This window comes from Pseudomonas ovata (assembly GCF_003131185.1).
Lineage (GTDB): Bacteria > Pseudomonadota > Gammaproteobacteria > Pseudomonadales > Pseudomonadaceae > Aquipseudomonas > Aquipseudomonas ovata.
Genome location: NZ_QFFU01000021.1, coordinates 55,371 through 112,492, shown reverse-complemented (window position 1 = coordinate 112,492; position 57,122 = coordinate 55,371). Strand labels below are relative to the sequence as shown.

Genomic DNA, 57,122 nt, shown 5'->3' with positions numbered 1-57,122 from the left:
GTAAACCTTTTCAACTTTACTGTCGGGTCGCATCATGGCGGGCGGGCTCCAAAGAAATCGGGAGCACAGCATCGGGCATCAACATTCGGTTTTGAATGTGGAGGTGGTGGAGCGCTTACTGAACAGTCCAATCCGTTCGGTTGTTGACCTGAAAGCCGTGGCCGATCTGGCCAAGGTCGATGGCGACCTCGGGCGCGTGGGTGGCCTGTTGAAACTTTGGCTCGCAGAGAAACGTGGCCAAGGAGCGAGCCCCGTTGAGGTTGAGGGTATGATGATTGAATTTCGCGAATTGCAGTCGTGTATTCGAGGAAAATGAGCGCTATTGTTTATGTAAAAAATGGAGACGGCACCATGCGCTGATTCTAGGCTGGCCAGTCTGAAACTAAGCTTTTAAAGTCTCGAAGGTGCTATCTGCGTTATTGTATTGAGCTATCCATGCCAAGGTGCTGGATGTCGAGCCAACGGAGGTTCGACATCCAGCACTAAATTGCTCACGTTGATAAGGCGTTTAATCTAGCCTGTCAAGAGGGAGTCAGTTGTTTTTTGCTGGGCTATATAAGAATTTATTACTTGGTATATATTCTTTCCTTTGCATTAAGTTTATGATTTTGACATTTTCCCCATGCTTTAAATACTTATAAATAAAATATCTGGCAACTTTTTCTTCGTGCGTGGAAAGGACAATTTGCTTCTCGCTGAAGTCATTGCGCAATAATTCGACCAGAGATGCCATATTTATGTCATCCATAGTCTGGACTGGGTCGTCAATTAATATGCTTGAGAATTTTGTGGAGTAGACTCTATGTAATGCGAGGGTTAGAGCGATGACGACGGCAGATATTTGGCCAGAGCTCATAGTGTTAAGAATGTCGTGATCGCTCTCCCAGTTTGAAACTAAGCGCACGTTCCTCAGTTCATCCTCGCCTGTAGGGTCTTTGATGAAAATACCATGTCCAAGCCCAGCTTGGTGCGTTTGAAGAATTTTACCGGAATAAATATAGAAAGGGATTTCGATGTCGGTGATGAGCTTTTTTCTATACTGTCGGATTTGAGTTCGAACTTTTGTGATGAGTTCGCCTAAGTCGTCAGTCGCACGCTCTAAGTTATTATATTGTTTTGTTAGTTTTTTGAGCTTTTCAGAGATGTCTTTTAGTGAGCTGAAATAGAGCGCTTTGATGTATTGTTCTTTCTTTTCTAACAGAGCAACGGTTACCAGGGAGATTTTTTCCTGTTCACTGTTGAAGTAGTCTCTGTAGATTCTTTCAAATATATTGCTACCATTCGCCTCGTAATAGCCTTCTGGTGCTACGCCGATTGCCGAGCGTATCCGCTCACATAGTTTGTCTGTTGCCTCTGTAATATAATTTTCTCTACCGGTTACTGGAAACGTTGTTGCAAGCAAATCGTTGTACTCAATCTTTTCAGATAGCAGCCATTTGCTGAGCTTGTCAAACCGCTCTTTTGCTGCCAGCGCCTTAGAAAGTGAGAGCAAGTCTTCTTGTGTAGGAGCAATAGTTTGTTCTAGGTAGGTGTTGCAAGCCTGACTCAAAGGAGACAAGAAATCTGTGTTGAATTTATCCCTGACTAATACTAAATGCCTGTCTTGCCCGGAAAGTTGTGACCGAATCAGGTGGCCATGCTGAGAAATTGCCTGAGTTAGTAAGTCATGAGTCTGGTAGTCATGGCCACAAAGCAAGCAGGCAGCTTCGTTCGGCACGCTTTGAAGCCCAGCAGACATGGCATCATGATGTTTGAGTAGTTCTGAGTAAATGGAGCTTAAACCACTCGCTTTTTCTTCTTCCTCAATGAGTGTTTGGACGGCAGATTTAAATGGTTCACTGCTATCATAGGCCAACGCTTGGAAGATCGAATCGAGATTGGTGGTGTTGCGGATTTGCTTGAGGTCACCACTTTTCAGTATTGAGTGGAATTGCTGTATTGACTGATACAAGCTATTTTTTGTGACATAAAGATCATGATGGTTGATTGAGTTGTAGTAGCCAACATAAAGCTTGAAGACTTCTCTTTGGAGCGCAGCATTCTCAAATCGACGGTTTCTGATAAAAAAGAGTTGATGTGTAAGAAGGTTTTTGATATTGTTAATTTCTTCCAGGGAGCTGTTGAGTTTTTCCTGATTCAACTCAGAAATCGTGATTGCATCCCAGAAGATTTCCTTGTTGTCCTCGGCTAACCACGGAAAGACATAGGCATGCGGCTCAGTGGTGCCAGTTGTGATGTTGGTGGTGTTATCGATTTTATACACTTGCTTAATGCTTTCGATCTGCGAAGTAACACTTCTTTTCGAGGTGGCTATCTTGCGAGAAATTTCCGTCAGCTTACTAAGCTTTTCATCGGCATCACGTGTATTACCGAAAAGCTGGGCAAGTTCTTCAGCTCGTTGTGTTTCGTTGTTCGTTTTAAGGAATCTAGAGGTTTCTTCCTGCTGTACATAATGAAATAGCAGAAAGTCTCGTGAAAAATCCTTGCTGCCAAAATATTGCTCTAGAGCATTTTTTTGCGCGGGGATAGCTTTTCCATCTATTATTTCATTTATTTCCCAAAGCTCTGCGAATCTAGATATTCTCTTCGATGTGTTAGGTATTCGGTCTTTTAGCTTTCGCTGGAATACTCTAATTTTAGAGTCTTTATCTTTGAACTCTAAGATGATCTCAACTGTTGATGCGCCTTTGTGAGCAACAACTATATCTGCAGGATTTTGGCGGTTCTCTAGAGAAATAAGTCGAGTAATATTTCCTGTAAGACCTAATTCGATTGCGTCGAAGACAGAGGTCTTTCCATATCCATTTGGTCCATCGAGCAGTACGAGATTATTATCTTCAAAGTTAATGGTGTATGGTTCATCGCCAAATACCTTGAAGTTCTTAAGGGTTATTTTGTTGAGGTTAATCATACCAATTTCTCCCACACTTCTTCGACTCGTTGATGAATATTTTCATCGGTCCAGTCCGAATCGTATGCCATCAACTGGCTGTAGATTGAGGATTGGTATAAGGATAGAGATTTGTCTATCTCGTCATTTAGATTAGTGAGTTGCTGTTCTTGAGGTGTGTAGGTAATGAATGGAAGCTTGAGTGCGATTTTTAATATAAGTGAGTAATGGTCTTTTTTGTTGGTGTGATCGTTTTTGAATGTTAGAAATTTCCTTCCGGAATTTGAGTTTATTATTTCACTTATGATGTTGTTGGTTTTTTTTTTCTATTCCATTTTCGATGATGTAGGATTCTAAGCTCTCTAGCTCGTTTGATGTGTAAGTGATGACGTTTTTCTTGAAATTGTAATGGTCTTCTTCAAGCGAAAGTATTGTTTGCCTGCTGATTTTTTCTTCTTCGTGGCAAATAAGTAAGGTGCAGTTTTTTTCGAAAGGGCGGTCTACTTTTCCAGAGTTGCTGATTTCTTCAAACAATATCTGCGCTTTTTCATGTAGTAACTCTTGCGCTGCGGTGTCAGATTGCTCCTGGAGTTGAATAGTTACGAAGTATTCTTCTCTCTTGTGTCCTTCGGGCAAACAGAAGGCATAAAAAATTCCATTAGAAGACGACGGTTCTATGTCTAGACGCTCGTAGCCATTGCTGAAAAGGATTTTGTTGATGAGTGTGATCATTGTTTTAGTGCATCCTTTGCATTAGCGATGGGGACAAGAGTTATAAGTTTTAATACTTCGTCTCTTTTGGAACGAGGATCTGAGTCCTCTGCTTTCGGAGCTTCTGTATGCACTGCCAATGTGGGGGAGAATGGGTAGGGTTCTAATCCATCGTAAATTAAGTTTTGAACTTCATAAAGTATCTCGCTCATACTTGGATTAGTTGTAATTTTTCTCTCAATCTGGGTCGGTCGTGCAATTCTTGTAATGGTTGTTGGCAGATAATGCTGATGCGGTAGCGTGGTTGTGCGATAGGTGAACTTATACTTTGGTGCGTTGTGAGTGGCGCGCTCAAAGTTGATTGTGTGTAAGATTTTTATTAGCACATGACGGATGCCCTCAGGGTTTGCGGAGAAAGCATTATCCGTATTGTTATCATGCTGGAGATAAATTTGAGGGGAGAAGCTACGGTAGTGTCTCCAGAGATCGGTCGCGCTCAGGCCTAGAAAAAGTTTTCTTGCTTCTTTTAGGTTGCAGTATTCATCTTGGTTTGAGTTATTGTAGTCCTCTGGGTCGCCCATGTACTCATCGATTAAATGGGCAAAGCCTTCTTTGAATTTACAGGCTAGATATTCTTCACCAACATCTTCATGGTCAATTTCAAGAGCTTGAACTATTTCTTCAAAGGTTATAGGGGTTTTTGTGTTTGATTGTTTGGTCTTGTGTCGATGAATGATATGTCGGTCTATCATTCCAAGAAAACAGTGAAAAGTTTTATCTTGATGCTCAGGTGTAATGACGCCATTTCTGCTGGCTAGTGAGTTAGATATCTCAGACTTTATTTTGGTGTTGATGTCATCTAGGCTGCAGAATTTATTGCCGTCATCATACTGGTAAGAGTCAAGTCTAGCGAGAGCATCATTTTGGCCGCTCAAGATAGATACTAGAATTTCATATAATTGATCTGCAGTATTTCCTTTGAAAGCGGCTCTCAGGATGGCTGCTTGCTTAGAAATCTTACTTTCATCAGAAGCGGCTTTTTCGAGTGTGGAGCTTCCGTCTTTGGGGTTTTTAGTTTGATATTGAGTTGTTATGATTCTTAGATCGTCCTGTATGGACGTTCTTAAGTCTTGGAAGGATGGCTTGGCATTTATCTGCTTCCAAGTGTGAATTTTTCCGGAGACGCCCGGTTGTTTATATAATTCTAAAGCTATTCCGAGTAGGGCGTCGGAATACTCACTGTAAGTACTAGAATTATATGCCTTTACTTGATGAAACGAGATTGGGTCTCCGACGTGCTTGATCTCGAAGTCTTCAGTAGACTCTAGTATCAAACTGTAACTCGACAGATCTGCACCCACGGGCTCTGCGTTTATCAGCTTTAGGGCGTAGTAGAGAGCGACTTTACCTTGGTAGTTGAAGCCACTCCAAGACGGCGACGCATCGAAAGCCATTAGAGAACTCCTGCACTGCATCCGTGAAAAATATGCGTACGGAAAGGACGACAGCGAGGTCATGGCGTTTCCTTACGCGCGTGCCATATTAGGCAAAAATCTCATGTCATAATGCCACTTTTCGGTTGGTTCAGTGGACATCTGTCGCTTCGCGAATCCAAATTTTCTGACGGGGGCATTGCGAGAGGCTGGACAATACGGATTTCGGTTGCATCGTGCTCACTGCTAAGCCGGTTGTTGAGGGGCTGTGGGCAATGTCAGCGCTTGGCTACAGCTCTTGTAGCTGGCTGGACGCAGCGGTATCCATGGGGATAGTCAAGGATAGGTAATCCTACGGGTCTGCGTTGAATGTCCTCAGCGAAGCATTAAACGCGCTGAAAATTGTCAGGAAATGTCCTGTAGGATCGTGAAGGTCACGCGGTTTGCTTACGCCCAAGCGCAGAGGTAGAGGATGAAAGATCGCAGTCACGATGAGGCAATGGCAGAGCTTTTCAAGGCTGATCCATTTTATGCCCTTGAATTGCTTGTCGAAATCTGCGCTGACGGTGCCGCTGATGAGCTTGCGGTACTGATGCGTCAGCTTTCTATCGGCGTTGCCTCGACGGTCATGCCTTCTGGCGGCACAAGCACGCCAGGAAAATTTTGAGGTCTCATGGTATTTTTCATGGATTTAAGTACATTTTTGTCTTTTGGCTCCTTATTTTTTTGGGGTGTAAGGGGTTATTGATAATAGAGTGGGAATGATCCCGCGTTCGGCACTGCCCGGCACGATCTAGCAAAAAACACCCTGGAGCCCGCGTAATTGCGGGCTTTTGGCTTTTTGGCTTTCGGTGCCGCTGAGGGCTGTATCCCGAAGCGTTGCGCGCAGGCATCAATCTGTGAACGTTCTCTCGCCCCGGCGTTATGGTTGCCTTGATTGTCACAGCCGCTGTAACTTCAAGCTTCCGTCAGCGAGGACATCTCATTGAGCGACTCTGAACATCTTGAACAACTGCGCACCCGTTTCAACGCTGGAGAATCTCTGAAATTCACGTTTTTCTGGGGGCACCGGCGCAGCAAGACTGTCGTCACGGCTTCGTGCTTCAGCCAATGGTTCGAGGCCGGATTCATTGTCGAGGAGCAACATTACCCGACCGCTGAGCACTTCATGATGGCCGAGAAAGCGGCCTTGTTCGATGATCATGACATTCGTGCCCAGGTGCTCCAGGCCCCGACGCCTGACGCCGCCAAAGCGCTTGGCCGCCACGTGCGCGGATTCAATGAGCAGGTCTGGCTGCACCATCGATACGACATCGTCGTTCGAGCGAACCAGGCCAAGTTCTCTCAGAATCCCCAATTGAACGAATACCTTCTTCAAACCGGATCAAACGTGATTGTCGAGGCCAGCCCGGTTGATAGCATCTGGGGCATAGGGCTCGCACAGGATAATGCCGATGTGCACAATCCGAATCTGTGGAAAGGCTTGAATCTGCTGGGGTTTGCGCTGATGCAGGTGCGCGACGAGACAGGTAGGCCAACCCCGGCGTAGTGGCCTGAGCAGGCTATTTCGAGGCTTTGGGGCCTCTATGAATCAGGAGTGATTGATGAAAGACCGTAGTCACGATGAGGCCATGGCAGCGCTGTTCCAGGCTGATCCGTCTTATGCGGCGCAGCTGCTGGCCGAGGTTGTACGTGAGGGTGATGCGGATGAAGTGGCCATCCTGGAACGGCAGCTATCAGTCGCCTTTGCCATGAAAGAAGCTGATCCGGCTGCTTGAGCGGGTCTTGACGCTACATGGCATGGCCGAACGCCCGGCACTGACCCGCGCGATCTGGCAATAACGATCCCGAAGCCCGCGTAATTGCGGGCTTTCAGGTTTCTGGATCAGCAGCAACAGCCTCTGCAATGGGTCGTCCGGAATTTCGAGGGCCAGTGCCGGTCCGATCAGCCAGAAGCAAACGATGCAAGTGGGGTCACTGGTGCGCCACAAGGTCCGGGCGCACAGCTGTTCTGCGACCACAGGATCAAGAGCAGGATTAGGCGGTCCTGTCGCTTTGCCATATTCTTTGCGCCTTCTTACAACGGACGTTCCCCAAGAGCTTGACCATGGACATGCACAGCGATTCTGCGACACACGATTACGCCCGGATCCATCGCGCCGGGGTGGACCTCAGCGGGTTGATGTCGGTGCTTGGCAAGCACCTGTATTCCACGCCCACCGTGGCCCTGCGCGAGCTGGTGCAGAACGCACATGACGCGATCCTGCGCCGGCGCCTGGAGCAGGCGGGCTGGGAAGGCGAGGGGCGTATCGAGGTGGTGGGCGACCCACAGTCGAACACCATCAGCATCACCGACACCGGCGCCGGCCTGACCGAACAGGAGATTCACGCTTACCTGGCGACCGTGGGCATTGGCTACACCCGCGGCCTGCGCGAGGCCGGTGTGGATGCCGGTGGCCTGATCGGCATGTTCGGGCTGGGCTTTCTGTCGGCTTTTGTACTGGCCAGGCGGGTCACCGTGCGCAGTACGTCCTGCCAGCAGCCGCACCTGGGGTTCTGTTATCAGTCCAGCAATGCCCAGCAGTACAGCGTGGTGGCCTGCGAGCCGCGCCCGGTGGGCACGCAAGTCATTCTGGAACTGCATGAACATCATCGCGCGCTGGCCGAGGCCGGCCGCCTGCGGGCGATCCTGGAGCGCTATTGCGCGCTGCTGGAGGTGCCTATCTATGTCGGTGCGGATACCGATCAGGCAATCAACCACGAGCCGCCGCCCTGGCGACGCGCGGCACAGGGCGATTTGCATCCATTGCAGCGGCACAAGCGGCAACTGGCGTTCGCCACCGGCTTCGAGCACACCTTCGAACCGATCTGCTGCATGCCGGTCACGTCGCGCCAGCAGCCCGACCTGCAAGGCTTGTTGTGGGTACAGGACGGCGCGACCTACGGCTCGAACGATAATCGCCACCTGAGTGTGTTCCTGCGCGGAATGCTGCTCGATGACAACGCCCGTGACTTGTTGCCGTCGTGGGCCGGTTTCATCGGTGGCGTGATCGAGTCCGGACACCTGACGCCGACGGCGAGCCGCGAAGCCTTGCAGCACGATGAGCACTACACGGCGACGCGTCACGCTGTCAGCGAAGCCTTGATCGACGGCCTGGTCGGGCTCGCCGGGCAACAGCCGCAGGCCTGGCGACGGGTGCTGTTGCGCCATAACGCCGCCCTGCTGGGGGCTACGCTGTGCGACCAGCGTCTGTTCGACCTGCTCAAGGACAGTTTGTGCATTCCGACCTCCCGGGGCGAGCTGCTGGCGCGCGACCTGGCCGTGGAGGGGGCCGTGCATGTGCTGCTAGACGGCCACAACGGCTTTGAAACAATGCTGTTCCAGGCCCTGGGTTTTCCGGTGGCGCACGGCAATCGTTATGCGGTGCTGCCGTTTCTGCGCCTGTGGTGCGAGGCGCACGGCATGCGTCTGGTCGAGTTGGGCAGCGAAAGCGGCGACCGGCAGTTGTTCACACCGGTCAGCCTGCCGCCTGCACAACGTGACTGGTTGAGCGCGCAGCTGGCCGTGGATGAAGAACTGGTGGTTGCACGGTTTGCGCCCCAGGCGTTGCCGCTGGTGATGGTCAGCAATCACGAGGCGCAGTTGAAGGCCCGGCTTGAAAGCGATGAAGCCGACCGGCGTATCGCCTCGGCCGCCTTGCACCTGGCCCGTCAGTTTACACGGCAGATAACGGCGCAAGCCGATCACCGGCTTTACCTGAATCTTGATAACCCGGCCATTGCCGCCCTGATCCGGGCCATCGACGACAACCCCTCGGGCGCCCTGGAGGCTGCGCGACTGCTCAAGGTGTTCAAGGTGATCATCGCCGGGCAGGCCGCCGTGCAGGCACCGGCCGCCCTGACCGGGGCGCTGGAAGGGCTGTCGTTGTCGATGCAGGTTTTGCTGGCCCGCTGATCAGTCATCTGAGCAATCGAATGGAGCGTGACGTACATGGATATCTGGAATTGGGTCTATACACTCAAGACCGAGTTGCGAGCGGCGGGCCACGGGCAGGCGGTCGATGTGCTGGATCGCATGCTTCGCCACACCTACAGCGTGGAGGTCACCCAGGCCCAGGCCTTGCTGCCAGAGCTCAAGGCGCACGCCAAGGCCATTGGCAATCCGTGGCTGGAGGTGTTCATCGGTCATTGGGAGATGCGCAATCGCATCGGCAGCCTGCTGGAAGGGGACGCGGCGCTGGCACAGGTGGTAGCGCTGTTCGAGCGGGCCAACCGCGAAGATGCCCAGCAATGCCCGCAATCGGTCTGCGTGACCCAGGACCTGGTGGGCTGTTATGCCAATGTCGACGGTGCCGGATGGGTCCAGGAGCGGATCGCCGTCTGTGACGAGGCCTTGCAGCGCGTTGAGCCGCAACGGGCCTGTTTTTCATGCATCAGTTATGAAAAGGCCGATGCCCTGCTCGACGACGGGCGTCCCGAGGAGGCCCTGGCGTTCCTGGAACAACAACAAGGCCGGATCCTGGCGGCCGGCAAATCGATCTACGGGGCCCTGCACGAGATCCACATGGCCGTCCTGCTGCGTTTGAACCGGCCCGAGCAGGCCTGGGCAGTGCTCCTGGAGTGGGAGGCTGGCCTTGAGGGGTACGAATGGCCGACCCAGCGCCAGTCGCGTCTGATGTTCAAGGCGCAGGTGCTGGCCCGGTTGCAGCGCGACGAGGAGGCCTGGGCCTTGCTGCTGGCCGAGGACGAGTTGATTCCGCGCTACCGTATGTTCTGGCTGCTTGCGTTCGCGGAGTTATTGCAGCGCGCCCCGCAGCGTAATAACCAGATGCTGGCCGACCGGCTTGAGCAGCTCATCGGGCAGCACCATCGCTATGGCGCGCACCGGCGGGTGATCCAGGTGGCCGCGATCAGCATTCCATTGGCCCTGCAGCGCCATGACCTGGTCCAGGCTCGGCAGCACCTGGCGCTGGCACACACGCATGTCGGCCAGTTGCGACGCGATTGTGGGGCACAGGCGCTGCTGGCGTCCCTGGCAAGTCAGATCGAGGCCGCCAGCCCGCCGCTCAAGGTCAATTGATCACGATCAGCCCGGCCGGTGGTACTGCATTCTCTTTCTTTGCGCAGTGATGTCTCAGTGACATCATTGTGTATCGAGCGTTCCAAAGCTGTACAAAAATAAAAATATGTACAACTTTTGCCGAAGTCTTCACTCTCACCTTTCACGCGCTGACTGAAACGTTTAATTACACAATCAAACGTGATGATCCCACTGAGCCAGACAGAGCCAGGCGCTACGAGAAAAGGACCGTTCTCCCCCAGCAATCCTTACCCATACCGTCCCGCTTCGGGCTGTGAGAACTCCATGAATATCCTTGCTCCTGCCGTCACCCTGGCTAATCGACTGCGCTTCTCGACCAAGTTCGGCGTGCTGGCGATCATTGTTTTGATCCCGCTGGTCATGCTCGGCACGCGTGTTGTCCAGCAGATCAATCACAGCCTGGAGGTGATTGCCTCGGAGCAACTCGGCCAGCGCTACCTGCAGGAAGTGACACCCGTACTGCGTTTTTCAATGCTGCAACGCGCGCTGACCAACCGTTTGCTCAGCGGTGATGCGACGGCGCAGGCTGATGTATCGGCCAATCAGGCGAAGCTGGAAGACGCGTTCTCCCGACTTGAAACCCTTGACCGGCAGTTCAATGCCCAACTGGAAACCAGTGACCGCGTGCAGCGTCTGCACGCCGGTGTGCAGGCGTTGATTGCGCAGGCAAAGACCGGTGTTGAGCCGGGCAAGATGTTCGACGACTGGAACGATCAGCTTATCGAGACCCTGAACTTCGTCTATTTCGTGTCGGCCACCTCGGGCATGGTGCTGGATGAAGATTTTGCCTCGCTGTTCATGATCGACCAGAGCACCTTGAGGCTGCCACGGCAGATCAATATCGTCGGGCAATTGCGCGGCCTGGCCAGTGGTCTGCGTGACGGGCAAACCTTGAGCCCGGCGACCCGCGGCGCGATCCGGTTGATGCTCAAGAACGAATTGCTGATCCGCAAGGAACTGCAGCAGAGCCTGGCACTGTTGCGCCGCAAGGAACCGGCCCTGGCCGACCGCATTCAGGCGCCGGTCAGCAGTGCCATCGTGGGCCTGGACAGTTTCCGTAACGACCTCGAAGCAGTGGTCAACTCGACCCGCGAGACCATCACAGGCGTGCAGAACCTGCCGGCCACGGGCAATGCGGTAGTGGCCGATCTGTACAAGGCGCAAGACACGCTGCAAGACGCACTGCTGGACCGGTTGAAGGACCGTGCCGAGGCGATGACCGCCGAGCGGCTGCTGATCCTGAGCATGATCGGGTTTCTCGGTCTGCTGCTGGTGTACGCCTTCAGCGGCATCTACAGTGCCATGCGCCGCACCATTAATGAGGTGCTGATGGCCACCCGACAGATCGCTCAGGGCGACCTGACGGCACGCATCGAGGTGCGCGGCAAGGATGAGATGGCCGATGTGGGCCAGGCCGTCAACCAGATGGCGCAGGCCTTCGGTGCCTCGCTGGTGCAGGTCGAGCGCAGTTCGCAGTCGGTGTCCGAGGCGGCCACGCGCATGGGGCTGTCGATCGAGCGTGCCAAGCACTCGATGAGCGCGCAGCAGAGTGAAACCGAGCAGGTCGCCACGGCCATCAACGAAATGACCGCCAGTGTGGCCGACGTCGCACAAAACACCGAAGGTGCTGCCCACGCGGCCGAGCACGCCGGCAAGTCCTCCAGTGCAGGCCTGGCGAAAATGCAGGAGACCCGTGCCACCGTCGAGGCCCTGGCCGAGGAAGTGGAACGCAGCGCACAAAAGGTCTCGGCGCTTGCCCAGCACAGCCAGCAGATCGGCGGGGTGGTTGAAGTCATCCGCAACATTGCCGATCAGACCAACCTGCTGGCCTTGAACGCTGCCATTGAAGCCGCCCGTGCAGGCGAGCAGGGCCGGGGGTTTGCGGTGGTGGCCGATGAAGTGCGCACGCTGGCTTCACGGACTCAGAATTCCACCGAGGAAATTCGCCGCATTATCCAGGAACTGCAACTGGCCACCACCGCCGCTGTCGAGCAGATGAAGACCGGCCAACAGCGCGCACAGGCCTGCATCATCTCCGCCGACGAGGCCTCGACCAGCCTGGATGCGATCAATGATGGCGTGGAGCAGATCGTGGGCATGAACACCCAGATCGCCAGTGCGGCGGTGCAGCAACATGCCGTCTCGGAAGACATCAACCGCAACGTGACCGGGATTCGCAACGGCAGCGTCGTGCTCATGGAAGGTATCGAAGACAACGCCGTGACGGCCGGGGAGCTGTCGCTGCTGGCGAGCGAACTGCGCACGGTGGTGGCGCGGTTCAGGTTGTAAGGATTCCGGGCGGATCCAGTGCTGGATGCCGCCGTTTCAATGACAAACATCCTGATGGATGACACATTTCCTCAAAAAGCCACGTTCACGTGGCTTTTTGCTTTCTACTACGCTGATTTCTTGATCTGGCGCGTTTGCTTGAGCCAGTGATGCCTGTCTTTTTGGTTGTCAATTGACAACCATTTTTTTGTCTGAATACTGAGGCTATTCATGAGGCGTCCTACGCATCCAGGGAAGGAAATCGAAGAAGCCTTGAAGTTTGCAGAGGCTCAGGGCTGACGTGTGATGACTGGCGGTCATCACGCGTGGGGACGGATTTATTGTCCCTATAACGATGCTGAATGTCGCTGCGGTGAATTCTGTATCACCAGCGTCTGGAGTACGCCCAAGAGCCCGGGCAACCATGCGCGTGCGCTTCGGCGGGTAGTCAGCAACTGCGCGCGGCAGCGTCAGCAAGACGATGAGGAATGAGCATGGAATATCTATTCACACTCAAATATCAATTGAGCGAAGGTCATGAAGATATGGCAGCGTTGGTCGAGCGCCTTGCAGAGGCGGGCTGCGACGATGCGCTGGTCGGTATCGGTCAGCCGGGACGGCTGGCGCTGGAGTTCAATCGGGACGCCAAAAGTGCAGATGCCGCTCTGTACAGCGCGCTGGCCGATGTCCAGGCAGCCGTGCCTAGCGCCAGATTGATCGAGGTTGCGCCGGATCTCGTGGGCTTGAGCGATGTAGCTGACATTGTGGGCATGTCGCGCCAGAACATGCGCAAGCTTATGCTGGGTCACCCCTCAAGCTTTCCGGTGCCAGTCCATGAGGGCAGTTCTTCACTATGGCATCTGGTCGATGTATTGACCTGGGTGAAGGGGCGTGGCGGGCAGACCGTGACAGCGAGCATGCTGGAAATCGCACAAGCGGCCATGCATGCCAATATCGTCAAGGAGCAAAAGCGGCTGTCTCAGTCGTAGAGCTTTGCCCAAGATTGGTGCGCACTGTACCTGCGTCGAAATGCCGATCTTACGCATTCGTATTCGGGAGTGTATCGTAATGCCCCCTCGCATCCGCCCGCGGATGCACTCGTCGTGCTCAAGGTGTTCGCGCTCATGTCCTTTACCCGTCGCCAGATTCTCACCGGCATCGCCGGCCTTGCCGTGGTCGGCCTGGGCGCGGGTGGCGCGGCGCGCTACTGGTTGGGCCAGCGCGGGCCGGGGGAGGGGCATGATTTCGAACTGATCGCCGCGCCACTGGATGTGGAGCTGGTGCCCGGCCACAAGACCCCGGCCTGGGCCTTTGGTGGCACTGCGCCGGGCACCGAGCTGCGGGTGCGCCAGGGCGAGTGGCTGCGCTTGCGTTTCATCAACCATCTGCCGGTCGAGACCACCATTCACTGGCATGGCATCCGGGTGCCGCTGGAGATGGACGGTGTGCCCTACGTTTCGCAGTTGCCGGTCAAGCCGGGCGAGTACTTCGACTACAAGTTCCGCGTGCTGGACGCTGGCAGTTTCTGGTACCACCCGCACGTCAGCAGCAGCGAAGAGCTGGGGCGCGGGCTGGTGGGGCCGTTGATCGTCGAGGAGCGTGAACCCACCGGCTTTGCCCATGAGCGTACGCTCAGCCTGAAGAACTGGCATGTCGATGAGGTCGGGGCCTTTACCGAGTTCAGCGTGATCCGCGAAGCGGCGCGCGAGGGCACGGCCGGGCGCTTGTCGACGATCAATGGCGAGCACCGCAGTGTGATCGAGCTGCCGGCCGGCGAGATTACCCGGGTGCGGCTGCTCAATCTGGACAACACCGTGACCTATCGCATCAACTTGCCGGATGCCGAAGCGCGGATCTATGCCATTGATGGCAATCCGGTCGAGCCCCGGCCGTTGGGCAAGGATTACTGGCTGGGGCCGGGCATGCGCCTGTGCCTGGCGGTCAGGGCGCCGGCGGTCGGTGAAGAATTGTCATTGCGCAACGGCCCGGTACGCCTGGGCACCTTGCGCTCGGTGGCCAGCACGGGCACGGGTAGCGACTGGCCACCGGCCCTGCCGGCCAATCCGCTGCCCGAGCCGGACCTGGGGCAGGCCGAGACGATCAACTTCAACTTCGAGTGGGTCGGCTCGGTGTCCGAGGGCACGGCCGACGGCAAGCCGCCGAGCCTGTGGCAGATCAATGGCCAGGCCTGGGACATCACCGACAAGACCTGTGCCGAGCGGCCGATTGCCCGGCTGAAACTGGGCAAGAGCTATATCTTCGAACTCAAGAACATGGCCCAGTACCAGCATCCGATCCACTTGCATGGCATGAGCTTCAAGGTGCTCAAGTCCGACAGACGCAAGATCATTCCGTATTTCACCGACACCTTCCTGCTGGGTCGCAACGAGCGTGCCTGGGTGGCGCTGGTGGCCGATAACCCTGGCGTCTGGATGTTCCATTGCCATGTGATCGATCACATGGAAACCGGCCTGATGGCCGCCATCGAGGTGTCGTGATGCGCCAGCCCGTGATTATCGACCGTAGCCGCGACCAGGATTTCATGCGCGAGGCGCTGGCCCTGGCCGCGCAAGGGGCGGCGCTGGGCGAGGTGCCGGTGGGGGCCATCGTGGTCGTGGACGGGCTGGTGGTGGGGCGCGGCTATAACTGCCCGATCAGCGGCCATGACCCCAGTGCCCATGCCGAAATGGTAGCGATCCGCGATGCGGCGCGGGCTCTGAGCAATTACCGACTGCCGGGCAGCACCCTGTACGTGACCCTGGAGCCGTGCAGCATGTGCGCGGGCCTGATCGTGCATTCACGCATCGGCCGGGTGGTGTATGGCGCGCTGGAGCCCAAGGCCGGCGTGGTACAGAGCCAGGGGCAGTTCTTCACCCAGGGCTTTCTCAATCATCGAGTGCTGTTTGAAGGCGGGGTACTGGGCGAGGAATGCGGTAGCGTGCTGAGCGAGTTCTTCCGCAAGCGCCGGGCACTGCAAAAAACCTGAGAAAATTACCCCCCGTAGGAGCGCGCTTGCCGGAATGCCGGACCACCGCGACCGAGTGCGCAGCGCTCGCAAAATTTGCCAGACGCCACAAATGCTGAGCTGTGGACGCCTCTAAAAACTATGAAACGCTGAAAATTTACGACTGCTAACGCACTCGGTCGCGGGCAAGCGCGCTCCTACCGTGGCCCATGTTTGCTGCGCGATCATCAAGGCGTGGCAGGCGGTACAGGCGCCGGCGGCTGGGCCCCGGCCGGCGCGGTCTTGTCGACGCCGGGCACATGCAGCTTGCCCTCGGCGACCTGGCTGCCTTCCAGCTGGGGTTGGGTCACCCAGGTCAGGATGTCGTAATAGCGGCGGATGTTGGCAACGAAATGCACCGGCTCGCCGCCACGGGCATAGCCATAGCGGGTCTTGCTGTACCACTTCTTCTGCGACAGGCGCGGCAGCATTTTCTTCACATCCAGCCACTTGTTGGGATTAAGCCCCTCGTTCACCGCCAGTTTGCGGGCGTCTTCGAGATGGCCGCCGCCAACGTTGTAGGCCGCCAGCGCCAGCCAGGTGCGGTCGGGCTCCTGGATGTCCTTGTCGAGCTGCTCTTTCACGTAGGCAAAGTACTTGGCGCCGCCCTGAATGCTTTGCCGGGCATCCAGACGGTTGGTCACGCCCATGGCCTGGGCGGTGTTCTGGGTCAGCATCATCAGCCCGCGCACGCCGGTCTTGGAGGTGACCGTGGGCTGCCACATCGATTCCTGATAGCCGATGGCTGCCAGCAGACGCCAGTCGACCTGCTCTTTCTTCGAAGAGGTCTGGAAGAATTTTTCGTATTTGGGCAGGCGTTCCTGCAAGTGCTGGGCGAAGGTGTAGGCGCCGACATAGCCCAGCACGTCGACATGGCCGTAATAACGGTCCTTGAGGTGTTGCAGGGTGTCGTTCTTCTCGACCTTGGCCAGGAAGGCGTTGATCTCGTTGAGCAGGCTGTTGTCCTCTCCGGACGCCACGGCCCAGCGCTGCTGGCGGGTCTCGCCCAGGTCGAAGGCGACCCGCACGTTGGAAAAATACACCTGGTTCATCGCCAGTTCGTTGGAATCCACCAGGGTCAGGTCGATCTGCCCTTCATCGACCATGCGCAGCAGGTCGACCACCTCGACCGCGTCGGACTCTTCGTATTCCAGCGCCGGATACTGCGCCTTGAGGGTGGCCAGTTGCTCGGCATGGCTGCTGCCCTTGAGCACGATGATGCGCTTGCCGACCAGGTCGGCGCCCTCGGTAGGGCGCGACTGGCCATTGCGGTACACCACCTGCGGGGTGACCTCCAGGTAGGGGCGCGAGAAGCGCGCCTGCTGGCTGCGCCTTTGCGTTTCGATCAGGCCGGCGGCGCCCAGTACCGGGCCGTCGGGTTGCTGCAAACGGTCGAACAGTTCATCGAGGTTGTCGGCGGTTTCGATCTTCAGCTCCACCCCCAGGTCATCGGCAAAACGCTTGACCAACTCGTACTCGAAGCCGGTTTCACCGTTGCGGTCCTGAAAGTAAGTGGCCGGGCTGTTGCGAGTGATTACGCGCAGCACGCCGTCCTCCTTGACTCGCTCCAGTGTGGTGGGTTTATCCACACAGGCGCCGAGCAGCAGGAAGAGTCCGGTTGCGATGAGCCATCTGACGCAACGAATACGGAAAGCGGGTTGGGAGAACATCGGTGCAGTATACGCAAACGGCCCTGAGCGCCATATATCGACAGCAAAGCCTGCGTCTGATAAGAAAACCGGCTGTTTTCGATCTGTCGAGGCTCAAACAGGTCGGTGCGACACGGCGGCGCATGCCGTGCAGCCGTTTTGGGTGCCAGAAGGACCGCTTTAGGCTAGAATGCGTGGCCTCAAAGTACACCCCCCTTCCCGAGGCTGTCCCGACGATGTTGATCCTGCGTGGTGCTCCTGCCCTTTCTGCTTTCCGCCACAGCAAATTGCTGGAACAACTGAAACAAAAAGTTTCAGCTGTCAGTGGCCTGTACGCCGAATTCGCTCACTTCGCTGAAGTCGACGGCGCCTTGAGCGACCAGGAGCACCAGGTGCTCGAGCGGCTGTTGAAATACGGCCCGAGCGTGCCGGTCCAGGAGCCCAATGGCCGCCTGTTCCTGATCGTGCCGCGCTTTGGCACCATTTCGCCATGGTCGAGCAAGGCCAGCGACATTGCCCGCAACTGCGGCCTGGACAAGATCCAGCGCCTGGAGCGTGGCATTGCCTTTTATGTAGAAGGTTCGCTCAGCGATGCCGAGGCGCAAGCCGTCGCCGCTGTACTGCACGACCGCATGACCCAACTGGTGCTGACCTCCCTGGACCAGGCTTCGGCCCTGTTCAGCCATGCCCAGCCGCGGGAAATGACCTCGGTTGATATCCTCGGCGGTGGCCGTGCCTCGCTGGAGAAGGCCAACGTCGAGCTGGGCCTGGCCCTGGCCGAAGACGAGATCGACTATCTGGTTACCAGCTTCACCGGCCTCAAGCGTAACCCGAACGACATCGAGCTGATGATGTTCGCCCAGGCCAACTCCGAGCACTGCCGGCACAAGATCTTCAACGCCAGTTGGGACATCGACGGCCAGGAACAGGAAAAAAGCCTGTTCGGCATGATCAAGAACACCTACGTGATGCACAGCGAAGGTGTGCTGTCGGCCTATAAAGACAACGCCTCGGTGATCGTCGGCCACGTGGCCGGGCGCTTCTTCCCGAACGCCGAAACCCGCCAGTACGGCGCGGTCAAGGAGCCGGTGCACATCCTGATGAAGGTCGAGACCCACAACCACCCGACCGCCATCGCACCATTCCCGGGGGCCTCCACCGGCTCCGGCGGCGAGATCCGCGACGAGGGAGCCACCGGTCGCGGTGCCAAGCCCAAGGCCGGCCTGACCGGCTTTACCGTCTCCAACCTGCAGATTCCCGGTTTCGTGCAGCCCTGGGAGAAGCCGTACGGCAAGCCCGAGCGCATCGTCACCGCGCTGGACATCATGATCGAAGGCCCGCTGGGCGGCGCTGCGTTCAACAACGAATTCGGCCGTCCGGCCCTGACTGGCTACTTCCGTACCTTCGAGCAGTCGATCAGTACCCCGCACGGCGACGAAGTACGCGGCTACCACAAGCCGATCATGCTGGCCGGTGGCATGGGTAACATCCGTGCCGAGCACGTCCAGAAGGGTGAAATCACCGTCGGCGCCAAGCTGATCGTGCTGGGCGGCCCGGCCATGCTGATCGGCCTGGGCGGCGGCGCCGCCTCGTCGATGGCCACCGGCACCAGTTCGGCTGACCTGGACTTTGCCTCGGTACAGCGCGAAAACCCGGAAATGGAGCGTCGCTGCCAGGAAGTCATCGACCGTTGCTGGCAACTGGGTGACAAGAACCCGATCGCCTTCATCCACGATGTCGGCGCCGGTGGCCTGTCCAACGCCTTCCCGGAGCTGGTCAACGACGGCGGCCGTGGCGGCCGCTTCGAACTGCGCAACGTGCCCAACGACGAGCCGGGCATGGCCCCGCTGGAAATCTGGAGCAACGAATCGCAAGAGCGCTACGTGCTGGCGGTCAGCGCCGAAGACTTCGAGCGCTTCGAAGCCATCTGCGAACGCGAGCGTTGCCCGTTTGCCGTCGTCGGTGAGGCCACTGAAGAGCCGCACCTGACCGTGACCGACAGCCACTTCGGCAACAGCCCGGTCGACATGCCGCTCGAAGTGCTGCTGGGCAAGGCGCCGCGCATGCACCGTTCGGTTCAGCGTGAAGCCGAGCAGGGCGATGATTTCGACCCGAGCGTGCTGGACCTGGCCGACAGCGTGCAGCGCGTGCTGCACCACCCGGCCGTGGCCAGCAAGAGCTTCCTGATCACCATCGGTGACCGCAGCATCACCGGCCTGGTGGCCCGCGACCAGATGGTCGGCCCCTGGCAGGTGCCGGTGGCCGATTGCGCCGTGACCGCCACCAGTTTCGACGTCAACACCGGCGAAGCCATGGCCATGGGTGAACGCACCCCGCTGGCACTGCTCGACGCCGCCGCTTCGGCGCGCATGGCGGTCGGCGAGACGCTGACCAACATCGCGGCCTCCCGTATCGACCGCCTTTCCGATATCAAGCTGTCGGCCAACTGGATGTCGGCCGCCGGCCACCCCGGTGAAGACGCCCGCCTGTACGACGCGGTCAAGGCCGTGGGCATGGAGCTGTGCCCTGAGCTGGGCATCACCATTCCGGTCGGCAAGGACTCGATGTCCATGAAGACCCGCTGGAGCGACGAAGGCACCGAGAAGAGCGTGACCTCGCCGATGTCGCTGATCGTGACCGGTTTTGCCCCGGTCGCCGACATCCGCCAGACCCTGACCCCGCAACTGCGCATGGACAAGGGCGAGACCGACCTGATCCTGATCGATCTGGGCCGTGGCCAGGATCGCATGGGCGGCTCGATCCTTGCCCAGGTGCATGGCCTGCTGGGCCGCAGCGTGCCGGACGTGGACGATGCCGAAGACCTCAAGGCTTTCTTCGCCGTTATCCAGGGCCTGAACGCCGACGGCCACCTGCTGGCCTACCACGACCGCTCCGACGGCGGTCTGATGGCCACTGTGCTGGAAATGGCCTTTGCCGGTCATTGCGGCCTGCAACTGTGCCTCGACGGCCTGGCTGAAAACGCCTCTGAACTGTCGGCCATCCTCTTCAACGAAGAGCTGGGGGCGGTCGTCCAGGTGCGCCAGGATGCCACTGCCAACGTGCTGGCCCAGTTCAGCGCCGCTGGCCTGTCGGACTGCGTGGCGGTCATCGGCAAGCCGCTCAACAACGACGAAGTCTCGATCAGCTACGGCGGCGCTACCGTATTCAGCGGCCAGCGTCACCAGTTGCACCGCGAGTGGGCCAAGACCAGCTACCAGATCCAGCGCCTGCGCGACAACCCCGAGTGCGCCGACCAGGAGTTCGACCTGTTGCTCGAGGAAGACAACCCGGGTCTCAACGTCAAGCTGGGCTTCGACGTCAACGACGACATTGCCGCGCCCTACATCAAGAAAGGCGTGCGCCCGAGCGTGGCCGTGCTGCGCGAGCAGGGCGTCAACGGTCAGGTCGAGATGGCCGCTGCTTTCGACCGCGCCGGCTTCAACGCCATCGACGTGCACATGAGCGATATCCTCGGCGGTCGCGTCGACCTCAACGCGTTCAAGGGCCTGGTTGCCTGCGGCGGCTTCTCCTACGGCGACGTGCTGGGTGCCGGTGAAGGCTGGGCCAAGTCGGCCCTGTTCAACGCCCGTGCCCGTGATGCCTTCCAAGGCTTCTTCGAGCGCGCCGACAGCTTCACGCTGGGCGTGTGCAACGGTTGCCAGATGCTCTCCAACCTGCACGAGCTGATTCCGGGCAGCGAGTTGTGGCCGCACTTCGTGCGTAACCGCTCCGAGCAGTTCGAGGCGCGCGTGGCCCTGGTGCAGATCCAGGAATCGCCGTCGATCTTCCTGCAAGGCATGGCCGGTTCGCGCATGCCGATCGCCATCGCCCACGGCGAAGGTCATGCCGAGTTCGCCAGCAGCGACGCCCTGGCCCTGACCGACGCTTCCGGCACCGTGGCCCTGCGCTACGTCGACAACCATGGCAAGGTGACCGAAACCTACCCGGCCAACCCGAACGGTTCGCCACGCGGTATCGGTGGCCTGACCAGCCGTGACGGTCGCGTGACCATCATGATGCCGCACCCTGAGCGGGTCTTCCGTGCCGTGCAGAACTCCTGGCGTCCGGATGACTGGAACGAGGACGCGGCCTGGATGCGCATGTTCCGCAATGCGCGCGCCTGGGTGAACTGAGTCGATGTATAAACTCGCGTTCTTCGTCCCGACCAGTCATCTGGAACCGGTGAAGAGCGCGCTGTTTGCTGCAGGGGCCGGGCGAATAGGCGACTACGATCATTGTGCCTGGCAGGTCCCGGGCCAGGGCCAGTTCCGCCCGCTGGACGGCAGCCAGCCGTTCATCGGGCAGGGCGGAGTGGTCGAGCAGGTCGAGGAGTGGAAGGTCGAACTGGTGGTCGCCGACGAGCACATTCGTGCGGCGGTGGCGGCCCTCAAGCTCAGCCACCCCTACGAAACACCGGCCTATGACGTGTGGCGGCTGGAAGATTTCTGACGCTGGCGCACAGCAAGCGCGCTCATCAAACACAATGCATCATCGGCACGAAAATCGCCTCCGTAGGAGCGACCAACGGTCGCGAATGCCGCAGTTGATCATGTGGGTCTTTTCGCGACCGTTGGTCGCTCCTACAGGTCGGGTGTTTGCTGCGCGCCAAGGCAGCGGGTGATCGCCTACGGTCTGATCTCGATCATCGTGCCGTCTTTCACCAGGTCCCATATCTCGCGCATGTCGTTGTTCTTCAGCGCGATGCAGCCCTCTGTCCAGTCCAGCGTATGGAAATACCATTCCGGGTATTCTTCGTCGATGGGCGTGCCGTGGATCATGATCATGCTGCCGGGCTTGACGCCCTCGCGTCTGGCCCGCTCGCTGTCGGCGGCGTTGGGGTAGGACACGTGCATCGACAGGTTGTAGCGGCTGCTCGGCTTGCGCCAGTCGAGCCAGTAGAAACCTTCGGGCGTGCGCTTGTCGCCCTCCTGCAGCTTGGTGCCCTTGGGGTTCTTGCCCAGCGAGACCCGATAGGTCTTGAGCGCTTCGCCGTCACTGATCAGTTGCAACTGGCGCGCCGACTTGATGACCAGCACCTTGTCGATCTTGCGCTCGGACAGTTTGACGGTGTTGATCACCTTCTCGCCGATAATCTTCTGCTCGCTGCCCTTGGGCACGATGGTCTGGGTGAAAGCCGCCTGGGAGGCGGAGGCGAACGACAGGCACAGTACGGCGAACAACCAACGCATGGACGTTTTCCTGAAGGCACATGCAAGATGTGCCGGACGTGGGGCAATCAAGTGGGGCGTGAGGCCGGCAGCACTTGGGTGTGGACCGGATAGTGCTGCTCACGGCGGTCGGCGAAGAAGCATTCTAGGGTACGCCTGACCGTCATGAAAGCCAGGTCGTGCCAGGGGATGTCGGCTTCGTCGAACAACTGCACCTCCAGGCTCTCTATCCCGGCGGCAAACCCGCTGCCGGCCAGTTCGGCCCGGTAGAACACATGCACCTGATTGATGTGCGGCACATCGATCACGGCATACAGGTGCATGTCCTGCAGGCTGGCGCAGGCTTCCTCGACGGTTTCGCGGCGGGCGGCCTGTTCGACGGTCTCGCCGTTTTCCATGAAGCCGGCCGGCAGGGTCCAGAAGCCGTGACGCGGCTCGATGGCCCGACGGCACAGCAGCACCTTGTCACCCACAGTCACCAGGCAGCCGGCGACGATATTGGGGTTCTGGTAATGAATGGTGTGGCAGTGGTCGCACACATAGCGCAGGCGGCTGTCGCCGTCGGGAATGCGCTGGGTGACCGCCTGGCCGCAATGGCTGCAGAAATTCATGGCGTGTTTCGATCCGTGAGGGCAGCCGTCATCTTGGCCTGCCATGCGTGCGCTCAGCAAGTTTTCATGTGCGGCGCTCATCAAGTTGCTGCGCTAAGGCTTGGGCGGGCAGGCGCTTTTGGTGCATGATGCGGGGTAGCCAACCGATCGAGATTTCCCATGCTGGATGAGCTGCTGAGTCGTGTAAGCCGTCATACGCCAGAGATCCTTGAGACGGATCGGCGCTTTCCCGAGGCCGCTGTCCTGTTGCCGGTAACCCGCAGCGACAAGCCCGAACTGGTGCTGACCCTGCGCGCCAGCGGTCTGTCGACCCACGGCGGCGAAGTGGCTTTCCCCGGTGGCCGGCGCGATCCTGAAGACCCCGACCTGGTGTTCACCGCCCTGCGCGAGGCCGAGGAGGAAATCGGCCTGCCGCCGGGGCTGGTCGAGGTGATAGGCCCGTTGAGCCCGGTGGTCTCGCGCTATGGCATCAAGGTCACGCCTTACGTCGGCATCATCCCGGATTTTGTCGAGTACCGTCCCAACGATGACGAGATCGCCGCGGTGTTCAGCGTGCCGCTGGAATTCTTCCGCCAGGACGTGCGTGAGCACACCCATCGCATCGACTATGAGGGGCGCAGCTGGTACGTCCCCAGCTACCGTTATGGCGAGTACAAGATCTGGGGGCTGACCGCGCTCATGATCGTCGAGCTGATCAATGTGCTGTACGACGCCAATATCAGCCTGCAGCGCCCACCTCTGTCTGCCAAGACCTGAATCCCTGCAAGAACGCCTGAGGACCTGCCATGAAATACCGCCTGGGGGACGCCCGCGTCCAGACCCACTCCGACAGCTGGATCGCGCCCACCGCCACCCTGATCGGCCAGGTCCGCCTGGAGGCGGGCGCCAGTGTCTGGTTCGGCGCCGTGTTGCGCGGCGACAATGAACTGATCCATATCGGCGAGAACAGCAACGTGCAGGACGGCACGGTCATGCACACCGACATGGGCTGGCCGCTGACCCTGGGCCGGGGCGTGACCGTTGGCCACAACGCGATGCTGCACGGTTGCAGCGTCGACGACTACAGCCTGATCGGCATCAACGCGGTGATCCTCAATGGCGCGAAGATCGGCAGGCATTGCATCATCGGCGCCAACGCCCTGATCGGCGAGGGCAAGGTCATTCCCGATGGCTCGCTGGTCATGGGCTCGCCGGGCCGCATCGTGCGTGAGCTCACCGATGCCCAGAAAAGCATGCTCGAAGCCAGCGCCGCGCATTATGTGCAGAACGCCCAGCGCTACGCCCGCGACCTGGCCGAGCAGTCCGACGATGAGCGTTGAGGCCCTGCCCGAAAAGCCCGTGCGCTCGCCTTGCGTGAGCATTTGCGCGCTGGATGACGACGACATTTGCACCGGCTGCCAGCGCAACGTCAGCGAAATCACCCGCTGGAGCCGCATGAGCAACGACGAGCGGCGTGCGGTGCTGGTGCTATGCCATGAGCGGGCCAAGGCCAGCGGAATGCTGCTGTAGGTGTAATGCCGATCTGTCAGGGGGAATTTCGTCAGACGCTGAACGTCTGGCAGGGCGTTGTGCTCCAGGCAGCGATCCGGCGATAAGGCCAGCAAAGCCGATCTATCTGCTGCGTCTGTTCCCTAGCCATCGCCGGCAAGCCGCCTCCCACAGGTCTTGTGCCAGGCACGAGATCCGGGGCGACATCAATCCGGTGGAAGGCGGCTTGCTGCGGGCGGCGATCCGACGATGAGGTCGGCAAGGCCCATACACCTGCTGCGCCTGTCACATAGCCATCGGCAACATAGCTGCATCCCATAGGTCCGCGTCGAGGCTTGAGTGATCGGCATTATCCTGTACGCGCAGCCTGCGCGGCGTCTGCAATGAATCTGCTACCATTGCCGCCCGTTTTCTTCTGTCGCCCCTGACCATGCTGTTTCTGATCGCCTACATCGCCAGCGTCGTGCTGATCAACTTCGCCTTCTCGGCTGCGCCGCACCTGGACATTATCTGGTCGGCCTGGGGCGGGCTGGTGTTTGTGCTGCGCGACATGGTCCAGACCCGTTTCGGGCATGGGGCGATCCTGGCCATGCTGGCGGCGCTGGTGCTGTCATACATCACCAGCGACCCGACCATCGCCCTGGCCAGTGCCACGGCCTTCGCCGTGTCCGAAGGCATCGACTGGCTGGTGTTCACCATCACCCGCCGGCCCTTGCATGACCGGCTGTGGATCAGCTCGGCCCTGAGCATTCCAGTCGACACCTTCATTTTCTTCGGCATGATCGATGCGTTGAGCACGCCGGTGCTGCTGACCGCGCTGGGTTCCAAGTTTGCCGGTGTCACGGCGGTGTGGCTGATCATGGCCTGGCGCCTGCGGCGGCAGGCGCACCCGCTTGGTCGCTAGCGTCACCGCAGGTGACCGCGATGAAACGGCACCAGAACACGCGATCTTCGTGATAAATTGCGCGCCTTTCTCCACTGCGGTCGCCCGTTACCTGGCGGGTTGCCCTCGATATCCGCTCCACGAGGACCTGAGATGACTCAAATCGGAACCCCCCTGTCGCCCACCGCGACCCGCGTATTGCTGTGCGGCAGCGGCGAACTGGGCAAGGAAGTCGTGATCGAACTGCAGCGCCTGGGGGTCGAGGTGATTGCCGTGGACCGCTACGCCAACGCGCCGGCCATGCAGGTGGCGCACCGCAGCCATGTGATCAACATGCTCGACGGCGCCGCCTTGCGGGCGGTGATCGAAGCCGAGAAGCCGCACTACATCGTGCCGGAAATCGAAGCCATCGCCACCGCCACCCTGGTGGAGCTGGAAGCCGAAGGCTTTACTGTGATCCCGACGGCGCGCGCCGCGCAGTTGACCATGAACCGCGAAGGCATCCGTCGCCTGGCCGCTGAAGAACTGGGCCTGCCGACCTCGCCGTACTTCTTTGCCGACAGCTTCGAGGACTACCAGAAAGCTGTGACCGAACTGGGTTTCCCGTGCGTGGTCAAGCCGGTGATGAGTTCCTCGGGCAAGGGCCAGAGCCTGCTCAAGAGCGTCGACGACGTGCAAAAGGCCTGGGACTATGCGCAAGAAGGCGGTCGCGCCGGCAAGGGGCGGGTCATCGTCGAAGGCTTTATCGATTTCGAATACGAAATCACCCTGCTGACCGTGCGTCACGCCGGCGGCACCACGTTCTGTGCCCCGGTCGGTCATCGTCAGGAAAAGGGTGATTACCAGGAATCCTGGCAGCCGCAGGCCATGAGCCCGGTGGCTCTGGCAGAGTCGGAGCGCGTGGCCAAGGCCGTCACCGAAGCACTGGGTGGCCGTGGCCTGTTCGGTGTCGAGCTGTTCATCAAGGGCGATCAGGTGTGGTTCAGCGAAGTCTCGCCGCGCCCGCATGACACCGGCCTGGTGACCCTGATTTCGCAAGACCTGTCACAGTTCGCCCTGCACGCCCGCGCCATTCTCGGCTTGCCGGTGCCACTGGTGCGTCAGTTCGGCCCTTCGGCCTCGGCCGTGGTGCTGGTCGAAGGCCAGTCGACCCAGACCGCCTTCGCCAACCTGGGCGCTGCCCTGGCCGAACCGGACACCGCCCTGCGCCTGTTTGGCAAGCCGGAAGTCAACGGCCAGCGCCGCATGGGCGTGGCCCTGGCGCGTGACGAGTCGATCGAAACGGCTCGCGCCAAGGCCACTCGCGCCTCGCAGGCGGTCAACGTCCAGTTGTAAGTGCCGGGCGATACCCTTACAGGTCGGTATCGCGGGTCTCTTTCAGGGCCAGCACCGCCAGTACGCTGATCAGGGCGGCCGCTGACACGTAGCCGCCCACCCAGCTCAGGCCACCCATGGCCACCAGTTTCTGGGCAAAGAACGGTGCCACCGAGGCGCCGACGATGCCGCCCAGGTTGTAGGCCGCCGACGCACCGGTGTAGCGCACCTTGGTCGGGAACAGTTCCGGCAGCAGGGCGCCCATCGGTGCGAAGGTCACGCCCATCAGAAACAGCTCGATGCACAGGAACAGGGCCACGCCCCAGGTTGACCCCTGGGTCAGCAACGGTTCCATGAGAAAGCCCGAGGCAATCGCCAGCACGCCCCCGACAATCAGCACCGGACGCCGGCCATAGCGGTCGCTGGCCCAGGCCGACAGGGGGGTGGCCGCCGCCATGAACAGCACGGCAAAGCACAACAGCCCCAGGAACGTCTCACGGCTGTAGCCCAGGGTCGCGACGCCGTAGCTCAGCGAAAACACCGTCGAGATGTAAAACAGCGCATAGCACACCACCATGGCCGCTGCCCCCAGCAGCATGGGCCGCCAGTGCTGGCTGAAGGTCTCGACAATCGGCAGGCGCACCTGCTGGTGGCTGGCCAGCACCTTGGCGAAGGCCGGCGTTTCTTCCAGGGTCAGGCGTACATACAGGCCGACCAGCACCAGTACGGCGCTGAGCAGGAACGGAATGCGCCAGCCCCACGAGCGGAACTGCTCGTCATCGAGCACCAGGGCCAGGGTCAGAAACAGCCCGTTGGCCGCCAGAAAGCCGATCGAAGGCCCCAGTTGCGGAAACATGCCGTACCAGGCGCGCTTGCCCTTGGGCGCATTCTCCGTGGCCAGCAAGGCCGCGCCGCCCCATTCGCCGCCCAGCCCAAGTCCCTGGCCGAAGCGCAGCACGCATAGCAGGATTGGTGCCCAGACCCCGATACTGGCATAGCCAGGCAGTACGCCAATCAGCGTGGTGCTGACGCCCATCAGCAGCAATGACGCCACCAGCGTCGACTTGCGGCCGATGCGGTCGCCAAAGTGGCCGAACAGCGCCGAACCCAGCGGCCGGGCCATGAAGGCAATGCCGAAGGTCAGAAATGACGAGAGCATCTGCGCGGTGCCCGACGTCTGCGGGAAAAATACCGGGCCGATCACCAGCGCCGCGGCGGTGGCGTAGACATAAAAGTCATAGAACTCGATGGCGGTGCCGATGAAACTGGCCGTGGCCACCCGGGTGGCGGAGTTGGCCGGCGGTATCGCGTCAGCGTCGTCGACGCGGGTTGTGGTCGTGGTCATGCGAATTCCCTGTCGTGGGTTGTTATTGGCTGTTTTTTGTAGCGTATCGACATTCGCAAGGGCGGCCCGGTTGGGCGGCAGGGCAGGGGCGCCGCTTGTGGGTAGGGCGGCGCTTGATGATGCGTGGGTCAGGCTGGAGCGTGGCCGATCAGGCGAAGTGCGGGTAGCACGCCGACGGGCCTGGGCTGGGTAAGCCTGTGGATTATAGGAAGGGATTCATTTCTGAAACAAGCGGTAACAGGTGCCGATGGGTTTCAGTAAAAACCACGGGCTGGCGCGTGCTTCCACATCAATACGCGGGTGACACGGTTGTCCTCGGTTTCGAGGATCTCCATGCGATAGGGTCCCAGCTTCAGGCACACCGGGCCTTCGGGAATGGTCTCCAGGGCTTCGGTGACCAGGCCATTGAGGGTTTTTGGACCGTCCGAGGGCAGGTGCCAGCCCAGGCTCTTGTTCAGCTCGCGAATCGAGGCGCCGCCATCGACTTCCAACTGGCCGTCCGCCAGCCGGGTAATGTCCGGGTTGTCCAGATGCTCGCTTTCGAATTCACCGACGATCTCTTCAAGGATGTCTTCCAGGCTGATGATGCCCAGCACTTCGCCATACTCGTCGACCACCACGCCCAGCCGCCGCTGTTGCTTGTGGAAATTGAGCAGCTGCAATTGCAGGGGCGTGCTTTCGGGGACGAAATAAGGCTCGTAGCAAACTGACAGCAAATGCTCTTTGGTCAGTTCGCTTCTGGACAGCAGGTGGCTGATCTGCCGCGTGTTGAGCACGCCTTGCACCTGGTTGATGTCGTTGTGATAGACCGGCAGGCGCGTGTGGCGAGAAATGATCAGGCGTTCGATGATCAGCTCGATGCTGTCATCCAGGTTGATGCCGTCCACTTCGCTGCGCGGAATCAGGATGTCGTTGACCGTCATGCGGTCCAAGGCACGAATACCGCCCAGTACGCCTTGCGGCAGGTCGGGGTCAGGGTCGCTGTCGTGGGTATCGATGGGGCGTTGCTGCTGCGGCTGGCCGATATCGCCTGGTTCCTGGCGCGGCTCGAACGGGCGCAGCAACAGCCGGGCAGTCATATCCAGGCTCCAGCTCAAGGGGCGCAACAGGCGCAACGGCCAGCGCAGCAGGCTCTTGCCCAGTAGCAGCGTGCTCAGGGGGTAGCGTGCCGCCAGCCGGCGCGGCAGGTACTCGACGAGGATCAGCAGCAAGGCGCTGCTGCCCAGCCAGGCCAGCACCGGCCCCTGGTAGAACCAGTAGCGCACGGTGATCAGCACGGCAATGATCACGATCAGGGTCTTGATCAGTGTGTTGCCCAGGATCAGGCTGTCGAGGTCGACATCGGTCCTGTGGCGGATCTTGCGACCGTCGGTGCACAGGTAGTGCGCGCGTTCGAGCGCTGTGAACAGTCCTGCCCACAGCGTCAGCAGGGCCAGCACACCGAGCAGCGGACCGATGGGCAGATTATCCATGTGCAAGGCTCGTCAGATGTGCAGGATGAATTCGCGTACCAGCTTGCTGCCGAAAAAGGCCAGCATCAGCAGGCAGAAGCCGCCCAGGGTCCAGCGAATCGCCTTGTGTCCACGCCAGCCCAGGCGGGTGCGTCCCACCAGCAGCACGCTGAACACCACCCACGCCAGGCAGGCCAGCAGGGTCTTGTGCACCAGGTGCTGGGCAAACAGGTTCTCGACGAACAGCCAGCCGGTGATCAGCGACAGCGACAGCAGCGCCCAGCCGGTCCACAGGAAACCGAACAGCAGGGTCTCCATGGTCTGCAACGGCGGGAAGTTGCGAATCAGCCCCATGGGGTGCTTGTGCTTGAGCTGATAGTCCTGCACCAGCAGCAGCAAGGCCTGGAAGGCGGCAATGGTGAACATGCCATAGGCCAGGATCGACAGCATGACATGGGTCAGGATGCCGGGCTCTTCGACGATCGGTTGCACGGTGCCGCTGGGCACGAACTGCGCCATCAACACGGTCACCAGCCCCAGCGGAAACAACAGCGCCAGCAGGTTTTCCACCGGGATGCGGATCGTGGCCAGCAGGGTCAGGACGATCACCGCCAGGGCAATCAGGCTGGCCGCATTGAAGAAGTCCAGGCCCAGGCCGACAGGCCGTACCAATTGCGAATACAGGCCGATGGCATGGGCAATCACCGCCAGGGTGCCGATCAGGCCCAGCAGCCGCTTGTCGGGCCGGGCGGTCTGGCTCAGGCGAATGCCTTGGTAAACGGTCGCAACGGCATACAGACAGGCGGCGGCGAGGGTGGGGAGCAGGCTGGCTGGCAAAGGGGACATAGATCCTGACGGGCGGGCCCTGAAAGGCGCTGAGTGTGGCATAGACCGACGTTGCACGAAAGAGTGCCAGCGTGACGCTGCACCATACAAAAGGACGGTCATCGCCATGCCGGTGTCCGTGGGGCGGAGTCTCGGCTATAATCGCTGCCCTGTTCAGGCCGCGGGCTCGCCGTGCGCCACTTGTCTCTATCGCGGCGGGGCCGCACCCACCGGGTCGACCAGAGCCTTAAAGGATCGCGCATGTTTGAAAACCTAACCGACCGCCTTTCGCAGACGCTGCGCCATGTCACCGGCAAGGCCAAGCTGACCGAAGACAACATCAAGGACACGCTGCGCGAAGTGCGCATGGCCTTGCTTGAAGCCGACGTCGCACTGCCGGTGGTCAAGGACTTCGTCAACAGCATCAAGGAGCGCGCTGTCGGCACTGAAGTGTCGCGCAGCCTGACGCCGGGCCAGGCGTTCGTGAAGATCGTCCAGGCCGAACTTGAAAGCCTGATGGGCGCCGCCAACGAAGACCTGGTGCTCAACGTGGCACCGCCTGCGGTGGTGCTGATGGCCGGTCTGCAGGGCGCGGGCAAGACCACCACCGCCGGCAAGCTGGCGCGCTTCCTCAAGGAGCGCAAGAAGAAGACCGTGATGCTGGTCTCGGCCGACGTCTACCGTCCGGCGGCGATCAAGCAGCTCGAGACCCTGGCCAACGACCTGCAGGTCACCTTCTTCCCGTCCGACATCAGCCAGAAGCCGGTCGACATTGCCCAGGCGGCGATTCGCGAAGCCAAGCTCAAGTTCATCGACGTCGTGATTCTCGACACCGCCGGCCGTCTGCACATCGACGCCGAGATGATGACCGAGATCCAGGCGCTGCATGCGGCGGTCAAGCCGGTCGAAACCCTGTTCGTGGTCGACGCCATGACCGGCCAGGACGCGGCCAACACCGCCAAGGCCTTCGGCGATGCACTGCCGCTGACCGGCGTGATCCTCACCAAGGTCGACGGTGACGCCCGTGGCGGTGCCGCGCTGTCGGTACGTGCCATCACCGGCAAGCCGATCAAGTTCATCGGCATGGGCGAAAAAAGCGAAGCGCTCGAACCGTTCCACCCTGATCGCATCGCCTCGCGTATCCTGGGCATGGGCGACGTGCTCAGCCTCATCGAGCAGGCCGAGCAGACCCTGGACCGCGACAAGGCTGACAAGCTCGCCAAGAAGCTCAAGAAGGGCAAGGGCTTCGACCTCGAGGACTTCCGCGACCAGCTCCAGCAGATGAAAAACATGGGCGGCCTGGGCGGCCTGATGGACAAACTGCCGAGCATCGGCGGCATGAACCTGTCGCAGATGGGCAATGCTCAGGGCGCGGCCGAGAAGCAGTTCAAGCAGATGGAAGCGATCATCGGCTCCATGACTCCGGCCGAGCGCCGCGACCCTGACCTGATCAGCGGCTCGCGCAAGCGCCGCATCGCGCAGGGCTCCGGCACCCAGGTGCAGGACATCGGGCGGCTGATCAAGCAGCACAAGCAGATGCAGAAAATGATGAAGAAATTCTCCACCAAGGGCGGCATGGCCAAGATGATGCGTGGTCTGGGCGGCATGATGCCTGGTGGCGGCGGTATGCCGAAGATGTAAGGGTGCAGGCCCCGCCATGCCGTGTGCATGGCGGGGCCGTCACCTGTTCCCATCCTGGACGCGGCGTGTGCCGTGTCCGTCCAGCGCGAGAGGGGGACCTTTCGCACCCTGCCTTCGGGCAGACTCTCCCGGCCGCCATTGGCGGTCGGACCTTGACAGGTCTGCAAGGCACGGCGAATGGCTGCGGAAAAAGTCATTTGCAAATGTCGGGATATTCCTTGAGAATATGCGGCCTTTCGGGCACCTATGCCCGCTGTGCACCTTAGATTTGCAGCACCGACTAAACAGGAACGATGTTCAATGCTAACCATCCGTCTTGCCCTTGGCGGCTCCAAAAAGCGCCCGTTTTACCACTTGACCGTTACCGACAGCCGTAACCCACGCGACGGTTCCCACAAGGAACAGATCGGTTTCTTCAACCCGATCGCTCGTGGCCAGGAAATCCGCCTGTCCGTTAACGAAGAACGCCTGAACTACTGGCTGGGCGTTGGTGCACAGACTTCCGAGCGCGTAGCTCAGTTGCTGAAAGAGCACAACAAGGCCAAGGCTGCGGCCTGAACCTTATGAACGCGACGCCTGCATCTGCCGACGATCTGATCGTCATTGGCAAGATTTTCTCGGTTCATGGCGTTCGCGGCGAAGTGAAGGTTTATTCCTTTACCGATCCGATTGATAACCTGCTGGACTACGGGACCTGGATGCTTCGGCGCGAAGGACGTGTGGAAAAACAGGTAGAACTGGTCAGTGGACGCTTGCAAGGCAAGTTCCTGGTCGCAACGCTCAAGGGTCTGAACGATCGCGACGAAGCCCGTCTTCTGTCCGGTTGCGAGATCTGTGTGCCGCGCAGCCTGTTCCCCGATCTGGACGATGGCGAGTACTACTGGTACCAGCTTGAAGGCCTGAAGGTCATCGACACGCAGGGGCAATTGCTCGGCAAGATCGATCACCTGCTCGAAACCGGTTCGAACGATGTAATTGTGGTCAAGCCCTGCGCAGGCAGCCTGGATGATCGCGAGCGCCTGTTGCCCTATACGGAGCATTGTGTGCTGGCCGTCGACCTGGAAGCCGGCGAGATGAAGGTGGACTGGGACGCGGACTTCTAAGTGGCCAACTTGCGCATAGAGGTCATCACGTTGTTCCCGGAGATGTTTTCCGCCATCAGCGAATACGGCATAACCAGCCGCGCGGTGAAACAGGGTCTCATGCAACTGACCTGTTGGAATCCGCGGGACTACACCACGGATCGGCATCACACTGTGGACGATCGCCCCTTCGGTGGCGGCCCCGGCATGGTGATGAAGATCAAGCCCCTGGAAGATGCCCTGGTTCAGGCCAGGCAGGCAGCAGGGGAGACGGCGAAGGTGATCTACCTGTCGCCGCAAGGCCGCAGACTGAATCAGTCGGCGGTACGCGAACTGGTGAACGAGAGTGCACTTATTCTCATTGCCGGTCGTTATGAAGGCATTGACGAGCGTTTCATTGAAGCGCATGTCGATGAAGAGTGGTCGATTGGTGACTATGTTCTGTCCGGGGGCGAGCTTCCGGCGATGGTGCTGATTGATGCGGTTACACGGCTGCTGCCTGGAGCTTTAGGGCATGCGGACTCTGCGGAGGAAGATTCCTTCACGGATGGTCTGCTTGATTGCCCGCACTACACCCGACCTGAGGTGTATGCGGATCAGCGTGTACCCGACGTATTGCTCAGTGGCAATCACGCACATATCCGGCGTTGGCGTTTGCAGCAGTCCCTTGGAAGGACCTACGAACGACGAGCCGATCTTCTGGAAAGTCGCTCACTTTCTGGAGAAGAGAAGAAGCTGCTGGCGGAATACATCCGCGAGCGGGACGATAGTTAACGTATCGATGGCTGATCCGGGAGGATCACCCTTAGGAGCATAGTATGACCAACAAAATCATTCTCGCCCTCGAAGCAGAGCAGATGCAGAAAGAAATCCCGACCTTTGCCCCGGGCGACACTGTTGTCGTTCAGGTGAAAGTGAAGGAAGGTGATCGTGCACGTCTGCAGGCTTTCGAAGGCGTCGTAATCGCCAAGCGCAACCGCGGCGTGAACAGTGCTTTCACTGTTCGCAAGATCTCCAGCGGCGTTGGCGTAGAGCGTACTTTCCAGACCTACAGCCCGCAAATCGACAGCCTGGCTGTCAAGCGTCGCGGCGACGTTCGCAAGGCCAAGCTGTACTACCTGCGCGACCTGTCCGGTAAAGCAGCACGCATCAAGGAAAAACTGTCCTGATACAGTTTTTCGATGCCTGAAAAAGCAGCCTTCGGGCTGCTTTTTTGTTGTCTGGCGTTTCTTCGTGGCAGCGCATGTAGTAGGTTTTGCAGTCTGTTCATCGTTGTCATCGAGCTGCAATGTCTGCCCTGGATCACCCCCTGATTGACCGTTTTCTCGACGCCTTGTGGCTCGAAAAGGGCCTGTCCGACAACACCCGCGACGCCTATCGCAGCGACCTGACCCTGTTCAATGGCTGGTTGAACGAACGCGGGGCGCAATTGCCCGAGGCCGGCCGCGAGGTCATCCTCGATCACCTGGCCTGGCGCGTCGAACACGCCTACAAGCCGCGCTCTACAGCGCGCCTGATCTCTGGCCTGCGTGGCTTCTACCGCTACCTGCTGCGCGAAAAGCTGATTGCCATCGACCCCACCTTGCAGGTCGACATGCCGCAACTGGGCAAGCCGCTGCCCAAGTCCCTGTCCGAAGCCGATGTCGAAGCCCTGCTGGCCGCCCCCGACCTGAGCGTGGCGATCGGCGAGCGCGACCGCGCCATGCTTGAGGTGCTGTATGCCTGTGGCCTGCGGGTCACCGAACTGGTGGGCCTGACCCTGGAGCAGGTCAACCTGCGCCAGGGGGTGGTGCGGGTCATGGGCAAGGGCAGCAAGGAGCGACTGGTGCCAATGGGCGAGGAGGCCATTGTCTGGATCGAGCGTTACCTGCGTGGGGCCCGCAGCGAACTGTTGAACGGGCGACCCAGCGATGTGTTGTTTCCCAGCCTGCGCGGCGAGCAGATGACCCGCCAGACGTTCTGGCACCGGATCAAACAGCATGCGCAGGTGGCCGGCATCGGCAAATCCCTGTCGCCGCACACGCTGCGCCATGCCTTTGCCACTCATTTGCTCAACCACGGCGCCGACTTGCGTGTGGTGCAAATGCTGCTGGGCCACAGCGACCTGTCGACCACCCAGATCTACACCCACATTGCCCGCGCCCGCCTGCAGGAACTGCATGCCAGCCATCACCCGCGCGGCTGATTTTGCCCGACAGTCCGGGTCCGTGTTGGCGGGCTTATGTGATAGTCTTTGCCGGTTTCACAGAGCGAGGCAGGCGCTACGGCGCAGCAAGGCCTCGGCTCTGCCCGTCGTCATAGGAGTTTTCATGCGCGTTCCTTCGTTTCTTGCCGCCATCGTTGTCGCGCTGGCCAGTACCTTCAGCGTGTTTGCCCAGGCCGATGCCGGGGCCGAACAGGCCATTCGCAAGACCCTCGACACCCTCGAGCTGGAACTGCCGGTCGAAAGCATCGCCGCCAGCCCGCTGGGCGGGCTCTACGAAGTCAAGCTCAAGGGCGGCCGTGTGCTGTATGCCAGTGCCGACGGCCAGTTCGTGGTGCAGGGCTACCTGTTCCAGATCCAGAACGGCAAGCCGGTCAACCTGACCGAAAAAACCGAGCGCCTGGCCATTGCCAAGACCATCAATGGCATTGCAACCGCCGACATGGTCATTTACCCGGCCGTGGGTGAAACCAAGTCGCACATCACCGTCTTTACCGACACCACCTGTCCGTACTGCCACAAGCTGCATGAAGAAGTCGGCCAGTTGAACAAGCTGGGCGTCGAAGTGCGCTACGTGGCCTTCCCGCGTCAGGGCCTGGGTTCGCCGGGCGACCAGCAGTTGCAGGCGGTCTGGTGCTCCAAGGACCGCAAGGCGGCCATGGACCAGATGGTCGAGGGCAAGGACATCAAGGCGGCCAAGTGCGATAACCCGGTGGGCAAGCAATTCCAGATCGGCCAGTCGATCGGCGTCAACGGCACACCGGCCATTGTCCTGGCCGACGGCCAGGTGATCCCGGGTTACCAGCCGGCCGCTCAGGTGGCCAAACTGGCCCTGGGCGCCAAATAATCCATTTTTAGCGGCACGGTCTGCGTGCCGCTGTTTTTTCGCGGTCGTCCTCCAGGCGGCTGTTCTACGGGGAGTTCATCAGTGAAACCGGTCAAAGTAGGCATTTGTGGGCTGGGTACCGTCGGTGGCGGTACCTTCAACGTGCTTCAGCGCAACGCCGAGGAAATCGCCCGCCGTGCCGGGCGTGGCATCGAAGTCGCGCAGATTGCAGTTCGTACACCAAACCCCAATTGCCAGATCACCGGTATTGCGACCACCACCGATGTATTCGAGGTGGCCGGCAACCCTGAGATCGACGTGGTCGTCGAGCTGATCGGCGGCTACACCGTCGCCCGCGAGCTGGTGCTCAAGGCCATCGACAATGGCAAGCATGTGGTCACCGCCAACAAGGCGCTGATTGCCGTGCACGGCAACGAAATCTTTGCCCGTGCCCGCGAGAAGGGCGTCATCGTCGCCTTCGAAGCCGCAGTGGCCGGCGGCATCCCGGTGATCAAGGCCATCCGTGAAGGCCTGTCGGCCAACCGCATCAACTGGGTGGCCGGCATCATCAACGGCACCGGCAACTTCATCCTCACCGAAATGCGCGAAAAAGGCCGTACCTTTCCGGACGTGCTGGCCGAAGCGCAGGCGCTGGGTTATGCCGAAGTCGACCCGACCTTCGACGTCGAAGGCATCGACGCCGCGCACAAGCTGACCATCCTGGCCTCCATTGCCTTTGGTATTCCGCTGCAGTTCGACAAGGCCTACACCGAAGGCATCACCAAACTGACCACGGCCGATGTGAACTACGCCGAAGCCCTGGGCTACCGCATCAAGCACCTGGGCGTGGCGCGCAGCACCGAGCAGGGCATCGAACTGCGCGTGCACCCGACGCTGATCCCGGCCGATCGCCTGATCGCCAACGTCAACGGCGTGATGAACGCGGTCATGGTCAACGGCGATGCCTCGGGCTCGACCCTGTTCTACGGTGCCGGTGCCGGCATGGAGCCGACCGCGTCGTCGGTGATCGCCGACCTGGTGGACGTGGTGCGGGCCATGACTTCGGACCCGACCAACCGCGTGCCGCACCTGGCCTTCCAGCCCGATTCGCTGTCGGCGCACCCGATCCTGCCGATCGAGGCCTGCGAAAGCGCCTACTACCTGCGCATCCAGGGCAAGGACCACCCGGGCGTGCTCGCCCAGGTGGCAAGCATCCTGTCCGAGCGCGGCATCAACATCGAATCGATCATGCAGAAAGAGGTCGAAGAACAGGATGGCCTGGTGCCGATGATCCTGCTGACCCACCGTGTGGTCGAGCAGCGTATCAATGACGCCATCCAGGCCCTGGAAGCCTTGCAGGACGTCGTAGGCCCGGTGGTTCGTATCCGCGTCGAACACCTCAACTAAGAGCAGCGGCAAGCGGCAAGCCGAGCGGGTATCGCTCTGACGTATGGCTTATCGCTTGAGGCTTGCCGCTCAAACCAAAGGTTTGAAAAAAATGCGTTATATCAGTACCCGTGGCAAAGCGCCGGCGTTGAACTTCGAAGACGTGCTGCTCGCAGGTCTCGCCAGCGACGGCGGCCTCTATGTACCGGAAAACCTGCCGCGCTTCACCCAGGAAGAAATCGCCTCCTGGGCCGGCCTGCCGTATCACGAGCTGGCGTTCCGGGTGATGCGTCCCTTCGTGGCCGGCAGCATCAGCGATGCCGACTTCAAGAAGATCCTCGAAGAAACCTATGGCGTGTTCGCCCATAGCGCCGTCGCCCCGTTGCGTCAGCTCGACAACAACGAGTGGGTGCTGGAGCTGTTTCACGGCCCGACCCTGGCGTTCAAGGATTTTGCCCTGCAACTGCTCGGTCGCCTGCTCGACCACATGCTGGCCAAGCGCGGCGAGCGCGTAGTGATCATCGGCGCCACCTCGGGCGACACCGGCTCGGCGGCCATCGAAGGCTGCCGTCGCTGCGACAACGTCGACATCTTTATCCTGCACCCGAACAAGCGCGTCTCGGATGTCCAGCGTCGCCAGATGACCACCATCATGGGCGACAACATCCATAACATCGCCATCGAAGGCAACTTCGACGACTGCCAGGAAATGGTCAAGGCCAGCTTTGCCGACCAGGGTTTCCTCAAGGGCACGCGCCTGGTGGCGGTCAACTCGATCAACTGGGCGCGGATCATGGCCCAGATCGTCTACTACTTCCACGCCGCCCTGCAGCTCGGCGGCCCGGCGCGTTCGGTGTCGTTCTCGGTGCCGACCGGCAACTTCGGCGATATCTTCGCCGGCTACCTGGCGCGCAACATGGGCCTGCCGGTCAACCAGTTGATCGTCGCCACCAACCGCAACGACATCCTGCACCGCTTCATGAGCGGCAACCAGTACGTCAAGGAAACCCTGCACGCGACCCTGTCACCGTCGATGGACATCATGGTCTCGTCGAACTTCGAACGCCTGTTGTTCGACATGCACGGTCGTAATGGCGCCGCCATCGCCGAACTGATGGACAACTTCAAGCAGGGTGGCGGCTTCAGTGTCGACGAAGAGCGCTGGACCGAAACCCGCAAGCTGTTCGATTCGCTGGCCGTCGACGACGAGCAGACCTGCGCCACCATCGCCGAGGTCTTTGCCCGCACCGGCGAAGTGCTCGACCCCCACACCGCCATCGGTGTAAAGGCCGCGCGCGAATGCCGACGCAGCCTGGACACCCCGATGGTGATACTGGGCACGGCGCACCCGGTCAAATTCCCTGAGGCAGTGGAGAAGGCTGGTGTAGGAAAAGCGCTCGAGCTACCTGCACATCTTTCTGATTTGTTCCAACGCGAAGAACGCTGCACCGTACTGCCCAACGACCTCAAAGCCGTACAGGCCTTTGTCAGCCAGCACGGTAACCGTGGCAAGCCGCTCTGACGGTATCGTTGTGTAACAACTTGAGGCCCGCCCCCCGGCGGGCCTTGCTGTTTTTGCATGCCAAACTCTGCCGGTTGAATGATTTCGGAAGAGTGTGCGGTTGTGAAACAGGCAAGCAGGGAGCGTCCCCTCCACAAGACCCCGTCAGGGCCCGTCGCGCAGGCATGGCGTGTGCTGTCGCTGGTGCTCATGGTGCTGTTCGTAGCACCGGCCGGTGCGGTGCAAAGCCTGGCGTTCACGCTGGGCGTGCCATTCGATGACCCAGGCGTGCTGGCGCTTGATGATGCCGAGCGCCAATGGCTGGACCTGCACACGCCCTTGCGCGTCGGCATCGCCATTGCCGATAACGAACCGATCGACATCACCACCGACGGCAACCGCTACCAGGGCGTCAGCGCCGATTACCTGAGCCTGCTCGGCCGCCGGCTGGACACCCCCCTGCAACTGGTGGGTTTTGCCCAGCGCGAGGATGCCATCGAGGCCCTGCGCGCCGGCAGCATCGACCTGCTGACCAGCGCCAATGGCTTTGACCGGGGCGAGCCGGAACTGACGTTTTCAAGGGCCTACATGTCTGACCGGGTCGTGGTGGTCGGGCATGGCCAGCCCCTGATCCCCGCCCAGGGGCTGGTCGGCAAGAAGATCGTGGTGCTCGAAGGCTATGCCAACCCCGAGGTCATGCACCGGGTCTACCCGGACAGCGAGATCATCCAGGCACCGAACCTCTACAGTGCCATGGAGGCCCTGGTCCAGGGCGAGGTGGATGTCTTTATCGGCAATGAAATCGTGGCGCGCGCCTACCTGGCCATGCGGCCTTACCTGAACCTGCAGATCCTGTTCGAAGCGGCGCTGCCATCGGCAGGCTTTGCCTTTGCCCTGCGCGAGGACGACCAACGCCTGCGCGAGCTGGTCGATAAGGCCCTGATCGGCCTCGAACTGGCGCTGGAACGCGAGATACAGGTGCGCTGGACATCCGGGCTGGGGCCGGATGCTTCCGGCCAGCGCATCACCCTGAGCGGCGCAGAGCGACGCTGGCTGGCCAGGCACCCACAGGTGACGGTCGCCACCAGTGAGCACCCCCCGTATATCTATCGTGACACCCATGGCCACTGGGTGGGGCTCAATGTCGACGTGCTGGCGCGGGTCTCGCGCATGACCGGCCTGCAGTTCGTCTATCGGCCCATGCCTTCTACCCAGGCCAGCATGGATGCCCTGCGCAATGGCCTGGCCGACATGAATACCACACTGGCCGAGAACGCCCGGCGCAAGCAGTTTCTCAATTTCACCTATTCCTTTGGCGGCAGTAACTGGGTGTTCGTGACGCGCACCGGACAGGCGTCGCCCACCAGCCTGGCCGATCTGGCAGGCCAGGTGCTGGCCTTGCCGGCCCGCCATGCACTTGAAGACGACATCCGCCGCCACTATCCGGCTATCGAACTGCGCCTCGTGGACACCTACGTGCAGGCGCGTGAACTGGTGGAAAACGGCCAGGCCGACGCGACCATCCAGAACGAGGCTGGAGCCTGGCTGTTTGCGCCCGGCAAGCTCAAGCCCGGGCGCAGCGTCGACGGCAAATGGTCAGCCGATCGCTTTTCGGTGATCAAGTCGCAGCCCGAACTGCTGAGCATCCTCAACAAGGCCCTGGAGGAGTTTCCCGTGGCCGAAATGCGCTCGATACGCCTGAAATGGCTGGGCACGATGCTGCCCCAGCCGTCGTTATGGAGTCGTGCGCCTGCGTGGATGGTGTGGACCCTGACCCTGGTGGTGTTGCTGGGCCTGGTCTCGCTGGCCTGGCGCAGCCGGCTCAAGGTCCAGATGCGCCTGCGCCAGCAGGCTGAGGCCCGGCTCAACGATCAATTGGCGTTCAGGCAGGCATTGTTCGATGGCCTGCCAATGCCGCTTTATGTCCGTGACCGGCAAGGGCGATTGCTGGCGTGCAATCACCATTACGAAACCTGCCTGGGCATCAGCATCGAACACATGCTCGGGCGCCGTCTGATCGATACTGACCTGCTGCCGGGTAGCGTGGCCAGGCAGATGCATGACGATTACCTGCACCTGCTTGAGAAGCGCCAGCCAGTATTCACCGACCGGGTGCTGGAGTTGTCCGGCCGGCGTGTCGAAGTACGGCAGTGGAGCACGCCGTTTCTCGGTGCCGACGGGCAGTTGCAAGGGCTGATCGGTGGCTGGGTGGATCTCACCGGGTGCAGCGCCGGTGTCCAGGCCGCACCGGTTGCGCACGAGCCTCATCTCAACGACAACAATGACCTTTCCTGACACCCGACGCTGGCGACCTGCGGAGACCTGCCTGTGCATTCACTCAAGGTACTGATTCTCGAAGACCATCCCTTCGAGCTCATGGCGCTGCACCAGATGCTCAATGCCAATCAGGTGTTCCAGGTCCTGGCCGCCGACAGCGTGGCGGCGGCCTGCGCTTCGTTGCGCGCCAGAGGACCTGTGGACATCGCCATTTGCGATCTGCAGATGGACGGGGCAGACGGCCTGGCGTTGATCGATCACCTGATCGAGACGCGTCAGGCGCGCTCACTGATCGTGCTCAGCAGTGCGCCCGCCGAGGTTCAGGACAGTGTCGCGCGGCTGGCCCGCCAGCGCGGCATCGAGGTGCTGGGCTGCCTGCGCAAGCCGGCATCGGCCGCGTCAGTGCGTGCGCTGCTCGAGGCTTACCTACGCCATGAGGAGGCGATGGACAGGCTTGAGCCCCCGGCCGGCCTGCCGGTGCACATCGAATGCGCAACCCTGTTCAGCCAGGCGGGCGGCGCGCCGCCGGTGGAACAATGGGTGGCGTACTTTCAGCCCAAGGTCAGCCTGGAGGGCGCCCTGCTGGGGGTCGAGGCCCTGGTGCGCTGGCAACACCCGCAGCACGGGCTGCTGAGTCCCGGCAGCTTCATGCCGGCGTTAGAACGCGCCGGCCTGTTGGCCCCCCTGACTTGGCGGGTACTGGAACTGGCACTGCAATTGTCGGCCCAGGTCCGTGACGAGCGCGGCAAGGCCTTGCCGGTGGCCGTCAATATCGCGCCCTGCGTGCTGGAACAGCCAGGTTTTGCCCGGCAGGTCCTGCAACGGCTGGCTCATCATCGCCTGGCACCGGACCTCTTGACCCTGGAGATCCTCGAGCACCAGGCCGGGCAAGGCGGGGACTGGCCGTTGCATGAATTGTTGCGCCTGCGCATCAAGGGTTGCCGCTTGTCGATCGATGATTTCGGGACCGGGGCCTCGAACATCCAGCGGCTGCTGCAACTGCCTTTTTGTGAGCTGAAGATTCCCGCCGAGTTCGTCCGTGGCATGGGTGAAGACCCGCGCCAGTCGGCGGTGGTGGCGGGAGCCCTGTTCATGGCCCGACGCCTGTCGATGGAGGTGGTGGTCGAAGGCGTCGAGACCCTCGATGACTTCCACAGCCTGCTGGAACTGGGCGCGCTCGCGGTCCAGGGCTACTTCATCGCCCGGCCCATGAGCCCGCACGAGTTGCTTGCCTGGATGGCCGCGCGCCGCCAGTGGCTGCCCGGGATACGTCTTGAATAACCGGTCATTGCGCCCAGTCTTTCTCTCTGTCACATTCCATAGGCATGCTCCAGAGCATTGACTGCTTTACGCACGGCTGTCAGAACTTTCCGGGCCGGGCGCAGGTCATTGATAAGCACCTTTGCATTCAACCTGTTGAGTGGTGAACTAGATGGAAAATATCAGCTTGCTGCTAAGTGAAGCGCTGTCACCGTACCAGGCCAGCCTCGGGCCTGCCGGTTCCAAAGGCGAACGTCTGGTAACCCTGAAGAATGCTGCCGGTGTCACCGTCATCGAGCGCCGTTTCAGCGCCGATCAGTTGCGCGACAAGTTTCAGTTGACCGACGTGGTCGACGGTCTGCATCGCGACCTGCTGGTCGTCGAAGGGCGCATCGAGCCCTGCATGATCGCCGCCATGCGCCATGTTGCCGCCCACCGCCCGTTTTCGGCTTCATCGGCTTTTCTGTAGCACCGCCACGACGGCGGCCAGGAACCTTTGCCGGATCCAGGGTTCAGACCAGGTACGGCAGGTTCGATCATTTTGCTCCGATGTTCGATGCCGGCCATCCTGGCCACAAGCCAAGGTTTACCCCGATCAGTCATCCCCGCTGTTCGGGGTTTCTTTTGTCCGGCACCCTTTATTTGTCAATAAAGAAGGTCTTGGCGTCTTCCAGGTACTCCGCGCGTTTCTGTTCGTCCAGCCACTGGGCGTAGAAGCCCACCAGGTATTGCTCGCGCAGCACCCGCATTTCCCGGTTGATGATGGCCATCGCCTGGCGGCCTTGCTCGGTGTCCGAGCAGCCGATATGAGTGAACTGGTACTTGGGCGTGTCCTTGACCGGCAGGAACACCAGCTCGCTCTCGCGAATCCCCTGTTGATGTGCCTGGTAACGTGCTTCGGGCCAGTAGCTGATCATGGCCTGCAGGCGCCCCAGCCGCTGCATCTGCAACAGGCTGCCGATCGCATCGTTGCCGTAATGCAGGTTCAATTCGTCAGGCACGGTCTGCTGGAGGATCGCGTCGATCACCGGGCCATAGCTGCGTTCGGCGACTACACCGACCTTGACCGTCTTGCTGGCCAGCAGCGCCTGCAGGTCGACATGCCGGTCGGCAATGAACGGTGTGAACAACGAAAGATCATCCTTGCGCACGATCAACCCATTGCTGAACACCGCATAGGTGGGAATGGAAAAGATGATTTTTTTGGCTCTTTCGGCGGTCCACAGCAGCGTCGGGTCGCAGGTGAAGTTGGGTTCATTGAGCATTTGCAGACCACGGGCCCGGTTGACGCGCATCAGCACATGGTCGTATTCGGGCATGTGCGCGATCAGGATCGGCATGAGTCGGTCGATGGCGCCTTGGCCCTGGTCGGGACCGGAAAAAATGGTCACCGGTGCCATGTCGCGCAGCAGCCAGGTCAAGGTGTCCCTGGCCTGGCCTGTGGCAGGCAGCGCACAGAATGCCAGGGCCAGCAGGCGGGTCACCAGGTACCGGTGCAAAAGGGGCGAGGCGCGAAAACACATACGTCGAACTCATCCTCGGGCAAAGTGATCCGGAGTGCTCGTCAGGCTAACGGATTTTCAGTCTTATGGCCCTTGGCCGCAACCAATGCCGGTGAAATAGCCAATGGTCGGCTGTACAGGCCAGTCAATGTCGTTACGCCGCCCCGCATCGGGTAGACTTGCCGGCTTTATCCTGTCCTGGAAGCCCGTTCATGGCTCAGCCGTCGACGACGTACAAATTCGAACTCAACCTGACCGACCTGGACCGCAGCGTCTATGAAAGCGTCAAGCAGACCATTGCCCGTCACCCTTCGGAAACCGAAGAGCGCATGACGGTGCGCCTGCTGGCCTACGCCCTCTGGTACGACGAGCAACTGGCATTCGGTCGCGGCCTGTCTGATGTAGACGAACCGGCCCTGTGGGAAAAAAGCCTGGATGACCGCGTGCTGCACTGGATCGAAGTCGGCCAGCCCGATGCCGACCGCCTGACCTGGTGCTCGCGCCGCACCGAGCGCACCAGCCTGCTGGCCTACGGCAGCCTGCGCGTGTGGGAAGGCAAGGTGGTGCCGGTGGCGAAAAACCTGAAAAACGTTCATATCGCCGCGGTGCCGCAAGAAGCGCTGGATATCCTGTCCAAAGACATGCCACGGGTCATCAAGTGGGACGTGATGATCAGCGACGGCACGATCTTCGTCACCGACGACCGTGGCCAGCACGAAGTGCAGCTGCAATGGCTGACCGGCGACCGCGACTAATCACCTGTTTACAGACCCCGGGAAACCCATGCGCATCGAACACCGCCCACTGCCTCATCCTTTGCCCTTGCTCGGCGACCTGCCGCCCTTGCTCACCCGCCTGTACGCCTCTCGCGGCGTGGCCTCGGCCGAGGAACTGGACAAGGGCCTGGCGCGGCTGATTCCCTGGCAGCAGCTCAAGGGCATCGAGGCGGCGGTGCAATTGCTGGTCGAAGCCCTGCAGCAGCGCCAGCGAATCCTCATCGTCGGTGACTTCGATGCCGACGGCGCCACGGCCAGTACCGTCGGTGTGCTGGGCCTGCGGCTGATGGGGGCGGCACACGTTGACTACCTGGTGCCCAACCGGTTCGAATTCGGCTACGGCCTGACCCCGGAAATCGTCAGCGTGGCGCTGCAACGTACTCCGCAACTGCTGATGACCGTCGATAACGGTATTTCCAGTGTCGAGGGCGTGGCAGCGGCCAAGGCCGCAGGGCTCAAGGTATTGGTCACCGACCACCACCTGCCTGGCCATGAGCTGCCGGCCGCCGATGCCATCGTCAATCCCAACCAGCCGGGCTGCACCTTCCCGAGCAAGTCCCTGGCCGGCGTCGGGGTCATTTTCTATGTCCTGATTGCCCTGCGTGCGCGCCTGAGCGAACTGGGCTGGTTCGAGCAGAAGCCGCCTAACCTGGGCGAATTGCTCGACCTGGTGGCGCTGGGCAGCGTCGCCGACGTGGTGCCACTGGATGCCAACAACCGCATCCTGGTGCACCAGGGCCTGATGCGTATTCGCGCCGGTCGTGCCCGGCCCGGCCTGCGCGCGATCCTTGAAGTGGCCCGGCGCGATCCATCACGCATCACCTCCACCGACCTGGGCTTCATCATTGGTCCGCGCCTGAATGCAGCCGGTCGCCTGGACGACATGAGCCTGGGCATCGAATGCCTGTTGTGCGATGACCCGGTGCTGGCGCGGGAAATGGCCGTGCAACTGGATGAACTCAACCAGGACCGCAAGAGCATCGAGCAAGGCATGCAGCGCGAAGCCCTGGCGCAGTTGCAGGACCTGCCGGTGGAATCCATGCCGTTCGGCCTGTGCCTGTTCGAGCCGGACTGGCACCAGGGCGTGATCGGTATCCTGGCCTCGCGCCTCAAGGAGCGCTATCACCGCCCGGCCATTGCCTTTGCCAGCGCCGGCGACGGACTGCTCAAAGGCTCGGCCCGCTCAGTGCCCGGCTTTCATATCCGTGACGCGCTGGATGCGGTAGCGGCCCGCCATCCGGACCTGATCAGCAAGTTCGGCGGGCATGCCATGGCCGCCGGCCTGTCACTGCCCGAGGCCAATCTGGCGGCCTTCACCGAGGCCTTCGACCTGGAAGTGCGTCGGCAATTGACCGAAGACGACCTGACCGGCCGGTTGTTGTCCGATGGCACCCTGGCGGTGGAAGAGTTTCACCTGGAACTGGCCCGCGCACTGCGCAATGCCGGTCCCTGGGGCCAGCATTTTCCCGAGCCGCTGTTTCATGGGGTCTTTGAGCTGGTCGAGCAGCGTGTGGTGGGCGAGCGGCACCTGAAGATGGTACTCAAGACCGAATGCGGCAGCCTGCGCCTGGATGGCATCGCTTTTGGCGTGGACCGCGACGTCTGGCCAGACCCCACCATTCGCTGGGTCGAAGTGGCCTACCGGCTGGACCTGAACGAGTTTCGCGGCAACGAAACGGTGCAACTGCTGGTCACGCATATTGCACCGCGTTGAACGCTGTGCGCCCTTGGATTGTCGACTAGTCTGTGTAGAAAAAGGCAAAGCCGCTGCGCATTGCCGGGCAGGTTGTGAAGGTGATCACCGCCTCGCCTGACCTGCGTATCGGGTTTTTCCGCCCCCGTTCAGGAGCGCTGGACGCCTGACTGTCAATCTGAGAGGTCGCCATGAGTCTGCTGCTAGAACCCTATACCTTGCGCCAACTGCAACTGCCCAATCGCATTGCGGTTTCGCCGATGTGCCAGTACTCCAGCGTCGACGGGCTGGCCAACGACTGGCATCTGGTCCACCTCGGCAGCCGAGCAGTCGGCGGTGCCGGGCTGGTCTTCACCGAGGCCACGGCCGTCACTGCCGATGGCCGTATCACGCCGCAGGACCTCGGGCTGTGGCATGACGAGCAGATTGAGCCTCTGCAGCGCATCACCCGCTTCATCAGCGCTCAGGGCGCGGTGCCAGCCATCCAGCTGGCCCATGCCGGGCGCAAGGCCAGTACCTGGCGACCCTGGCTGGGCAAGCATGGCAACGTGCCGATCGAAGAGGGCGGCTGGACCCCGCGTGGTCCGTCGGCGATTGCCTTCGACCCTGAGCACAGCGTTCCGCAGCCATTGAGTGAAAGCGACATCCAGGATGTCATCGACGCGTTTGTCGCGGCCACCCGGCGTGCCCTGACCGCCGGCTTCAAGGTGGTCGAGGTGCATGCCGCACATGGCTATCTGCTGCATCAGTTCCTGTCACCGTTGAGCAACCGGCGCACCGATCAGTACGGTGGCTCGTTTGAAAACCGTATCCGCCTGACGCTGCAGGTGACCGCCGCCATGCGCGATGTCTGGCCGGCCGAGTTGCCGCTGTTTGTGCGGGTGTCGGCCACCGACTGGGTCGAGGATGGCTGGAACCCGGACGAAACCGTCGAGCTGGCGCGCCGGCTCAAGGCTCTGGGCGTCGATCTGATCGACGTGTCGTCTGGCGGCACCTCGGTGCACGCCGAGATTCCGGTGGGGCCTGGCTACCAGACCCGCTTCGCCGAACGCATCCGCAAGGAGTCGGACATCGCCACCGGCACCGTGGGCATGATTACCGAGCCGGCCCAGGCCGAGCATATCCTGCGCACCGGCCAGGCCGACATCATCCTGCTGGCCCGTGAGCTGTTGCGCGACCCGTACTGGGCGCTGCATGCCGACGATGACCTGGGCAGCCGCCAGGCCGTCTGGCCGGCTCAATACCAGCGTGCCACCCATCGCGACCAGCCGATCCACGAGTCTGACCTGCGCGATTGACCGGCCGGCGGCAAGGGCAGGCGCAGGCCCTTGCCGTCAGGCATCCGAAGTGCGCAATTGAGCAATGCAGCCATTCAAGGTGGCAATCGAAAACGGTTTTGTCAGCACATGCATGCCGCTGCCCAGTGTGTCGTAGGTCAATGCCGCACTTTCGGCATAGCCGGTGACGAACAGCACGCACAAACCGGGGTTCAGTAGCCGCGCGGCATCGGCCAGTTGCCGGCCGTTCATGCCGCCTGGCAGACCGACATCCGTGACCAGCAACTGAACGGCCGGGTGTTGATGCAACACCTTCAAGGCCGCCGCGCCATGCTCGGCCTGCAAGACCGCATAGCCCAGGTCCACCAGCACCTCGCTCATCAGCTGGCGCACGGCCGGTTCGTCATCCACCACCAGCACCATTTCGCCACTGCCCGAGTGAGCCTGCCCGGCCGACAAGGCTTCGGTGGCCGGCTCAGGGGCCAGTGCGTCTTGCACCACAGGCAGGTAGATGCTGACCTTCGAGCCCAGCCCCGGCGTGGAGACAATCCTTACATCGCCGCCCGATTGCCGTGCAAAACCGTAGATCATTGACAAACCCAGCCCGGTGCCCATGCCCAATGGCTTGGTGGTGAAGAACGGATCGAAGGCGCGGCCGATGATCTCCGGCGACATGCCGGTCCCGGTGTCGCTGACGCACAAGGCCACATACTGGCCAGGCGGCAGTTCGTGCTGCTCGGCCAGCACCGGGTCCAGCGGCAGGTTACCTGTCTCGATCAGCAACCGGCCGCCATCAGGCATGGCATCCCGGGCGTTGTTGCACAGATTGAGCAGGGCGTTTTCCAGTTGATTGGGGTCTACCTGCGTGGACCACAGGCCGGGGGTGGTCGACACCTGCATGTCGATGGCCGGCCCTACGGTGCGCTGCACCAGCTCGGCCATGCCCTGGACCAGCGCATCGATATTGGTCGGTCGCGGGGCCAGGGTCTGGCGCCGGGAAAACGCCAGCAACCGGTGCGTCAGGGCTGCCGCCCGCCGCGAGGACTCCAGGGAGCCGGTGATATAACGCCCCAGGTCGTCAAAGCGGCCCTGGTTGATGCGCATTTGCAGCAATTCGATATTGCCGGTCACGCCCATCAGCAGATTGTTGAAGTCATGCGCCAGACCACCGGTCAGTTGCCCGACGGCTTCCATTTTCTGTGACTGGCGCAGGGCTTCTTCGGTGGCTCGCAGCGCCTCGGCCCGTTGCTTTTCCTCGGTCATGTGCTTGCCCAGCGCAAAGATCAGGCCTCTGCCAGGCGCGGCCGTCCAGCCGAACCAGCGATAGCTGCCGTCCCGGTGTTGGTAGCGGTTTTCGAACAGTGGCAGCTCAAGGTTCTGGGCGTGGGCCAGGGCGTGGCGGGAGGGCTCGACATCGTCGGGGTGCAGTCTGTCGGTGATCGAGGTGCCGATCAGTTCTTCGGCCTCAAGGCCCAGCAGAGCGCTCCAGGCTGGATTGACACGCTGGAAGCAGCCATTGAAGTCGACGATCGCCAGCAGGTCAGGTGACATCTCCCAAAAGGTGTCCAGCTCCATGGTGCGTTGTTCAAGGCGGGCAGTCTGGCGACGTTCCAGGCGCACCAGATCCTCGATCAGTGCCTGGCGCTGCAGCTCGCCAGCCTGGAGCGCCTGACGGTCCAGCACGTTGCGGGTGGTTTCATTGGTGCAGCAGAACACCCCGTGCACCTGGCCGTGCTCGTCGCGCAGGGGCGAGAAACAGAACGTCCACCAGGTCTGCTCAGGCTCTCCATAACGCGCCATGGTCAGCGGCAGGTCATTGGCCTGAAAGGTTTCGCCGGCCAGGGCATTTTCGGCCATCGGCCTGACCTGATCCCATACATCGGACCACAGCACCGCAATAGGCATGCCTATGGCACCCTCGGTGCGCGGTCCAAGAATCGGGGTGTAGGCATCATTATGGAAAAACAGCAGGTCCGGTCCCCAGATCAGGTACATCGACACCGGGGAATCGAGCATCAGGTGCAGCGCCGTTTTCAGTGCACCCGGCCACTGATCGGCAGGGCCCAGCGAGGTTTGACTCCAGTCCTTGTGCCGGATGACCCGCGCCGCCTCGCTATTGCCGACGGGAAAACCAGTGCTTGATGTCACGTGCAGCAGCTCCCTTGCAAAGATGGGTGACGGTTGGACCAGAACGGCTTTTCGGCGAACGTCATGGAAGGTTCGAGGGATTGACCACACAGGCCGGCAAGGGTTGCACCTTGTCGTACGACATTTTGACAGCTGCCTCCCAAGGTCTTGTGCCTGGCACAAGATCCGGGGCGCTCATCAAACCTGTGGGCGGCGGCTTGCCGGCAAGGCCTATACACCTGCTGCGCCTATCACACAGCCATCGCCGGCAAGCCGCCTCCCACAGTCCGGTGCCAGGCCCGATATTCTGGGCGACATCAATCTGGTGGGAGGGGGCTCTGCCCCGGGCGGCGATCCGACGATGAGGCCAGCAAGGCCTATACACCTGCTGCGCCTGTCACACCGCCATCGCCAGCAGAGCTGCCTTGCCACAGCTGACCTGAAACATTCCGAATCACACAGCCAGAGGGGCACACGGGACTTAGCGGCGGGTTTTTTGTCAATCAACCATCCAGTTCAGGTTCGAAGGTATTTCAGATGAATACGCGCGGTTTACTCGATCAATTGCTCAAGTCGGGGCAGCAGATGCTGCAGGATAAAGTCAGCGGCAAGCCGGGCAAGCATCGCTCCGGCAGCGGCGGCCTGGCCGGTGGCCTGGGCAGCCTGCTCGGGGGCGGCAAGTCATCGTCCGGCGGTCTGGGGGGCCTGCTTTCCGGGGCGGGCAGCGGGGCGCTGGCGGCCGGGGCCATGGGCTTGCTCAGGGGCAAGGGCGCCCGTGGCATGGGCGGCAAGGTATTGACCTATGGTGGCCTGGCGGCCCTGGGCGTGATTGCCTACAAGGCCTACAACAACTGGCAGGCCAGCCAGGGCCAGGCCGGGCAGCGCGAGCCGCAGACCATCGACCGGCTGCCCGATGACCAGGCCGAAGAGCATAGCCTGGCGATCCTGCGGGCGCTGGTGGCGGCGGCCAAGGCCGATGGCCATGTCGACGACCGCGAGCGGCAACTGATCGAAGGCGAGTTCGTCAAGCTCAACGATGATCGTCATTTCCAGCAATGGCTGCATGCCGAACTGGACAAGCCGCTTGATCCGGCCGAAGTGGCCCGCGCGGCACGTACACCGGAAATGGCGGCCGAGATGTACATTGCCAGTCTGGTCATGGTCGACCAGGAGCACTTCATGGAGCGCGCCTACCTGGAAGAGTTGGCGCGCCAGTTGAAGCTGGACGCGGGCCTGCTTCGCGAGCTGGAAGCCCAGGTCCGCCAGGCCCAGTAACCCGGTCAGGGCCGGTCAGGGCCTGGGCGCCGCCTCGCGGTTGGTCAGCGCCTTGATCAGCACCTGCTGGTCATGCTCATGCTGGCGCTGCAAATCCTGAGCGCCCTGTCCGAAGGCCGGGTCATTGAGGCTTTCGACCGTTTCAGTCAGCACCATCAGGCTGTCGCGGTAGCCTTGCTCCAGGTGTTCGAAGCGCTCGGCGTAGTGCTCGCGCAGCCAGTCGGTCCAGAATCGCTGGCTGGCGGCAAACTGCAGGAACGCGTCGCCTTGCTCGCCGGCCATGACTTGCGCCAGAGCGCTGTCCAGCTCGCCCGGACGCAGCTCGGCGTGCACCTGATACAGCATATGCTGCGGGGGCACCGGCAGTTCCAGCCGTTGTGCCCAACGCAGGCGATAAGCCAGGCGCACTTCGGCCTCATCACGATCACCTGCCTGTGCACGGGCTATATCGTCCAGTGCCTGCAGGCGATACAGCCGGCGAGCCAGTTGCAGCAGCGGTGCGCTGCCAGGGTTGCCAGGCAGGTCGCGCAGCGCCTGGCCGGTGAAGACCATCACCTCCATCTGGTTGAACTCCAGGATGACGCCATCCGGGCATGTCTCGTCATGGCTGAGCAGACGCAGTGGCTCCTCGGCCATTGCATCGAGGGTGGCCCGCAGTGCCGGGTCCTGGTCGGCCGCGTCCAGCACACGCCAGACGCGGTCGATCAGTTGGGTACGACTGCCGGGCTTGCGGTAGTCGGCGGTATGACGCAACTGGCCGACCATGTCCAGCAACTGGCGGCTGTCGGGGTGGCCGGCCAGCCGTTCCCAGGTCGCTGCGCGCACCGTGGCGATGGCGCTGTCCTCGCCTTGCCAGGGCCCGACCACCGGCGGCTCTGGGTCACGCGCCCTGGCCGCGCCATGGCGATGACCGGAGCCGTCAGATTCCGACCCGGAATCGGAATCGGAGTCATGCGGTTCGTGCCAGGAAATACTGCGGATGTCCTCCGACACGTCCATCAGGAACGAATAGGTGCGGTTATAGGCTTCCGAGACATGGGCACGCAGCATGTGCTCCTGGGACAGCGGGTTGCCCAGCAGGTTGATATCGCAGTGTTGATGATCGCTGCGTGGATTGGCCAGCAAGCTTTCAGGAATGTCCTGCAACCGGTTGTTGCTCAGGATCAGGGCCTCCAGTGGATCAGGCAGCAGATCCAGGATCCATTGCGGCCAGTGTTGCAGGTCGGTATTGCGCAGCGACAGCCAGCGCAGGCAACCGGTACGCAGGCCCGATACATCATGAATCTCGCCCAGCCGGTTGCCATCCAGTTCCAGCATTTCCAGTGCGGGCAGGCGGGCCAGGAAATCCACGGTCGACTGGTCTACGTTCAGGCCCTGGTCGATCAGGCCCAGCGTGTTGAGTTCGCGCAGCTCACTCAGGGCGCGAGGCAATTGCACCAAGGGCGTGACATGCCCGTTGAGCTGGAACATCGACAGCCGCGGAAAACGCCTGATCAGTTCGTCCAGTTGCTCGACGGTGGCATTGACCTGGTTGAGGTGCAATGCCCGCACACGGCTGCCCATGAAGGCCGGCAGGCGGCGAGGAAAGTCCGCCAGGTCGATCGACTCCAGCACCAGCGGGTCTAGGTCGGTGCCCAGCGAATAGGCATGCCAGTAGTCAAGCAGTGCCTCGCCAATGCGCTGGCGATCTGCAATGCGCTGCGCGTTCAATGGTCTGTTCGAGCTGGAAGCGCCTACCCAGCCCTCGATGGCCTCGACCAGGGCGTGGCGCTCTTCGAGCATTCTGTCCAGGTTTGGCTGCATTGAGGAGGGCATGTCCAGGGTGAAACGCAACGACATATCGCCCGCCTGTTCGCCCAGCCAGGCGCACAGCCGTGTGCCTTCGGACAGCGGGTTGCCACGCAGGTCGATATGGCTGCGATGCAGCAGGGCCGGCGCATTGTCCAGCACGGCCTGCGGCAAGGTGCTGATCTGATTGTGAGCCAGTGATAGCTCACGGACCCGGGCCGGAACCAACTGATCGAGCCAGGCGGGCCAGCGATCCAGGCCGGTCCGCTCCAGCACCAGTCGGTCGACGTGCAGCCAGCTCAGGTCCAGCGACTGGAACGGGCTGAAACGGTTGCCGGACAGGTCCAGGCTGCGCAGGTGGGGCAGGCCTTGCAGGACATCCAGCTGCGCCTGGCTGAGCAACATGCCCTGATGGGGCAGGCCCAGTTCGGTCAGTTGCGGCAGGCTGCGCACCACCCGCTCCAGCAGGTCGGGAAAGCGTGACTGCAAACCGCTCGGCAGCGGGTTCTGGAGCATGGCGAGTGACTGCACGTTCGAGAACTGACGCAAGAAGCGCTCGAGCACCTCGCCGCTGGCCGTCGAGGTCTGCATGGCAGAACCGGCGGCATGAGCCGTCACGTTTTCAAGCCTCATGCGCGTGACTCGCTCGAAGAAGAACGCCGGCAGGTGCGCCGGAAAATCTTCCAGGGCCTGCGTGTGCAAGACCAGCAGGTAAGGGCTGCGTTGCAGTTCGGGCAGACTGTTCATGCGCCAGTGGGTCCAGATCTCTTCGGCCATGCGCGTCCGGCTTTGCAGGCGCGCCGTATCCGCCTCGAGCCCGACAATGGCAGCGCTCTGTTCGCTCCACCGCGCCAGGCTGGCGCGCAAGGCCATCTGTTCGTCCAGCAGGGTGTTGAGGCGGGCGTCGATCTGCGCATGATCCAGGCCCAGCTTGAGCAACTGTTCATAAAGGTCTTCGGGGTAGAAGTCTTCAAATTCCAGCAGACGAATCTTGTCCACCAGGCTTTCGCGGGTGAAGGCCCAATCCGGATGACCCCGGCCGCTCAGGGGATAACCGATACGGCCATCGGCCAGGCGCATGGGCGAGCGAAAGCCAGGCTTGACCGGCTGCATGCCCAATGCGCTACGCGCCTGACGGCGCGGCAGCGGCCGTTGGCGAATCAAGGCCTGCAGGTCGGCACCCTGACTGACATGCGCCACCCCCAGTGCCTGGCGCTGGGCATCGGGCAAGGCGTGCAGGATGGCGGCGAACAGAGTGTCCCGACCGTCCAGGTGCAGGTTGTCGGCATCGCGGGGTTCATAACCGTCCGGGTATCTGACCAGCACCTTGCGAACAGGCGCTGTCTCGGCGCCGATGCTATCGCTCAAAGGGCCATGGAAATGCCCGTCGCGCACCTCCAGGCGTACATTGGCCGACCAGCCGGGCAAGTATTCCAGGCTGTGCAGCGCCAGCCTGTCGGTATCAGGGTTGGCCGCCACGCTCAGATACAGACCTTCATAGGCCCGGGCCAGGCGTACCTGTTGACGATAAAGGCGTGCTTCTTCGGCCAGGCGCAGGGGCACGCCTGCGCCATCGATCAGGTGCGCGCGTTCCCCGGCGCTGGCCTGGGCCAGGATTTCCTCGGCCACAGGTTTCGGCAGCGGCGCCGGCAACTGCGCTTGCAAGGCCTGCACCGCAACATCGTCAGTGGTTTGCAGGGCCAGGTAGCGGCGCTGGAACCGCTCGCCATCATTGGCCAGTGCATGCGCGAGCCGGAACCGCTCGGCTGTGTCTGCCAGCAGGGCCGGTGGTCGCTGATGATCGTTTAACGCCTGGCGCAGCACCGAGTCGGGCAGGTCGCAGGTGGTAAGGATGTCGCGCATCAAGGCATCGGGATAAGTCTGGGCGTCATACCCCAGTCGACGTACCAGTGTCAGGCCCTGCATCTGCCCCGGCTGGTCGAGTTCATGCAGCCAGGCCCGGTCACCGTTGTGGCGCAGCGCCGGCCGGTAACCCCCGGCCTTGTGCGGATGCTCCAGCACATGCCCCAGGCCGCCGGCGCCTGGCTGCACCGAATAGTGCTGGCCATCGAGCACCAGCCAGCGCTTGCCCTGGTAGGGCACCAGGCCCGACGCATCCGGCGTCAGCCCGGCCGGCAGCACGATGTCGTGGGCAAAGGGCGTCAGGTCCGGCTTCCACAGGCGGGTACGGCCGTCGGGCAGGGTCACCGGCCTGAGCGGTCGCATCGGCTCCGGTGCCTCGATCGCGGGCAGTCGGCCGCCCTCGGCCAGGGCGCTGCCCAGTGCGGCGGTCATGGCCAGGTTTTCAATCACATCCACCAGATAGCCCAGTGCCTGGTCCTGCTCGCCCCGGGTCCAGCTTTCGATGCCTTCAAACACCTCATAGCCCAACTGGGCGGCGGTGGCCGCCAGCATGATCTCGCCCAGCACCGGCACGGCGAAGGCCGCGACATTCAGGGTATTGAGGGCAAGATCGCGCCACCAGGCCAGGCGTTCGTCGACACTGCGCAGGTCCTGATCGGCGGTGGGCACGCCCTGCACGCGGGCATTGTCCTTGATGAAGGCCAGCTTGCGCTTATACAACGTTTCGAACAGCGGTCCGCTCAGGCGGCTTTCGCTCAGGTGCAGGCGCGCCTGCGGGTCGGCAAATTGTTCCAGCCATTGCTGATGATTGCCGTCGGCCCGCATCACTGATGGATAAAGGTGGCGATGCAGGGTGTCAACGATGCGGCTGCGGTGCCGGGCCGGAATGAAACGGCTGAAAAAGTCTGCATAGTCTTGGCTCAGCAGGCGTTGGCGTAGCGCATCATGAAAGGCCGCGGTCGATGGGTAGCCCCTGAGTGGCATCACCGGGTCGTCGGGTATATAGACCAGCACCGGTTCGACCGTGTTGGCCAGGTCGCGGTCCTTGCCGATCAGCAAGATCCCGTCGAGCTCGACGTCCCACAGCCGCAAGGTGCTGCAAACCAGGAGCTGGCCATCGAGGCTGGCCGCCGGCAGGTCTTGCACAAGGGCCAGCACGGCCTGGTAGGTGTCGGCATCGACACGTCGCTGCAGCCGCGCGATGTGCAGTTCCAGCAGCAGCGTCGACCGCGTGAACGCCTGCAGGTCTTCGGCACCTTGCGCGGTGAACACCTGATCGATGTGCGCCTGGTACTGGCCGCCCAGATCCAGCAGGCGCGCCAGGGCGGCAAACTCATGGGCGGCAATGGCCACCGGCGTGCCGCTGACGGTCGGCCCCAGGACCTGGTAGCTGTCGAACACCCGGGCCTTGAGTGCAGCGCTTTCATCCATGGCCCCAGGCTCGGTGTCGGCGACCTGAAAGTTCTGCAAGGCAGCGTCCAGCAACGGTCGAATGGCCGCCTTCAATGCCCTGTTGGCCTCGATCAGCGGGTCCTTGGCCGCGCCCATGAACGAGGTGTCGGTGCGGGCATGGCTGGCATGCAGTAGATGGGTCGTGCGTACATCGACTTCCAGGCCAAAGCGCGCCTTGATGCCGTTGACCAGACGCGGCTCGGCAAACCCCTGCAAGGTGCCCAGCCGCTCCAGCAGGGGGGCAATGCGCTGTTGCAGGTCGTGGTGCCGTGCCGATTGTGCCTGCAGTCGCTCGACGACCTCGGGCAATGCCGTGCGCCCGGCTGCCAGCCAGGGCAAATCCATGGCCCGGCGACTGGCCAGGCGCAAGGCGGCGTGGGTGCTGGCCGGCGCCTGGCGCAGCCATTGCGGCACATGCGGATCGATCAGGTGTTGATGAAGGGCCGGCAGGGTATCGGCGGCAGGAACAGTCATGTCCATATGAAAAAAAGCCTCGTGGCGATTGAAAAGGCCGCGAAGCTTACCGGCGCGATACGGGCTTGCAGGCACTAACTATCTACCCGGCAGCGACGGCGAAAACGGGATTGAATCGGTGTGGGCGTACGCCCTGTGTCCGGGAACGCGTGGGGTTCTCCCCGAACCCTGCACAAATCTGCGACAATCCGGCCTTGTCCTTTCGACCTGACCTTGCGTACCTGATGACCGCCGAATCGCCCTCTATCGACCTGTTGCTGAAAAACCTCGACCACGCCATGAGCGGCGACCGTCATAAATTGCGCCGCCAGTTGCATGAGCTGCGCAAGAAACCTGACGAAGCCAAGCTGGCGTCGTGGCTTGAACGCTTCCAGGCATCGTGTGCAAAGGTCGAGGCGCGGCGCCTGAGTGTGCCGACCATCCGCTACGACGATCACCTGCCGATTGCCGCCAAGCGCGACGAGATCAAGGCCGCCTTGCTCAAGCACCAGGTGCTGATCATTGCCGGCGAGACCGGCTCGGGCAAGACCACCCAGCTGCCCAAGATCTGCCTGGAAATCGGTCGCGGCCAGTACGGC

Annotated in this window: 46 protein-coding genes and 1 pseudogene (1 of these 47 only partly in view); 35 read left to right on the top strand and 12 right to left on the bottom strand. The window is 61.1% G+C overall.

What is annotated here, in order from left to right; all coding sequences use genetic code 11:
* Positions 1-34: 34 nt before the first annotated feature.
* On the top strand, positions 35-316 hold the full coding sequence (locus DGA31_RS22615) for a hypothetical protein (RefSeq protein ID WP_479681231.1): 282 nt from the start codon (positions 35-37) through the stop codon (positions 314-316).
* 216 nt (positions 317-532) lie between these two features.
* Here DGA31_RS22615 and DGA31_RS22610 read toward each other — a convergent pair whose 3' ends face one another.
* The 3 genes from DGA31_RS22610 to DGA31_RS22600 form a co-directional block, all read right to left on the bottom strand.
* Positions 533-2,911 carry an ATP-binding protein gene (locus DGA31_RS22610; RefSeq protein WP_193551526.1) on the bottom strand — a complete coding sequence of 793 codons (2,379 nt, stop codon included), beginning with the start codon at positions 2,909-2,911 and terminating at the stop codon, positions 533-535.
* A 276-nt stretch (positions 2,912-3,187) separates the two neighbouring features.
* Positions 3,188-3,622: an ABC-three component system middle component 1 gene (locus DGA31_RS30095; protein WP_206606849.1), complete on the bottom strand. Its 435-nt coding sequence runs from the start codon at positions 3,620-3,622 to the stop codon at positions 3,188-3,190.
* The gene (locus DGA31_RS22600) at positions 3,619-5,055 is read right to left on the bottom strand and encodes an ABC-three component system protein (RefSeq protein ID WP_109514047.1); all 1,437 of its coding nucleotides are present in this window, start codon (positions 5,053-5,055) and stop codon (positions 3,619-3,621) included. Before DGA31_RS22600 ends, DGA31_RS30095 begins: the two co-directional genes overlap by 4 nt.
* Positions 5,056-5,506: 451 nt before the next feature.
* Here DGA31_RS22600 and DGA31_RS22595 point away from each other — a divergent pair, with 451 nt between their 5' ends.
* From DGA31_RS22595 to tadA, 10 genes are all read left to right on the top strand, one after another.
* Positions 5,507-5,701, top strand: a complete 195-nt coding sequence (locus tag DGA31_RS22595) for a hypothetical protein (RefSeq protein ID WP_109514046.1) — start codon at positions 5,507-5,509, stop codon at positions 5,699-5,701.
* Positions 5,702-6,019: 318 nt separating this feature from the next.
* The gene (locus DGA31_RS22590) at positions 6,020-6,583 is read left to right on the top strand and encodes an NADAR family protein (protein ID WP_109514045.1); all 564 of its coding nucleotides are present in this window, start codon (positions 6,020-6,022) and stop codon (positions 6,581-6,583) included.
* A 55-nt stretch (positions 6,584-6,638) separates the two neighbouring features.
* Positions 6,639-6,812, top strand: a complete 174-nt coding sequence (locus DGA31_RS30025; protein ID WP_193551525.1) for a hypothetical protein — start codon at positions 6,639-6,641, stop codon at positions 6,810-6,812.
* Between the two features lie 335 nt (positions 6,813-7,147).
* Entirely contained in the window at positions 7,148-8,989 is a 1,842-nt protein-coding gene (locus DGA31_RS22580) for an ATP-binding protein (RefSeq protein ID WP_421958003.1), read from the top strand.
* Between the two features lie 36 nt (positions 8,990-9,025).
* On the top strand, positions 9,026-10,114 hold the full coding sequence (locus tag DGA31_RS22575; protein ID WP_109514042.1) for a hypothetical protein: 1,089 nt from the start codon (positions 9,026-9,028) through the stop codon (positions 10,112-10,114).
* Positions 10,115-10,399: 285 nt separating this feature from the next.
* Positions 10,400-12,424 carry a methyl-accepting chemotaxis protein gene (locus DGA31_RS22570; protein ID WP_109514041.1) on the top strand — a complete coding sequence of 675 codons (2,025 nt, stop codon included), beginning with the start codon at positions 10,400-10,402 and terminating at the stop codon, positions 12,422-12,424.
* 285 nt (positions 12,425-12,709) lie between these two features.
* Positions 12,710-12,895: a hypothetical protein gene (locus DGA31_RS30345; protein ID WP_241509635.1), complete on the top strand. Its 186-nt coding sequence runs from the start codon at positions 12,710-12,712 to the stop codon at positions 12,893-12,895.
* A gap of 2 nt (positions 12,896-12,897) precedes the next feature.
* Complete coding sequence (locus DGA31_RS22560; RefSeq protein WP_109514040.1) at positions 12,898-13,392, top strand: helix-turn-helix transcriptional regulator; 495 nt, start codon at positions 12,898-12,900, stop codon at positions 13,390-13,392.
* 135 nt (positions 13,393-13,527) lie between these two features.
* A complete protein-coding gene (locus DGA31_RS22555) occupies positions 13,528-14,901 on the top strand; it encodes a multicopper oxidase family protein (RefSeq protein ID WP_109514050.1) in 1,374 nt (457 codons plus the stop codon).
* A complete protein-coding gene (gene tadA, locus DGA31_RS22550) occupies positions 14,901-15,389 on the top strand; it encodes a tRNA adenosine(34) deaminase TadA (RefSeq protein WP_109514039.1) in 489 nt (162 codons plus the stop codon). The genes DGA31_RS22555 and tadA overlap by 1 nt, the downstream gene beginning before the upstream one ends.
* 206 nt (positions 15,390-15,595) lie before the next feature.
* On the opposite strand, the gene mltF is transcribed toward tadA, so the two are convergent.
* A complete protein-coding gene (gene mltF / locus DGA31_RS22545; RefSeq protein WP_109514038.1) occupies positions 15,596-17,077 on the bottom strand; it encodes a membrane-bound lytic murein transglycosylase MltF in 1,482 nt (493 codons plus the stop codon).
* Positions 17,078-17,292: 215 nt separating this feature from the next.
* On the opposite strand from mltF, the gene purL reads away from it, so the two are divergent.
* The gene (gene purL, locus DGA31_RS22540) at positions 17,293-21,189 is read left to right on the top strand and encodes a phosphoribosylformylglycinamidine synthase (RefSeq protein WP_109514037.1); all 3,897 of its coding nucleotides are present in this window, start codon (positions 17,293-17,295) and stop codon (positions 21,187-21,189) included.
* Between the two features lie 4 nt (positions 21,190-21,193).
* A complete protein-coding gene (locus DGA31_RS22535) occupies positions 21,194-21,505 on the top strand; it encodes a YqfO family protein (protein ID WP_109514036.1) in 312 nt (103 codons plus the stop codon).
* 176 nt (positions 21,506-21,681) lie between these two features.
* Here DGA31_RS22535 and DGA31_RS22530 read toward each other — a convergent pair whose 3' ends face one another.
* Together DGA31_RS22530 and DGA31_RS22525 are read right to left on the bottom strand one after the other, a co-directional pair.
* On the bottom strand, positions 21,682-22,245 hold the full coding sequence (locus DGA31_RS22530; protein WP_109514035.1) for a L,D-transpeptidase family protein: 564 nt from the start codon (positions 22,243-22,245) through the stop codon (positions 21,682-21,684).
* 47 nt (positions 22,246-22,292) lie between these two features.
* On the bottom strand, positions 22,293-22,835 hold the full coding sequence (locus tag DGA31_RS22525) for an NUDIX hydrolase (RefSeq protein ID WP_056835513.1): 543 nt from the start codon (positions 22,833-22,835) through the stop codon (positions 22,293-22,295).
* A gap of 159 nt (positions 22,836-22,994) precedes the next feature.
* Here DGA31_RS22525 and DGA31_RS22520 point away from each other — a divergent pair, with 159 nt between their 5' ends.
* The 5 genes from DGA31_RS22520 to purT all read left to right on the top strand — a co-directional run bounded on the left by DGA31_RS22520 (position 22,995) and on the right by purT (position 26,541).
* The gene (locus DGA31_RS22520; RefSeq protein ID WP_056835515.1) at positions 22,995-23,591 is read left to right on the top strand and encodes a CoA pyrophosphatase; all 597 of its coding nucleotides are present in this window, start codon (positions 22,995-22,997) and stop codon (positions 23,589-23,591) included.
* A 29-nt stretch (positions 23,592-23,620) separates the two neighbouring features.
* Positions 23,621-24,154, top strand: a complete 534-nt coding sequence (locus DGA31_RS22515; protein ID WP_109514034.1) for a gamma carbonic anhydrase family protein — start codon at positions 23,621-23,623, stop codon at positions 24,152-24,154.
* The gene (locus DGA31_RS22510; RefSeq protein ID WP_056835519.1) at positions 24,144-24,344 is read left to right on the top strand and encodes a DUF1289 domain-containing protein; all 201 of its coding nucleotides are present in this window, start codon (positions 24,144-24,146) and stop codon (positions 24,342-24,344) included. Before DGA31_RS22515 ends, DGA31_RS22510 begins: the two co-directional genes overlap by 11 nt.
* Before the next feature lie 409 nt (positions 24,345-24,753).
* Positions 24,754-25,227, top strand: coding sequence for a preQ0 transporter (locus tag DGA31_RS22505; protein WP_056835671.1), 474 nt, complete (start codon positions 24,754-24,756; stop codon positions 25,225-25,227).
* 132 nt (positions 25,228-25,359) lie between these two features.
* Positions 25,360-26,541: a formate-dependent phosphoribosylglycinamide formyltransferase gene (purT, locus tag DGA31_RS22500; protein ID WP_056835521.1), complete on the top strand. Its 1,182-nt coding sequence runs from the start codon at positions 25,360-25,362 to the stop codon at positions 26,539-26,541.
* A gap of 16 nt (positions 26,542-26,557) precedes the next feature.
* Here the strand turns inward: purT and DGA31_RS22495 are convergent, their stop codons facing one another.
* The 3 genes from DGA31_RS22495 to DGA31_RS22485 form a co-directional block, all read right to left on the bottom strand.
* Positions 26,558-27,865, bottom strand: a complete 1,308-nt coding sequence (locus DGA31_RS22495) for an MFS transporter (protein ID WP_056835523.1) — start codon at positions 27,863-27,865, stop codon at positions 26,558-26,560.
* A 254-nt stretch (positions 27,866-28,119) separates the two neighbouring features.
* Positions 28,120-29,337, bottom strand: a complete 1,218-nt coding sequence (locus DGA31_RS22490; RefSeq protein WP_109514033.1) for a transporter associated domain-containing protein — start codon at positions 29,335-29,337, stop codon at positions 28,120-28,122.
* Positions 29,338-29,349: 12 nt separating this feature from the next.
* Positions 29,350-30,162 carry a cytochrome C assembly family protein gene (locus DGA31_RS22485; RefSeq protein WP_109514032.1) on the bottom strand — a complete coding sequence of 271 codons (813 nt, stop codon included), beginning with the start codon at positions 30,160-30,162 and terminating at the stop codon, positions 29,350-29,352.
* Between the two features lie 240 nt (positions 30,163-30,402).
* Between DGA31_RS22485 and ffh the strand changes: the two genes are divergently transcribed.
* The 12 genes and pseudogenes from ffh to DGA31_RS22425 all read left to right on the top strand — a co-directional run bounded on the left by ffh (position 30,403) and on the right by DGA31_RS22425 (position 42,786).
* Positions 30,403-31,782, top strand: a complete 1,380-nt coding sequence (gene ffh, locus DGA31_RS22480; RefSeq protein ID WP_056835528.1) for a signal recognition particle protein — start codon at positions 30,403-30,405, stop codon at positions 31,780-31,782.
* A 300-nt stretch (positions 31,783-32,082) separates the two neighbouring features.
* A complete protein-coding gene (gene rpsP / locus DGA31_RS22475; protein WP_056835529.1) occupies positions 32,083-32,340 on the top strand; it encodes a 30S ribosomal protein S16 in 258 nt (85 codons plus the stop codon).
* Positions 32,341-32,345: 5 nt separating this feature from the next.
* Entirely contained in the window at positions 32,346-32,885 is a 540-nt protein-coding gene (rimM, locus tag DGA31_RS22470; protein WP_056835531.1) for a ribosome maturation factor RimM, read from the top strand.
* A gap of 42 nt (positions 32,886-32,927) precedes the next feature.
* Positions 32,928-33,638, top strand: a complete 711-nt coding sequence (gene trmD / locus DGA31_RS22465; protein WP_236709362.1) for a tRNA (guanosine(37)-N1)-methyltransferase TrmD — start codon at positions 32,928-32,930, stop codon at positions 33,636-33,638.
* Positions 33,639-33,682: 44 nt separating this feature from the next.
* A complete protein-coding gene (rplS, locus tag DGA31_RS22460) occupies positions 33,683-34,033 on the top strand; it encodes a 50S ribosomal protein L19 (protein WP_056835535.1) in 351 nt (116 codons plus the stop codon).
* A gap of 119 nt (positions 34,034-34,152) precedes the next feature.
* Complete coding sequence (xerD, locus tag DGA31_RS22455) at positions 34,153-35,049, top strand: site-specific tyrosine recombinase XerD (RefSeq protein ID WP_056835537.1); 897 nt, start codon at positions 34,153-34,155, stop codon at positions 35,047-35,049.
* A 124-nt stretch (positions 35,050-35,173) separates the two neighbouring features.
* Positions 35,174-35,914 carry a bifunctional protein-disulfide isomerase/oxidoreductase DsbC gene (dsbC, locus tag DGA31_RS22450; RefSeq protein WP_056835539.1) on the top strand — a complete coding sequence of 247 codons (741 nt, stop codon included), beginning with the start codon at positions 35,174-35,176 and terminating at the stop codon, positions 35,912-35,914.
* Between the two features lie 81 nt (positions 35,915-35,995).
* A complete protein-coding gene (locus tag DGA31_RS22445) occupies positions 35,996-37,300 on the top strand; it encodes a homoserine dehydrogenase (protein WP_109514031.1) in 1,305 nt (434 codons plus the stop codon).
* 91 nt (positions 37,301-37,391) lie between these two features.
* The gene (gene thrC, locus DGA31_RS22440; RefSeq protein ID WP_056835542.1) at positions 37,392-38,801 is read left to right on the top strand and encodes a threonine synthase; all 1,410 of its coding nucleotides are present in this window, start codon (positions 37,392-37,394) and stop codon (positions 38,799-38,801) included.
* Positions 38,802-38,990: 189 nt separating this feature from the next.
* Positions 38,991-41,000 (top strand): annotated as a pseudogene (locus DGA31_RS22435) (transporter substrate-binding domain-containing protein); the annotation flags it as partial.
* Positions 41,001-41,108: 108 nt separating this feature from the next.
* Complete coding sequence (locus DGA31_RS22430; protein WP_109514029.1) at positions 41,109-42,338, top strand: EAL domain-containing response regulator; 1,230 nt, start codon at positions 41,109-41,111, stop codon at positions 42,336-42,338.
* A 151-nt stretch (positions 42,339-42,489) separates the two neighbouring features.
* Positions 42,490-42,786, top strand: coding sequence for a DUF3509 domain-containing protein (locus tag DGA31_RS22425; RefSeq protein ID WP_056835549.1), 297 nt, complete (start codon positions 42,490-42,492; stop codon positions 42,784-42,786).
* Between the two features lie 169 nt (positions 42,787-42,955).
* On the opposite strand, the gene DGA31_RS22420 is transcribed toward DGA31_RS22425, so the two are convergent.
* A complete protein-coding gene (locus tag DGA31_RS22420; RefSeq protein WP_161959217.1) occupies positions 42,956-43,792 on the bottom strand; it encodes a TIGR02285 family protein in 837 nt (278 codons plus the stop codon).
* Between the two features lie 239 nt (positions 43,793-44,031).
* On the opposite strand from DGA31_RS22420, the gene DGA31_RS22415 reads away from it, so the two are divergent.
* The 3 genes from DGA31_RS22415 to DGA31_RS22405 all read left to right on the top strand — a co-directional run bounded on the left by DGA31_RS22415 (position 44,032) and on the right by DGA31_RS22405 (position 47,586).
* Positions 44,032-44,574 (top strand): YaeQ family protein, encoded by a 543-nt coding sequence (locus DGA31_RS22415; RefSeq protein ID WP_056835551.1) that lies wholly within the window; start codon positions 44,032-44,034, stop codon positions 44,572-44,574.
* Positions 44,575-44,602: 28 nt separating this feature from the next.
* Entirely contained in the window at positions 44,603-46,309 is a 1,707-nt protein-coding gene (gene recJ, locus DGA31_RS22410; RefSeq protein ID WP_109514027.1) for a single-stranded-DNA-specific exonuclease RecJ, read from the top strand.
* A gap of 170 nt (positions 46,310-46,479) precedes the next feature.
* Complete coding sequence (locus DGA31_RS22405; RefSeq protein ID WP_109514026.1) at positions 46,480-47,586, top strand: NADH:flavin oxidoreductase/NADH oxidase; 1,107 nt, start codon at positions 46,480-46,482, stop codon at positions 47,584-47,586.
* A 36-nt stretch (positions 47,587-47,622) separates the two neighbouring features.
* Here the strand turns inward: DGA31_RS22405 and DGA31_RS22400 are convergent, their stop codons facing one another.
* Entirely contained in the window at positions 47,623-49,713 is a 2,091-nt protein-coding gene (locus DGA31_RS22400) for a hybrid sensor histidine kinase/response regulator (RefSeq protein ID WP_109514025.1), read from the bottom strand.
* Between the two features lie 516 nt (positions 49,714-50,229).
* On the opposite strand from DGA31_RS22400, the gene DGA31_RS22395 reads away from it, so the two are divergent.
* A complete protein-coding gene (locus DGA31_RS22395) occupies positions 50,230-50,967 on the top strand; it encodes a tellurite resistance TerB family protein (protein ID WP_056835560.1) in 738 nt (245 codons plus the stop codon).
* 15 nt (positions 50,968-50,982) lie between these two features.
* Here DGA31_RS22395 and DGA31_RS22390 read toward each other — a convergent pair whose 3' ends face one another.
* Positions 50,983-56,550 (bottom strand): NEL-type E3 ubiquitin ligase domain-containing protein, encoded by a 5,568-nt coding sequence (locus DGA31_RS22390; RefSeq protein WP_109514024.1) that lies wholly within the window; start codon positions 56,548-56,550, stop codon positions 50,983-50,985.
* 218 nt (positions 56,551-56,768) lie between these two features.
* Here DGA31_RS22390 and hrpA point away from each other — a divergent pair, with 218 nt between their 5' ends.
* Positions 56,769-57,122: the 5' end (the start) of an ATP-dependent RNA helicase HrpA gene (gene hrpA, locus DGA31_RS22385; protein WP_109514023.1), read on the top strand. It continues 3,558 nt past the right edge of the window; only the first 354 of its 3,912 coding nucleotides appear in the window; it begins with the start codon at positions 56,769-56,771; its stop codon lies off the right edge, out of view.

Coding starts and splice junctions, on each gene's coding strand:
- DGA31_RS22615 (WP_479681231.1), top strand. CDS start 35: ATGGCGGGCGGGCTCCAAAGAAATCGGGAGCACAGCATCGGGCATCAA.
- DGA31_RS22610 (WP_193551526.1), bottom strand. CDS start 2,911: ATGATTAACCTCAACAAAATAACCCTTAAGAACTTCAAGGTATTTGGC.
- DGA31_RS30095 (WP_206606849.1), bottom strand. CDS start 3,622: ATGATCACACTCATCAACAAAATCCTTTTCAGCAATGGCTACGAGCGT.
- DGA31_RS22600 (WP_109514047.1), bottom strand. CDS start 5,055: ATGGCTTTCGATGCGTCGCCGTCTTGGAGTGGCTTCAACTACCAAGGT.
- DGA31_RS22595 (WP_109514046.1), top strand. CDS start 5,507: ATGAAAGATCGCAGTCACGATGAGGCAATGGCAGAGCTTTTCAAGGCT.
- DGA31_RS30025 (WP_193551525.1), top strand. CDS start 6,639: ATGAAAGACCGTAGTCACGATGAGGCCATGGCAGCGCTGTTCCAGGCT.
- DGA31_RS22580 (WP_421958003.1), top strand. CDS start 7,148: ATGCACAGCGATTCTGCGACACACGATTACGCCCGGATCCATCGCGCC.
- DGA31_RS22575 (WP_109514042.1), top strand. CDS start 9,026: ATGGATATCTGGAATTGGGTCTATACACTCAAGACCGAGTTGCGAGCG.
- DGA31_RS22570 (WP_109514041.1), top strand. CDS start 10,400: ATGAATATCCTTGCTCCTGCCGTCACCCTGGCTAATCGACTGCGCTTC.
- DGA31_RS30345 (WP_241509635.1), top strand. CDS start 12,710: ATGACTGGCGGTCATCACGCGTGGGGACGGATTTATTGTCCCTATAAC.
- DGA31_RS22560 (WP_109514040.1), top strand. CDS start 12,898: ATGGAATATCTATTCACACTCAAATATCAATTGAGCGAAGGTCATGAA.
- DGA31_RS22555 (WP_109514050.1), top strand. CDS start 13,528: ATGTCCTTTACCCGTCGCCAGATTCTCACCGGCATCGCCGGCCTTGCC.
- tadA (WP_109514039.1), top strand. CDS start 14,901: ATGCGCCAGCCCGTGATTATCGACCGTAGCCGCGACCAGGATTTCATG.
- mltF (WP_109514038.1), bottom strand. CDS start 17,077: ATGTTCTCCCAACCCGCTTTCCGTATTCGTTGCGTCAGATGGCTCATC.
- purL (WP_109514037.1), top strand. CDS start 17,293: ATGTTGATCCTGCGTGGTGCTCCTGCCCTTTCTGCTTTCCGCCACAGC.
- DGA31_RS22535 (WP_109514036.1), top strand. CDS start 21,194: ATGTATAAACTCGCGTTCTTCGTCCCGACCAGTCATCTGGAACCGGTG.
- DGA31_RS22530 (WP_109514035.1), bottom strand. CDS start 22,245: ATGCGTTGGTTGTTCGCCGTACTGTGCCTGTCGTTCGCCTCCGCCTCC.
- DGA31_RS22525 (WP_056835513.1), bottom strand. CDS start 22,835: ATGAATTTCTGCAGCCATTGCGGCCAGGCGGTCACCCAGCGCATTCCC.
- DGA31_RS22520 (WP_056835515.1), top strand. CDS start 22,995: ATGCTGGATGAGCTGCTGAGTCGTGTAAGCCGTCATACGCCAGAGATC.
- DGA31_RS22515 (WP_109514034.1), top strand. CDS start 23,621: ATGAAATACCGCCTGGGGGACGCCCGCGTCCAGACCCACTCCGACAGC.
- DGA31_RS22510 (WP_056835519.1), top strand. CDS start 24,144: ATGAGCGTTGAGGCCCTGCCCGAAAAGCCCGTGCGCTCGCCTTGCGTG.
- DGA31_RS22505 (WP_056835671.1), top strand. CDS start 24,754: ATGCTGTTTCTGATCGCCTACATCGCCAGCGTCGTGCTGATCAACTTC.
- purT (WP_056835521.1), top strand. CDS start 25,360: ATGACTCAAATCGGAACCCCCCTGTCGCCCACCGCGACCCGCGTATTG.
- DGA31_RS22495 (WP_056835523.1), bottom strand. CDS start 27,865: ATGACCACGACCACAACCCGCGTCGACGACGCTGACGCGATACCGCCG.
- DGA31_RS22490 (WP_109514033.1), bottom strand. CDS start 29,337: ATGGATAATCTGCCCATCGGTCCGCTGCTCGGTGTGCTGGCCCTGCTG.
- DGA31_RS22485 (WP_109514032.1), bottom strand. CDS start 30,162: ATGTCCCCTTTGCCAGCCAGCCTGCTCCCCACCCTCGCCGCCGCCTGT.
- ffh (WP_056835528.1), top strand. CDS start 30,403: ATGTTTGAAAACCTAACCGACCGCCTTTCGCAGACGCTGCGCCATGTC.
- rpsP (WP_056835529.1), top strand. CDS start 32,083: ATGCTAACCATCCGTCTTGCCCTTGGCGGCTCCAAAAAGCGCCCGTTT.
- rimM (WP_056835531.1), top strand. CDS start 32,346: ATGAACGCGACGCCTGCATCTGCCGACGATCTGATCGTCATTGGCAAG.
- trmD (WP_236709362.1), top strand. CDS start 32,928: ATGTTTTCCGCCATCAGCGAATACGGCATAACCAGCCGCGCGGTGAAA.
- rplS (WP_056835535.1), top strand. CDS start 33,683: ATGACCAACAAAATCATTCTCGCCCTCGAAGCAGAGCAGATGCAGAAA.
- xerD (WP_056835537.1), top strand. CDS start 34,153: ATGTCTGCCCTGGATCACCCCCTGATTGACCGTTTTCTCGACGCCTTG.
- dsbC (WP_056835539.1), top strand. CDS start 35,174: ATGCGCGTTCCTTCGTTTCTTGCCGCCATCGTTGTCGCGCTGGCCAGT.
- thrC (WP_056835542.1), top strand. CDS start 37,392: ATGCGTTATATCAGTACCCGTGGCAAAGCGCCGGCGTTGAACTTCGAA.
- DGA31_RS22425 (WP_056835549.1), top strand. CDS start 42,490: ATGGAAAATATCAGCTTGCTGCTAAGTGAAGCGCTGTCACCGTACCAG.
- DGA31_RS22415 (WP_056835551.1), top strand. CDS start 44,032: ATGGCTCAGCCGTCGACGACGTACAAATTCGAACTCAACCTGACCGAC.
- recJ (WP_109514027.1), top strand. CDS start 44,603: ATGCGCATCGAACACCGCCCACTGCCTCATCCTTTGCCCTTGCTCGGC.
- DGA31_RS22405 (WP_109514026.1), top strand. CDS start 46,480: ATGAGTCTGCTGCTAGAACCCTATACCTTGCGCCAACTGCAACTGCCC.
- DGA31_RS22395 (WP_056835560.1), top strand. CDS start 50,230: ATGAATACGCGCGGTTTACTCGATCAATTGCTCAAGTCGGGGCAGCAG.
- DGA31_RS22390 (WP_109514024.1), bottom strand. CDS start 56,550: ATGGACATGACTGTTCCTGCCGCCGATACCCTGCCGGCCCTTCATCAA.